This is a genomic window from Oceanicaulis sp. MMSF_3324, from assembly GCF_030733545.1.
In the GTDB taxonomy this organism is placed as follows: Bacteria; Pseudomonadota; Alphaproteobacteria; order Caulobacterales; family Maricaulaceae; genus Oceanicaulis.
In genome coordinates, this window is the sequence record NZ_JASHIU010000001.1 from 503,275 (window position 1) to 560,945 (window position 57,671).

The 57,671-nt window shown below is 64.5% G+C and carries 48 protein-coding genes (2 of these 48 only partly in view); 25 read left to right on the forward strand and 23 right to left on the reverse strand.

The features are described 5' to 3' along the window. From RBA95_RS02485 to RBA95_RS02495, 3 genes are all read left to right on the forward strand, one after another. Window positions 1–752, forward strand: partial view of an alpha/beta hydrolase gene (locus RBA95_RS02485; protein WP_306015220.1) — the final stretch only. The gene continues 964 nt to the left of window position 1, outside the view; the window shows 752 of its 1,716 coding nt (coding positions 965–1,716); its start codon lies beyond the left edge, outside the window; its stop codon occupies window positions 750–752. 617 nt (window positions 753–1,369) lie between these two features. After that, a complete protein-coding gene (locus RBA95_RS02490; protein ID WP_306015221.1) occupies window positions 1,370–2,272 on the forward strand; it encodes an FAD-dependent monooxygenase in 903 nt (300 codons plus the stop codon). 360 nt (window positions 2,273–2,632) lie between these two features. Then, window positions 2,633–3,847, forward strand: coding sequence for a glutathione S-transferase family protein (locus tag RBA95_RS02495; RefSeq protein ID WP_306015222.1), 1,215 nt, complete (start codon window positions 2,633–2,635; stop codon window positions 3,845–3,847). A 16-nt stretch (window positions 3,848–3,863) separates the two neighbouring features. Here the strand turns inward: RBA95_RS02495 and RBA95_RS02500 are convergent, their stop codons facing one another. From RBA95_RS02500 to RBA95_RS02520, 5 genes are all read right to left on the reverse strand, one after another. After that, window positions 3,864–4,595, reverse strand: coding sequence for a proteasome-type protease (locus tag RBA95_RS02500; protein WP_306015223.1), 732 nt, complete (start codon window positions 4,593–4,595; stop codon window positions 3,864–3,866). A gap of 36 nt (window positions 4,596–4,631) precedes the next feature. Beyond that, window positions 4,632–5,432: a transglutaminase family protein gene (locus tag RBA95_RS02505; RefSeq protein ID WP_306015224.1), complete on the reverse strand. Its 801-nt coding sequence runs from the start codon at window positions 5,430–5,432 to the stop codon at window positions 4,632–4,634. A 3-nt stretch (window positions 5,433–5,435) separates the two neighbouring features. Beyond that, window positions 5,436–6,377 (reverse strand): alpha-E domain-containing protein, encoded by a 942-nt coding sequence (locus tag RBA95_RS02510; protein ID WP_306015225.1) that lies wholly within the window; start codon window positions 6,375–6,377, stop codon window positions 5,436–5,438. 4 nt (window positions 6,378–6,381) lie between these two features. After that, complete coding sequence (locus tag RBA95_RS02515; protein ID WP_371933577.1) at window positions 6,382–7,725, reverse strand: circularly permuted type 2 ATP-grasp protein; 1,344 nt, start codon at window positions 7,723–7,725, stop codon at window positions 6,382–6,384. Window positions 7,726–7,968: 243 nt separating this feature from the next. Further along, window positions 7,969–8,901 (reverse strand): glutaminase, encoded by a 933-nt coding sequence (locus RBA95_RS02520; protein ID WP_306015227.1) that lies wholly within the window; start codon window positions 8,899–8,901, stop codon window positions 7,969–7,971. A gap of 180 nt (window positions 8,902–9,081) precedes the next feature. Between RBA95_RS02520 and RBA95_RS02525 the strand changes: the two genes are divergently transcribed. The 5 genes from RBA95_RS02525 (at window position 9,082) to RBA95_RS02545 (ending at window position 17,874) form a co-directional block, all read left to right on the forward strand. Then, on the forward strand, window positions 9,082–10,194 hold the full coding sequence (locus tag RBA95_RS02525) for an efflux RND transporter periplasmic adaptor subunit (RefSeq protein ID WP_306015228.1): 1,113 nt from the start codon (window positions 9,082–9,084) through the stop codon (window positions 10,192–10,194). Beyond that, complete coding sequence (locus tag RBA95_RS02530) at window positions 10,191–13,313, forward strand: efflux RND transporter permease subunit (RefSeq protein WP_306015229.1); 3,123 nt, start codon at window positions 10,191–10,193, stop codon at window positions 13,311–13,313. Before RBA95_RS02525 ends, RBA95_RS02530 begins: the two co-directional genes overlap by 4 nt. 5 nt (window positions 13,314–13,318) lie before the next feature. Beyond that, window positions 13,319–14,686, forward strand: coding sequence for an efflux transporter outer membrane subunit (locus RBA95_RS02535; protein ID WP_306015230.1), 1,368 nt, complete (start codon window positions 13,319–13,321; stop codon window positions 14,684–14,686). Between the two features lie 96 nt (window positions 14,687–14,782). After that, window positions 14,783–16,153, forward strand: a complete 1,371-nt coding sequence (locus RBA95_RS02540) for a M20/M25/M40 family metallo-hydrolase (protein WP_306015231.1) — start codon at window positions 14,783–14,785, stop codon at window positions 16,151–16,153. 125 nt (window positions 16,154–16,278) lie between these two features. Continuing rightward, window positions 16,279–17,874 carry an ABC-F family ATP-binding cassette domain-containing protein gene (locus tag RBA95_RS02545; protein ID WP_306015232.1) on the forward strand — a complete coding sequence of 532 codons (1,596 nt, stop codon included), beginning with the start codon at window positions 16,279–16,281 and terminating at the stop codon, window positions 17,872–17,874. Here RBA95_RS02545 and RBA95_RS02550 read toward each other — a convergent pair. From RBA95_RS02550 to RBA95_RS02570, 5 genes are all read right to left on the reverse strand, one after another. Then, on the reverse strand, window positions 17,871–19,169 hold the full coding sequence (locus RBA95_RS02550) for an MFS transporter (protein WP_306015233.1): 1,299 nt from the start codon (window positions 19,167–19,169) through the stop codon (window positions 17,871–17,873). The genes RBA95_RS02545 and RBA95_RS02550 overlap by 4 nt on opposite strands. A 71-nt stretch (window positions 19,170–19,240) precedes the next feature. After that, a complete protein-coding gene (locus tag RBA95_RS02555) occupies window positions 19,241–19,543 on the reverse strand; it encodes a hypothetical protein (protein WP_306015234.1) in 303 nt (100 codons plus the stop codon). Between the two features lie 80 nt (window positions 19,544–19,623). Beyond that, window positions 19,624–22,113 carry a zinc-dependent metalloprotease gene (locus tag RBA95_RS02560; RefSeq protein ID WP_306015235.1) on the reverse strand — a complete coding sequence of 830 codons (2,490 nt, stop codon included), beginning with the start codon at window positions 22,111–22,113 and terminating at the stop codon, window positions 19,624–19,626. A 231-nt stretch (window positions 22,114–22,344) separates the two neighbouring features. Continuing rightward, on the reverse strand, window positions 22,345–22,830 hold the full coding sequence (locus RBA95_RS02565; RefSeq protein WP_306015236.1) for a YHS domain-containing (seleno)protein: 486 nt from the start codon (window positions 22,828–22,830) through the stop codon (window positions 22,345–22,347). A 153-nt stretch (window positions 22,831–22,983) separates the two neighbouring features. Continuing rightward, window positions 22,984–24,405, reverse strand: coding sequence for an NAD(P)/FAD-dependent oxidoreductase (locus RBA95_RS02570; RefSeq protein WP_306015237.1), 1,422 nt, complete (start codon window positions 24,403–24,405; stop codon window positions 22,984–22,986). A 111-nt stretch (window positions 24,406–24,516) separates the two neighbouring features. Here RBA95_RS02570 and RBA95_RS02575 point away from each other — a divergent pair, with 111 nt between their 5' ends. Then, a complete protein-coding gene (locus RBA95_RS02575) occupies window positions 24,517–25,095 on the forward strand; it encodes a TetR/AcrR family transcriptional regulator (protein ID WP_306015238.1) in 579 nt (192 codons plus the stop codon). 35 nt (window positions 25,096–25,130) lie between these two features. On the opposite strand, the gene ilvD is transcribed toward RBA95_RS02575, so the two are convergent. From ilvD to RBA95_RS02595, 4 genes are read right to left on the reverse strand one after another with little or no spacing between them, the layout of a single operon-like run. Continuing rightward, window positions 25,131–26,813, reverse strand: coding sequence for a dihydroxy-acid dehydratase (ilvD, locus tag RBA95_RS02580; protein ID WP_306015239.1), 1,683 nt, complete (start codon window positions 26,811–26,813; stop codon window positions 25,131–25,133). Window positions 26,814–26,819: 6 nt separating this feature from the next. Next, complete coding sequence (gene thrC / locus RBA95_RS02585; protein WP_306015240.1) at window positions 26,820–28,121, reverse strand: threonine synthase; 1,302 nt, start codon at window positions 28,119–28,121, stop codon at window positions 26,820–26,822. Further along, the gene (locus RBA95_RS02590; protein ID WP_306015241.1) at window positions 28,112–29,065 is read right to left on the reverse strand and encodes a homoserine kinase; all 954 of its coding nucleotides are present in this window, start codon (window positions 29,063–29,065) and stop codon (window positions 28,112–28,114) included. The genes thrC and RBA95_RS02590 overlap by 10 nt, the downstream gene beginning before the upstream one ends. 21 nt (window positions 29,066–29,086) lie before the next feature. Then, window positions 29,087–30,871 carry a homoserine dehydrogenase gene (locus tag RBA95_RS02595; protein WP_306015242.1) on the reverse strand — a complete coding sequence of 595 codons (1,785 nt, stop codon included), beginning with the start codon at window positions 30,869–30,871 and terminating at the stop codon, window positions 29,087–29,089. A gap of 164 nt (window positions 30,872–31,035) precedes the next feature. Between RBA95_RS02595 and RBA95_RS02600 the strand changes: the two genes are divergently transcribed. From RBA95_RS02600 to leuB, 10 genes are all read left to right on the forward strand, one after another. Continuing rightward, the gene (locus tag RBA95_RS02600; RefSeq protein WP_306015243.1) at window positions 31,036–31,287 is read left to right on the forward strand and encodes a hypothetical protein; all 252 of its coding nucleotides are present in this window, start codon (window positions 31,036–31,038) and stop codon (window positions 31,285–31,287) included. A 164-nt stretch (window positions 31,288–31,451) separates the two neighbouring features. Next, window positions 31,452–31,604 carry a hypothetical protein gene (locus RBA95_RS02605; RefSeq protein WP_306015244.1) on the forward strand — a complete coding sequence of 51 codons (153 nt, stop codon included), beginning with the start codon at window positions 31,452–31,454 and terminating at the stop codon, window positions 31,602–31,604. A gap of 124 nt (window positions 31,605–31,728) precedes the next feature. Then, window positions 31,729–32,742, forward strand: coding sequence for a ketol-acid reductoisomerase (ilvC, locus tag RBA95_RS02610; protein ID WP_306015245.1), 1,014 nt, complete (start codon window positions 31,729–31,731; stop codon window positions 32,740–32,742). A 21-nt stretch (window positions 32,743–32,763) separates the two neighbouring features. Then, the gene (gene ilvG, locus RBA95_RS02615) at window positions 32,764–34,458 is read left to right on the forward strand and encodes an acetolactate synthase 2 catalytic subunit (protein WP_306015246.1); all 1,695 of its coding nucleotides are present in this window, start codon (window positions 32,764–32,766) and stop codon (window positions 34,456–34,458) included. A gap of 3 nt (window positions 34,459–34,461) precedes the next feature. After that, a complete protein-coding gene (locus RBA95_RS02620) occupies window positions 34,462–34,728 on the forward strand; it encodes an ACT domain-containing protein (RefSeq protein WP_306015247.1) in 267 nt (88 codons plus the stop codon). Continuing rightward, window positions 34,725–36,314, forward strand: a complete 1,590-nt coding sequence (locus RBA95_RS02625; RefSeq protein WP_306015248.1) for a 2-isopropylmalate synthase — start codon at window positions 34,725–34,727, stop codon at window positions 36,312–36,314. Before RBA95_RS02620 ends, RBA95_RS02625 begins: the two co-directional genes overlap by 4 nt. A gap of 12 nt (window positions 36,315–36,326) precedes the next feature. Next, window positions 36,327–37,295: a branched-chain amino acid transaminase gene (locus RBA95_RS02630; RefSeq protein ID WP_306015249.1), complete on the forward strand. Its 969-nt coding sequence runs from the start codon at window positions 36,327–36,329 to the stop codon at window positions 37,293–37,295. Further along, window positions 37,273–38,712 (forward strand): 3-isopropylmalate dehydratase large subunit, encoded by a 1,440-nt coding sequence (gene leuC / locus RBA95_RS02635; RefSeq protein ID WP_306015250.1) that lies wholly within the window; start codon window positions 37,273–37,275, stop codon window positions 38,710–38,712. Before RBA95_RS02630 ends, leuC begins: the two co-directional genes overlap by 23 nt. Then, window positions 38,702–39,280: a 3-isopropylmalate dehydratase small subunit gene (gene leuD / locus RBA95_RS02640; RefSeq protein ID WP_306015251.1), complete on the forward strand. Its 579-nt coding sequence runs from the start codon at window positions 38,702–38,704 to the stop codon at window positions 39,278–39,280. Before leuC ends, leuD begins: the two co-directional genes overlap by 11 nt. Continuing rightward, complete coding sequence (gene leuB / locus RBA95_RS02645) at window positions 39,277–40,344, forward strand: 3-isopropylmalate dehydrogenase (RefSeq protein WP_306015252.1); 1,068 nt, start codon at window positions 39,277–39,279, stop codon at window positions 40,342–40,344. Before leuD ends, leuB begins: the two co-directional genes overlap by 4 nt. 9 nt (window positions 40,345–40,353) lie before the next feature. On the opposite strand, the gene RBA95_RS02650 is transcribed toward leuB, so the two are convergent. After that, window positions 40,354–41,187: an SDR family oxidoreductase gene (locus tag RBA95_RS02650; protein ID WP_306015253.1), complete on the reverse strand. Its 834-nt coding sequence runs from the start codon at window positions 41,185–41,187 to the stop codon at window positions 40,354–40,356. 168 nt (window positions 41,188–41,355) lie between these two features. Here RBA95_RS02650 and RBA95_RS02655 point away from each other — a divergent pair, with 168 nt between their 5' ends. Beyond that, complete coding sequence (locus tag RBA95_RS02655; RefSeq protein WP_306015254.1) at window positions 41,356–42,153, forward strand: DUF2189 domain-containing protein; 798 nt, start codon at window positions 41,356–41,358, stop codon at window positions 42,151–42,153. A gap of 63 nt (window positions 42,154–42,216) precedes the next feature. Here the strand turns inward: RBA95_RS02655 and ccoS are convergent, their stop codons facing one another. From ccoS to ccoN, 8 genes are all read right to left on the reverse strand, one after another. Next, window positions 42,217–42,387: a cbb3-type cytochrome oxidase assembly protein CcoS gene (gene ccoS, locus RBA95_RS02660; protein WP_306015255.1), complete on the reverse strand. Its 171-nt coding sequence runs from the start codon at window positions 42,385–42,387 to the stop codon at window positions 42,217–42,219. Next, entirely contained in the window at window positions 42,384–44,609 is a 2,226-nt protein-coding gene (locus RBA95_RS02665) for a heavy metal translocating P-type ATPase (protein WP_306015256.1), read from the reverse strand. The genes ccoS and RBA95_RS02665 overlap by 4 nt, the downstream gene beginning before the upstream one ends. Next, window positions 44,597–45,091 carry a FixH family protein gene (locus RBA95_RS02670; protein WP_306015257.1) on the reverse strand — a complete coding sequence of 165 codons (495 nt, stop codon included), beginning with the start codon at window positions 45,089–45,091 and terminating at the stop codon, window positions 44,597–44,599. Before RBA95_RS02670 ends, RBA95_RS02665 begins: the two co-directional genes overlap by 13 nt. Beyond that, window positions 45,088–46,581 carry a cytochrome c oxidase accessory protein CcoG gene (gene ccoG, locus RBA95_RS02675; protein WP_306015258.1) on the reverse strand — a complete coding sequence of 498 codons (1,494 nt, stop codon included), beginning with the start codon at window positions 46,579–46,581 and terminating at the stop codon, window positions 45,088–45,090. Before ccoG ends, RBA95_RS02670 begins: the two co-directional genes overlap by 4 nt. A gap of 102 nt (window positions 46,582–46,683) precedes the next feature. Further along, a complete protein-coding gene (ccoP, locus tag RBA95_RS02680) occupies window positions 46,684–47,646 on the reverse strand; it encodes a cytochrome-c oxidase, cbb3-type subunit III (protein ID WP_306015259.1) in 963 nt (320 codons plus the stop codon). After that, a complete protein-coding gene (locus RBA95_RS02685; protein ID WP_306015260.1) occupies window positions 47,639–47,827 on the reverse strand; it encodes a cbb3-type cytochrome c oxidase subunit 3 in 189 nt (62 codons plus the stop codon). The genes ccoP and RBA95_RS02685 overlap by 8 nt, the downstream gene beginning before the upstream one ends. Window positions 47,828–47,833: 6 nt before the next feature. Next, the gene (ccoO, locus tag RBA95_RS02690; protein ID WP_306015261.1) at window positions 47,834–48,592 is read right to left on the reverse strand and encodes a cytochrome-c oxidase, cbb3-type subunit II; all 759 of its coding nucleotides are present in this window, start codon (window positions 48,590–48,592) and stop codon (window positions 47,834–47,836) included. A gap of 10 nt (window positions 48,593–48,602) precedes the next feature. After that, entirely contained in the window at window positions 48,603–50,261 is a 1,659-nt protein-coding gene (ccoN, locus tag RBA95_RS02695; RefSeq protein WP_306015262.1) for a cytochrome-c oxidase, cbb3-type subunit I, read from the reverse strand. A gap of 188 nt (window positions 50,262–50,449) precedes the next feature. Here ccoN and RBA95_RS02700 point away from each other — a divergent pair, with 188 nt between their 5' ends. The 5 genes from RBA95_RS02700 to ileS form a co-directional block, all read left to right on the forward strand. Then, complete coding sequence (locus RBA95_RS02700; protein WP_306015263.1) at window positions 50,450–51,166, forward strand: sulfite exporter TauE/SafE family protein; 717 nt, start codon at window positions 50,450–50,452, stop codon at window positions 51,164–51,166. Window positions 51,167–51,384: 218 nt separating this feature from the next. Continuing rightward, window positions 51,385–52,362 carry a homoserine dehydrogenase gene (locus RBA95_RS02705; RefSeq protein ID WP_306015264.1) on the forward strand — a complete coding sequence of 326 codons (978 nt, stop codon included), beginning with the start codon at window positions 51,385–51,387 and terminating at the stop codon, window positions 52,360–52,362. Then, window positions 52,359–53,309 (forward strand): alpha/beta fold hydrolase, encoded by a 951-nt coding sequence (locus RBA95_RS02710; RefSeq protein WP_306015265.1) that lies wholly within the window; start codon window positions 52,359–52,361, stop codon window positions 53,307–53,309. The genes RBA95_RS02705 and RBA95_RS02710 overlap by 4 nt, the downstream gene beginning before the upstream one ends. Further along, window positions 53,302–54,447, forward strand: coding sequence for a PLP-dependent aspartate aminotransferase family protein (locus RBA95_RS02715; RefSeq protein WP_306015266.1), 1,146 nt, complete (start codon window positions 53,302–53,304; stop codon window positions 54,445–54,447). Before RBA95_RS02710 ends, RBA95_RS02715 begins: the two co-directional genes overlap by 8 nt. A gap of 157 nt (window positions 54,448–54,604) precedes the next feature. Further along, window positions 54,605–57,671, forward strand: the 5' portion of a protein-coding gene (gene ileS / locus RBA95_RS02720) for an isoleucine--tRNA ligase (protein ID WP_306015267.1). 101 nt of this gene lie beyond the right edge of the window; 3,067 of the gene's 3,168 nt are visible here — the first part of the coding sequence; it begins with the start codon at window positions 54,605–54,607; its stop codon lies beyond the right edge, outside the window.

Sequence of the window (57,671 nt, forward strand, 5' to 3'; positions counted from 1 at the left end):
CAGAGCCGGTCCGAAAAGCCATGGCGCAGAAAGGCCTCCACGTCATCGCGCCCTACCGGCCCGGCTCGGGCCTCAGTGATACGCGCTCACCCAAGGATGGGCCGCAGGCGCTGGCCGAAGATTATGTTCAATTGCTGGATGCCCTGGAGATCGAGGCCTGCACGCTGGTCGGCCATTGCAGTGGCGGGCTGTACGCCCTGGCGGCGGCTCAGCGTCTGGGTGCACGCGCCCGACGCGCTGTCATGCTCGATGTTGGGGCTCCGGTGGTCTCGGTGAGCGAGCTCATCCGTTTGCCTTCCGCACCGCGTCGGACATTTCTGCCCGCACGCCTGTTTCCCCAGGCGCTGATTGCGCCTCACCGTATGGTCGCTGCCGACTTCAACAAGGATGAGGCCGGCGAACAGCGCACGGTGGAATATTTCTTTGAGGGGTCACCAAAAGAGCAAGAGCGCGTGCGCACCGATTCATACTTTTACTCGGTGACGCGGGACAATATCGCCTATTCCTTCGAGAATGTGCCAAGGCTTGTGGAGGATGTCTGCCGCTGGGTCAGCAACTGGGAAAGCCTTATCACCGAGGCCAAGCTGCCCGTGCACTTCATCCACGGTTCTGAAAACACGATTTTTCCAGTGGGCAAGCTGGAAGCCTTTGTCCGCAAGCATAACCACACCACGCTCACAGTGGTCGATGGCGAAGGCCAGCTGCTGCTGTATGCAGCGCCTGATCAAGTGGCGCAGGCCATCGCTGACTAGGCTCCGTCATACATCAACTGACGTATTCCAACCGGAGGCAATTGTCGGGACGATTATTGCGTCACTTGGAACGTCAGGGGAGCCTCATGGCAAAAGCTATCTCGCGTCGCCGCTTCGCCCTCGGAACGGCTGTTCTCGCCGCCGGCGCCACAATCGCACCCGTGGCCTTCGCTGAAGGACGAGGGGGCTCCGTGTCAATCCGATTTGAAGGCGTTGAGCGCCTGGAGGGGCTCTCTGGCGAAGCCTTGCGTCGCGCTCTGGCGCGGCGATTGTCAATCATAGTGGAAACAGACGCCGAAGCCGTGGAAGCCAGCCTCATTGCCGTTCGGATCAGCTCAGAGGGTGAGGTGGACGTCTTTCAATCCCGGTCGATGAGACTTCAGAGAGGGCGGTCCAGGCTTCCGGGCCCTCGCGCCTTTCCCGGTCAGAATTTCTTCCCCGGTGAGATGCAGTTTCCAGGCGAAATGCAGTTTCCGGGTGAAATGCGATACCCCGAGCGGGGTGCGAGTGAGCATGCCGTGGAGGCCGCCCGCAGGGCCCTTGATCGAAGCGGCGGTTGGTTTTTCGTCGTCGTCGCTGGCGAGGACATGAGCGCAAGTGGCGCTGCCCTTGGCTAAATGGATGCATTGATCGTCGGTGCGGGACTCTCCGGATGCCTTTCAGCGTTGATGTTGAAAGAAGCTGGCGCGACATGTCGCGTGATCGACTCTGGCTCGCGCGATAGTCTCGGCTTCGCCGCCGACCACGCTCATCGCTTTAAACCTGAAGATCTGGACGATTGCGCCGCGCTTCTCGGCGTTCCCTCCTGGGAGCTCGCCTCGTGCGGTCGCGCGTCTCTATTGAGGCGATTGCGGTCGGCTGTCGAAGGGAGCTCTGATGTCCTTTGGGAGCAGCGCCTGGAGAGCCTTTCGGGTGCACTGAGAGGCTGGAAAGCAAGCGTCGCGTCTCGCAGCCTGGACCCGGTGGAACGTGTGATCGACGCCAGTGGCGGCAGCTATGCTGCTGCTGAAATGGCGACGCGCGCGGGCGGTGGCGTTTTGAAGATCTCTCATTTGGAAGACCGATGGATTTACAATAGCTGGCGTTTGATCTCGCCCGATTTGCAACCGCGTGGCGCAGAACTTGGATCTGGCTTCATTCTGGTGGGCAACGATGGAGGCGAGGTATTGGTGACCGCTGCGGTTCCGGCGGAAGAGTCGTGTGAGCTTGAAGCCATGAGCCGCCACGTCGAACAGGCGCTTGGCCTGCGACGAGGCGCTTTGCACCGAACGGGTGTCCAATATGGCGGCTCAGCCCTGACCCGTAGCCATATTTCATCAGACTGCGCAGTTCTGGGCGTGGGCGATGCCTTGATTAGAACGCCCCCTCGTTTTGGGGACGGGCTGCACCATGCCCTGGAAACTGCACGATACGCGTCTTTGAGTTCCATTACGGAAGCATCGCAGTCTCTCGCGAGATATGCGGACCAAATCTGGAGCGGGACGACACTCGCAATGGCCTTTGAAAAGGCGCATTGGTAACCGCCCCGTCATCAGGACATTCGTTGTATCGCAAGCCGGCCAACGGGCCCATTCGCCCATCAGACGATGGATGTGGCCCCGATTGAAATCTGGCAGGCAAGCAACAAGAGCCGGTACGAACTGTCGTGCACAAGAATACAACAATGCGAGCTTAAGTGTCTGTTTAGGTGGGGTTTCAGGGGGTTTATCTCGTCTCACACTCTCTCCCTCCCCCTAGATTTTCCTGTCATCAAAGTCTGTCTGGCTGTTCCGCGATTTGCGCCGCGGCTGATCCGATCGGGGGCGAGGGCGTCGTCGCGCCAAGGAACGGATTCGCCCACGTATCGTTATTCCTCCAGACCACACTGGAAGGTTCACGACATGGCTTTGACGTACACGCTTATCGGAACGCCGTTTTCCGCCGCCACGGTGAAGGCGCGCCTGTTCTTGCGCTGGGCGAACCTGCCGATGACGGAAAAACCCGCCACGCTGAATGTGGTGCAGACCTACATCAAACCCAGGCTGAAAAGCGTCGCGACGCCGGTCATCGTGTGTTCGGATCAGCATGCCTATACCGATACGCGGCTGCTGCTGGACAGCTTGCGCCGTGACCATGCCGCCCGGACCGTGCATCCCGACACGCCCGCTCAGCGCTTCGCCAGCGACCTTCTGGAAGCGTGGTCGGATTCACGCTTCTCTCGACAGGCGGACTACCTGTTCTGGGTGTGCGAACGCGAGCAGGCGGAAGCGCGTCTGACCCGGTTTCTCGAGACCGATACGCCAGCCGATCTCGCAGCGCGGCAAGCCCGCCTTGTCGTGGCGCAGCTCAACCAGCATTTCTCCAAGCGGGGCCTTGATGAGCAGGTGGCGGACAGTGTGAAAGCCCAGCTGCAGGCATCGCTTGAACGTCTGGACAAGGCGCTGGGCGACAGCCCGTTCCTGTTTGGCGAGCGGCCGGCCATGGCCGAGTTCAGCCTGGCGGGCGCCCTGCAGGTGATCTCCACAACGCAAGCGGGCTCGGACATGCTGGACAAACACCCGCGCTTGAAGACCTGGCGCACCCGTCTGAGCGGGATTGATGGTCTGGCGCAGGGCGCGCATCGCAAGGCGAGCTCGAGCCCCTCGGCCTTCATGCAGCTGATGCGTCATGTGGCGCAGGATTTCGTGCCGCAAGCGCTCGACAGCGCCACGGCCGTCTCGGATTGGGCCGAGGCCAATCCCGGCGCCCGGGCGCTACCCGACCAGATTACGCTGGGCGGTATTCGCCATCACGCTTCGCGCCGCAAATCGGTCGCCAATGCGGTCTGGTCGCCGCGCGACGCTTACTGGCTGTCCCGGCTGGGCGATCTGGCGCGTCCCAGGAACGGGATCGAGAACGCCGAGCAATATCGCCTGCTCAAGACGATTGGCCTGTTGCCCATGCGTGAGTTCACGCCGCCCAGAGAGATCGTCGCCCAGAATTACAGGCTGGAACTGACCCTGCGCGACGTGAAATCCGACGCCAATCACAGCTCCCTGCATGCGGTGGAGAACGCTCTTCTGGCCGTGCGGCAATCCTCGTCCGATATCGCGGAACTCACCGCCATACACGTCTAGGCGCGATAGCCTCTGATCAGAACGTGTAGTCGGGCAACGCCTTGATGGATTCGCGGATGGATTCCGACCAGGCTTCGGCCAGGCTCTGGAAATAGGCGTCATCACTGGTGATGCGGCGCTCGCGCCCCAGGGTGAGGCTGTCAGTCTCATAGGTCAGCAGATCAAGCGGCATGCCCACCGACAGATTGGCGCGCAGCGTGGACTCAAACGACAGCATGAGCAGTTTCACGCAGTCGGTGAATTGCATCTGCGGATCATAGCCGCGGATCAGGATCGGCCGGCCGTACTTGGTTTCGCCAATCTGGAAATAAGGCGTCTCATCAGACGCTTCGATGAAATTGCCTTCGGGATAGACCAGAAACAGGCGCGGCTCCGAGCCGGCGATCTGCCCGCCCACGGTGATGGTCGCACTGAATGGGGAATCCGCCGCCGGTCCGTGACCCGATTGCGCCGCCACAACCTCCTTGAGGGTGTCGCCGACCAATTTGGCGACCTGGAACATGGTCGGGACTTCGAGAATGCCCGGATTGCGGTCCGATGGGGCTTTCATGCGCTCATCGAGCAGGCTGATCACCGCCTGGGTCGTCGCCAGATTGCCGGCCGTCTGAAGTACGATGACCCGCTCGCCGGGCGTCGACCAGGTGAACATCTTCTTGAAAGTCGAGACATTATCCACACCCGCATTGGTGCGCGTGTCCGACATGAAGACCAGGCCCTTATTGATGCGCATGCCAACGCAATAGGTCATGTTGATTCGGTTCCTGCGTGCAGACTGTGTTCTGCGTTACTGCTGAACCTGTAGGCTGACAATCATGAATTCTTCGCTTCCCCCATAGACGAAACCGGCAATGGGGGCGGCCTGCATGGAATCGAGCCCGGTGGCGATCCGGACATATTTTTCGTCCGGAGAGATCTGGTTGGAGACGTCAAACCCGACCCAACCCAGCCCGTCCACATGCACTTCCGCCCAGGCATGACTGGCTTCCTGTTCGGTGCGGTCCGTCATCAAGAGGTATCCGCTGACATAGCGGGCGGGAAAGCCGAGCGCCCGGGCGATGGCGATGAAGATCTGGGCGTGGTCCTGGCAGACGCCGCTGCCGGTGCTGACGGCGATCTCGGCGGTCGTACCCACATGGGTGGTGTTGGTGTCATAGCTGACACGCTCGGCGATGAAGCCCAGCAAGGCGTGCAGGCGCGCAATGGGGTCGGTCTCGCCGGGCTGAAATTCCGCGATCATTTGCGACAGGTCCGGGCCCGGTCGGGTCCGGTCAGTCTGAGACAGGTAATGCCAGAGCGGGACATGGCCGGTATGGGGGCCGAACACGCCGGATGTGTTCTGGGTCTCCACCTCGCCCGTGCTGGTGATCTCAACGAACTCGGTGTTGCGTTCCACGCTGAGCAGGCTCACCTCATTGCCGTGCTGATCGGTGAAGCTGGCTTCAGCCGTCGCGCCGCCCAGATCCAGCGACCAGTCGATGACGGTTTGGGTGGGCCCTGATTGCGGCGTCAGCCGGATCTGTTGCAGCGCATAGGGCACCGGGTGGCTGTATTCGTATCGTGTCTTGTGGCTGATCTTCAGGCGCATGGGCTACTCGTTAAATCTGAAGTCGATTTCGATCTGGCGGCCGATGGCGTTGTTCTTGATCAGGAACTCGCCCAGAAATTCGTGAAGGCCGCTTTTGAAGATCGAGCCGATCTCTTCCGCCTGAAGCGATTCAAGCAGCGGCCGCGCCAGGTCCAGCGCCTTGTTGGGCTGGCCGTACATCCGCGACAAATCCTCCAGTATGCGGGTGCTGTCCGAGCAGCAGTACAGCAGCGAGCGGGGCAGTTGCTGGTTGAAGATCAGGAATTCGGCGATCTTGCTGGGCGAGGACTCCCCGCCATACAGCAGGTTGAATGCACGCGCCGCCGAGGCCGATCGCAAGATGGTCTCCCATTGCACATTGTCGAGCGAGGAGCCCACGGCGGCCGATGACGGCAGCAGCACGAAATACTTCACGTCCAGAATGCGGGCCGTATTGTCGGCGCGCTCGATCCGGGTGCCGAGCCGGGCGAACAGGAACACGTCATTGCGCAGGGCCGTGCCGTGCCAGGCGCCGCGCACCAGCGCACTCGACTTGCGAATAGCGCCCAGCACATTGGGCAGCTCGCTCATCTCGACGGGTTTGGCGAGCAATTCCTGCAAGGCCAGCCAGGCTTCGTTGGTGCTTTCCCAGACTTCCCGCGTCAGCGCCGTCCGCACCGAACGCGCATTGGTCCGGGCCGCCTTGAAGACGCACAGGACGCTGGCGGGATTGTCGGGGTCGCGCAGCAGGAAATCGATGACGTTTTCGGCGTTGAAAACCTTATGGCGCTCCTTGAAGGCGGGTTCGCATCCCGCGGTCCGGACAATGGAGGCCCATTCGTTCTGGCCCGACGCCTGACGGGTCAGGGCCATCCGGAACCCCGTCTCGATCAGCCGGGCGGTGTTCTCGCTGCGTTCAAGCTGGCGGAACATCCAGAACAGGCCGTTTGCGGTTGATCCCAGCATGGGCCTAGTCCTCCAGTATCCAGGTGTCTTTCGTGCCGCCGCCCTGGCTGGAATTGACCACCAGGGAGCCTTCCTTCATGGCCACGCGGGTCAGCCCGCCCGGCGTGATGTCGACCCCGTTGGGCGAGACGAGCACGAAGGGGCGCAAATCCACATGGCGGGGCGCCAGCCCGGCCTCGGTCAGGATCGGCACGGTCGACAGGGCCAGGGTCGGCTGGGCGATATAGCCCTCGGGCTTGGCCTTGAGCTTGTCGCGGAAGGCCGCGATCTCCTTGGCGCTGGCCGCCGGCCCGACCAGCATGCCGTACCCGCCCGAGCCATGCACTTCCTTGACGACCAGCTCCTCAAGATTGTCGAGCACATAGGCGAGGGAGTCCGGCTCCGAACAGCGCCAGGTCGGCACATTGTTCAGCAAGGGGCTGGACCCGGTGTAGAACTCGACAATGTCAGGCATGTACGAGTACAGCGCCTTGTCGTCGGAAATGCCGGTGCCTGGCGCGTTGGCGATGGTGATGCCGCCGGCGCGATAGATGTCGAAAATGCCCGGCACGCCGAGCATGGACTCCGGATTGAAGTTCAGCGGGTCGAGATAGTCGTCATCGACCCGGCGATAGATGACATCGATCGGGGTGTAGCCTCGCGTGGTGCGCATGGTCACCCGGCCATCCACCACCCGCAGGTCATGGCCCTCCACCAGCTCCACGCCCATCTGGTCGGCCAGGAAGGCGTGTTCGTAATAGGCGGAATTGTGGATGCCTGGCGTCAGCACGGCGATGACCGGCTGGCCCTTGCACGCGGGCGGCGCGCATTGGGACAGCGAGCGTCGCAGATTGCGCGGATAATCGCTGATCGAGGCGACATTTATGTTGGAGAACAATTCGGGGAACATGTGCAGCATGGTTTCCCGGTTCTCCAGCATGTAGGAGACGCCCGACGGCGTGCGCGCATTGTCCTCCAGGACATAGAACTCATCCTTGCCCGTCCGGACGAGATCGACCCCGACGATATGAGTGTAGACGCCGCCGCCGGGCTCCACCCCCATCATCTGGGGCAGGAAGGCTTCGTTATTGGCGATCAGGCTTTGCGGAAGCCGACCCGCCTTCAGGATTTCCTGGTCATGGTAGATGTCGTGAAGAAAGGCGTTGAGCGCGACGACGCGCTGCTCGATGCCCTTGGACAGTCGGGCCCATTCCTTGGCCGAGATGATCCGGGGCACCTGATCGAAGGGGATAAGGCGTTCGTCAGCTTTTTCTTCGGAGTAGACATTGAAGGTGATGCCGGTTCTTCGGAAGAACTCATCGGCTTCCTGTGACTTGTCCCTCAGTGAATCGAGGTTCCGGCTCTTCATCCATTTGACGTAATCTTCGTAGGGTTCGCGGGCCTTGCCGTCGTCAGACTGAAGTTCATTGAAAAACACAGCATATCCTTCGAAGTGAAAACGCGTGGAGAGACCTAAGTATTTTTATTATTTGTTCTGACGGAGATTTTCCCCGTCACATGAGATTAACAGATTTTAAATTGATATGACTAGGACGCATAATATTTTTATTGGTTGCACCGGGCTCGCGGCCCATGCGCCTTGTCGCTGTCTTCAAAACACAGAGAGATTGGTCTCGTGAGAGAAGACTTCCAGCGCCCGTGTGCCCGCCAGGGAGTTGCCCAGCTCATCAAGCTCGGGCGACCAGACACAAATCGAGTAATGGCCCGGAATAACGGCTGCGATGCCCCCGCCCACCCCGGATTTGGCGGGAATGCCCACGCGATAGGCGAAATTTCCCACACCGTCATAAAGCCCGCAGGTCAGGAGCAGGGAATTGATCCGCTTGGCGCGCAGGGCCGGCATGAGCGTCTGGCCGGTCAGGGGATGCTGACCCGCTGCCGCCAAAGGCAGAAAGGCCCGGGCGACATCCCGACAGGTCATGGCGATGGAACACTGCCGGTAATAGGCGGCCAGGGTGTCATCCACGTCTGCGACCAGATTGCCCTGACTTTTCAGTAGGTGGGCGATCGCGGCATTGCGATGGCCGCTTTCCTCTTCGGAATCCGCCACTTCCTCATCGATATAGATGTCGTCGCAATTGGCGTATTTGCGCACCAGGCTCAGGATCTGCAGGACAGGACTGACGAAATGGCTGGTGATGACATCGGTGACGACGATCGCCCCGGCATTGATGAAGGGGTTACGCGGCAATCCCCGTTCGGATTCCAGCTGGACGAGCGAATTGAAGGCGTTGCCGGACGGTTCGCGCCCCACGCGCTCCCAGACGCTGGCGGCGCCGGGTGATTGCAGGGCGAGGGCCAGGGTGAAGACCTTGGAAATGCTCTGGATGGAAAAGGAGGTGTCGCTCTGACCGACCGTGAACTCGGTCCCGTCCACGCCGCAGACGGCCATGCCGAACTGGTCGGGGTTGATGCGGGCGAGGGCGGGTATGTAATCGGCCACATGCCCCTGGCCGATCAGCTTTTGAGCCTCTTGTGCGCATTCGTCCAAAATCGATGAAAGATCATGGTCCGCGTGTGTCATGCCCTGGGCATCCATGCTGGAGCGGGTTTGAGACTATGAGCGGTAGTCGATCTTGCCGGTTCTAACAACATGGCGCGTGGGCCGGTCGATCAGCGAGAAGGCTCATGCGTCGGCCTGGCGTCAGACTTTTCGCGGGCGCCCCTGTGATCCGCTGGCGTTAATGTTACGTAGGGGAGTGCCATGAAGCATTCACTGATCCCGCTTGCGCTCGCAGCATGCGTCGTTTCCGCATGTTCTGATGGCACCGCCTCCCAGTCGCGCCCGGATGCGGCGCGCTCTGAGCGAAGTGTGGGCGTCATCGCCCAGGAAGTCGTGGTGGAACGCGAGGCCGAGCGGATCGAAGCGCTCGGCACGGCGCGCGCCATGGCCAGCGCCACCATTTATTCTGAAGCCGCCGGTGAGGTGGAAAGCGTTGAATTCAGCGCTGGCGACCGTGTGCAAGCGGGCGATGTGCTGATCCGGCTGGAAGCCGACGAGCAGCGACTGGATTTGCGCCTAGCTCAGGTGGCCGTGCGTGAAGCGGAACAATTGCTGGCGCGCTATCGCCGGATTGAAGATACGGGCGCGGTGTCTGACAGCCAGATCGATGAGGCGGTCACCGCGCTCGAGGCGGCCCAGATCGAGGTGGAGCAGGCTGAAGTCGAGCTGGCGCGCCGCATTGTACGCGCCCCGTTCGACGGCTTTGTCGGCTTGACCGATATCGATGCCGGAGCCCGGGTGACGACCACCACCGTGATCACTGAGCTTGATGATCGCACCGCGCTCTATGTGGACTTCAATCCGCCTGAACAGGTGTTCGGTCGGATCGAGGTCGGCGATGTGGTCAGCGCCCAGCCCTTCGCCGGCGCGGACCGCGCCTATGACGCCGAAGTCATCAATGTGGACAGCCGCATTGATCCGACCGCCCGGACGTTCACCGTGCGGGCGCGCCTGGAAAATCGCGATGACCAATTGCGTCCGGGCATGAGCTTTTCGGTCCAGTTCGAACTGCTTTCCGATGCCTGGCCGGTCGTGCCCGAAGCCGCGATCAGCTGGGGCAGCGACGGCGCCTATGTCTGGATCATCCGCGAAGGGCGCGCCTTGCAGGAACCGATCACGCTGGTTCAGCGCCGGCAGGGCACGGTTCTGGTCAATGGCGCCTTCGGTGCAGGCGACCTCGTCGTGGCCGAAGGCGTGCAGCGCATGCGTGAGGGCGCGCCGGTTGAGCTGATTGAAACCCGTCAGGCGCAAGTCACCTCGCCGGTGGCCGCCTGGCCGTCCGGGGATGCGGTTCAGGAGGCGGATGCGCAATGACACCGCCCGGATCCGATCTCCCGGCGCTCGCCGTTAAACGCCCCATCCTGGCGGTGGTGCTCAACCTGCTCGTGGTGATCGCCGGACTGGCCGCCCTGCTGGCAGTGGAAGTGCGCGAGCTGCCCGATGTGGACCGTCCGATCGCCACCGTGCGCGCGGTGCTGCCGGGCGCTGCGCCTGAAACCGTGGACGCCGAAGTCACAAGCGTTCTGGAAGGGGCGGCGGCCCGGGTCAGCGGGGTTCGGGAGATCCGGTCTTCCAGTGAAGAGAACAGCGCGCGCATCCGTGTCGAGTTCAATCCCGGCGTGGATCTGGACAACGCCGCCTCGGACCTGCGCGAAGCGGTCAGCCAGGTCAGCCGGCGTCTGCCCGATCGGGTCGAACAGGTCAGCGTGGTCAAGGCCGATGATGACGCCGAAGCGATTGTCAGTCTGGCGGTGGTCAGCGACGTCTATGACCAGCAAGAGCTGACGCGCTTGATCGAGAACGACATCGTGCCCGAGCTGACCGCCATTGACGGCGTGGCGACGGTGAACCTGTCCGGTGATCGGGGCCAGCAATTGCGCGTGGTCATCGATCCCATCCGTCTGAGCCGGTTCGGCCTGACCGTGGGTGATGTGGCCGACGCCCTGCGCCAGGCCCCGTTTGACGTGCCGGTGGGCAGTTTCCGGTCAACGGACCAGCAGCTGATTGTGCGCGCAGAGGCCACCGCGGCGACCCCTGTACGGGTCAAGGCGGTGATCATCCAGGACCAGACACGTGTGGGCGATGTGGCCGAAGCCTTCTTCGCCCCGGCCGACGCCACCAGCTTCACCCGGCTTGATGGCCGGGACGTGATCGGCATCGGGGTCATTCGCCAGGCCCGGTCCAACACGATCAATATTTCCGACGCGGTGCAGGAGCGCGTGGCGCAGCTCAATGACCGTTTTGATGATCTGGAGATCACGGTCACGTCTGACGAGGCCGAATTCATCCGCGAATCCGTCCAGGAAGTGCTTCTGACCCTCACCATCACGGTGCTCATCGTGGTGGGCGTGATCTGGCTGTTCCTGGGCAAGTTCCGGGCAACGCTGATCCCGTCCGCGGCCATCCCGGCAGCTCTTGTGGGCGCGATTGCGGGGCTGTGGCTCTTTGGTTTCTCGATCAACATCCTCACCTTGCTGGCGCTGGTGCTGGCCACCGGGTTGATCGTGGACGACGCCATTGTCGTGCTTGAGAACATTCACCGCCTCCAGTCCAAGGGCGTGGGACGCCGCGCCGCCGCCGTCATCGGCTCGCGCCAGGTGTTCTTCGCCGTGGTTGCCACAACGGCGGTGCTGGTGGCGGTCTTTGTGCCGATCTCCTTCCTGCCGTCCACGGCGGGCCGCTTGTTCCGCGAGTTCGGCTTCCTGCTCGCACTCGCCGTGATCATTTCATCCTTCGTCGCTCTGACGGTCGTGCCCGCGTTCGCGGCGCGCCTCGACCTGACCTCCGGTGATGACAAGACCGGCCCGATCCGGCGCGCTGGCGGCGTCTTCTCACGCACCTATGCACGCTTGATCCGCAAGGCGCTGGATCATCCCTGGGCTACTACCGGGATTTGCGTTCTGGCCGCAGGCGGCGCGGTCTTCGCCGCCATGGGTCTCGATCGTGAGCTGACCCCGGAAGAGGATCGCGGGGTGGTCTATGTCTGGGCGGGCGGGCCGGATGGCGTCGGTCTTGATTACATGGACCGACAGGCGGACCGCATCGAAGCCATTCTCCAGCCCTATATCGAGAGCGGCGAGATTGAATCCCTGCTCACCGTGGTGGGGCGCTGGGACCCGAACCGCATCTTCATCACCGCGCCGCTCGCGCCCTATGGCGAACGCACCCGCAGCCAGTCTGAAATCGCCGCCGAGCTGCGCGGCCCGCTGTCGGAAATTCCCGGCGTGCGCGCCAGCGCCTTCGGACGCGGCGGTTTGAGCTTTGGCGGTGGCGGGGGGCAGCGCGACGGCATCGAGGTGTCCCTGACCGGGGGCGATTACCCCTCGATCTTTGAAGCCACACGCGCCCTGGCGGACCGGCTGGATGCGGAATCTCAGATCCTCGACAATCCCGAGATCAGCTATGAGCCCACCCAGCCCCAGCTTTCCATCCAGATTGATCGCCGCCGCGCGGCGGATCTGGGGGTGCCGCTGGATCAGCTCTCGGTCACGCTGCGCGCCATGGTGGATGGCGAAAACCTCGTCGATCTCAACGTCAATGACCGCGTGATACCCATTGTGCTGGAAAGCGAGACGGGCGCCGTGCAGGATCCGGCGGATCTGCGCAATCTCTATGTGCGCGCCAATTCCGGCGAGTTGATCCCGCTTTCAGCGCTGACCACCATTGTGGAAGAGGGCGTAGCGGCCGAGCTTGATCGCACCGAACAGCGCCGGGCCATCGAGCTTGAAGCCGACATTGTCGGCGGTGCGACCATCGCCGAAGCGGCCGAGGAAATGCGTCGCCTGGCCGATGAGACGCTGCCTGACGACATCGAGCTATTGTTTGAAGGCGAGGCGGAAACCCTGAACCAGGCGACCCGGGATCTGATCCTGACCTATGTCTTCGCGCTGGTGATCGTCTTCCTGGTGCTCGCGGCGCAGTTTGAAAGCCTGACCGGCCCGCTCGTGGTCATGCTCACCGTGCCCTTCGCCCTGGCGGCGGCGGTCTATGCGCTCTTCTTTACGGGTACATCGCTCAATATCTTCTCCCAGATCGGGCTGGTCATGCTGATCGGTCTGATGGCGAAGAACGGCATTCTGGTGGTGGAATTCGCCGATCAGCTGCGCGCCGAAGGCAAGTCCGTCCGGGCGGCGATCGAGGAAGCCGCGATCATTCGCCTGCGTCCGATCGCCATGACCCTGATCTCGACGGTTCTGGGCGCCTTGCCGCTGATCCTCGCCACGGGCGCCGGGGCTCAGGCCCGGGTTTCCATTGGCTGGACCGTGTTTGGCGGGCTGGGGCTGGCTGCGGCCTTCACCCTGTTCCTGACCCCGGTGGTCTATCTGGGACTGGCGCGGTTCGGCTCGCCACGCGCGGCGGCGGAAGCCCGGCTGGCGTCCGAGCTCGACGCGGCGGACGCCATAGTGCTCAGCGACAACGGACCGGCGGAATGATGCAAATGTCCCGTGCCCTTCTGGCGGCAGCGACGCTGGCCCTGCCTGGCTGCATGGCCGGCCCGGACTATGCGCCGCCGCAGACGCCGGAGCCCGAGCAATTCTCACGCCCGCTTGAACACGATGCGTCCCGACCCGCCGAGGCAGCCTGGTGGTCCGGTTTCGAAGATCCCACGCTCGCCACGGTGGTGAATGAGGCGCTGGCCGCCAATCTCGACATCGCCCAAGCCGCCCAGCGACTGATCGCCACCGAAGCCCTTCTGGGCGCGGCGCGTTCGGACTTTCTCCCCACGGTGGATGGCGGGCTGTCCTTTACGGCGCGCAGCTCCGGCGCCGACAGTGCTTCAGCCTCGCTCTCCTTCTCTCAGGTGCTGGACATCAATGGGCGCTTGCGTCGCGCTGAGGACCGGGCCCAGGCTCAGGTGCTGGCCAGCACGTATGAGCTTGAGGATTTGCGCCGCCTGACTGCCGCCTCCGCAGCGACGCTCTATGTCCAGCTGCGGCGCGCCCGTTCGCGCCTGGCGCTTCTGGACGCGTCGCTCGACCTGCAACAGCGCACGCTCGACATTGTTCAAAGTCGGGCCGAAGCAGGCCTGTCGGCTGATCTGGATGTTCGCCGTGCGGCGGCGGATCTGGCGCGGACACGGGCGCAACGCGGCGCCTTGCAGCTTCAGGAAACCCGCGCGCTCAATGGCCTCGCCGTACTTCTGGGCCGGTCGCCGGGCCAGCCGATCGCCTTTCTCGAAGATATCGGCTCGCGGCAGAGCGATGCGCTTGAGCTGGGCTATGGGGCCGCGATTGATATCGGCGCGCCCGCCGCGCTGATCCAGCGGCGGCCCGATCTGCGCGCCGCCGAGGCGCGCCTCGTCGCAGCGACGGCGAATATCGGGGTTCAGGCCGCCGAGCTTTATCCCTCCCTGCGCTTGCCCGGCGCCGTCAGCACCGATCTTGATGAGGGATTGTCGACGGACCTGACCGCCAGCCTCAGTGCGGTGCTGGATATTCCGCTGTTTGATTTTGGGCGCCGACAGGCCGAGCTGACCGCCGCCGAGGCTCAGGCGGCTGAAGCTGCGCTCGCCTATCAGAATGTGGTTCTTGGGGCGCTGGAAGAGGTTGAAACGGGGCTCGTCGCCATCGAGAGCGTGCAGGCGCGTCTCGATGATCTGGGGATCGCCGTGGTCGAGGGCGAACGCGCCTATGACCAGCTCAACGCGCTCTATCGGGAAGGGCTGGCGAGCTTCATCGACGTTCTGGACGCGCAACGCACCCTGATCGGCAACCGCGAAGCGCTGGTGGATACCCAGGCGGATCTGGCGCTCGCCGTGATCGACCTCAATGTCGCGCTGGCGGCGCCGACCGGGCCGGGCGCGTAAGCCTCGCCTCACGCTGTCGCCTTGGCGGAGCTGGCTCCGCAGTCTAGCTTGCGCGTCGACTGAGTCCGAACGGGCCAGAACAGGGGAGTTTTCGGTATGCGGATTATTGTCAGCATGGTCCTGGCCGCCGGCCTGACCGGGGCGGCGAGCGCGCAGGTCGCGCCGCCATCTGAAGTGTTGGACGTGCATGATCATGTGGCCGCAGTGTCGGCGGAGCGGATCGAGCAGGACATCACCACATTGGTCAGCTTCGGCACACGTCATACGGCGTCCGAAACCGAGAGCGACACGCGCGGCATCGGCGCGGCGCGGCGATGGATCTATGACGAGTTCGAGCGCATTTCCGCAGAGTGCGGCGGCTGCCTTGAGGTCATGTATGTCTCCGAAACCATCAGCGGCGAGCGTCGTATTCCCGATCCGGTCGACGTGGTTTCGGTCATCGCCATTCAGCGCGGCACGCTCGATCCGGACCGGATGGTGGTGATGTCGGGCGATATCGACAGCCGGGCCTCCGATGTCATGGACGCCGAGATCGATGCGCCGGGCGCCAATGACAACGCGTCCGGCGTGGCCGGCGTGCTTGAAGCCGCGCGCGTCCTGACCCAGGACGAGTTCGCCGGCTCGATCATGTATGCGGCCCTCGCCGGTGAAGAGCAGGGCCTGTTCGGCGGACGCATCGTGGCCGATTACGCGCTTGAACAGGGCTGGCGGCTCAAGGCGGTCATCAACAATGACATGATCGGCAATAGCGCCGGCATTGATGGCGTGGTGAACAACAGCACCGCGCGGGTCTTTTCCGAAGGCACGCGCGCGACGGAGACGCCCGAGGAAGCGCGCATCCGCCGCTTCACCGGCGGCGAAGTGGATTCCCCGTCGCGCAATCTGGCGCGCTTCATTGACCGCACCGCAGACCAGTATGTGCCCAACCTTGATGTGATGATGGTCTACCGTCTCGACCGGTTCGGGCGCGGCGGCCACCATCGTCCGTTCAATGAGGCGGGCATGCCGGGCGTGCGGATCATGGAGACCCATGAAGACTATAACCGCCAGCATCAGGATATCCGGGTCGAGGACGGCATCGAGTATGGCGATGTGCTCGAAGCGGTGGATTTTGACTATGCCGCCAAGCTGACCGGGCTCAATGTCGCCACCCTCGCCCAGCTGGCGGGCGCGCCGCCCTTCCCCGCGGAGGTGAGCATTTCCGGCGCCGTCCAGCCGTCCACCACGCTCAGCTGGGCCCGGCCCGAGGGCGAACAAGCGGACAATCTGATGGGGTATCGCATCTACTGGCGTCTTACCGATGCGCCGCAATGGACCCATAGCCGCTATGTGGGCGATGTGACCGAATACACGCTCGAGAACATCGTGATCGACAATTACTATTTCGGCGTCTCGTCCGTGGCGCCGGACGGCTCGGAAAGCCCGGTGGTCTTCCCTGGCCCGGCCGGCTCCTTCGGCGGCTATTAAGGCGACTGGCCCATCAGCTGTGAACAGGAAAGGCCTGCCGCTCCCGGCGGGCTTTTTCATGGGCGATTGCTGCACCTGCAGCGTGTTTTCATTGCGTCGCGCGCGATGAGGGTTACACCCCCCTGATGCTTACGATCTCAAATCTCGACTACCGCATCGGCGCCCGCTCGCTGTTTGAAAACGCCTCGGCGCAAATCTCCAGCGGCTGGAAGGTCGGTCTGGTGGGGCGCAACGGCACGGGCAAGTCCACCTTGCTGCGGCTGATCCGAGAGGAGATCGACCAGCCTTCGCCCGACTCCCCGATCCGTTTGATCAAGGGTGCGCGTATGGGCTGGGTGGCGCAGGAGGTGGAGGCGTCTGACGATACGATCCTCGATGTGGTTCTCGCCACCGATGAGGAACGCCATGCCCTGATGCAGGAGGCGGAGACCGCCACCGATCCTGACCGCATTGGCGAGATACACATGCGGCTCGCCGATATCGACGCCTGGTCCGCCGAAGCGCGGGCCGCCGAGGTTCTGATGGGTCTGGGATTTACGGACGCAGACCTGTATCGGCCCACGCGGGAGTTCTCGGGCGGCTGGCGCATGCGCGCGGCCATCGCCGGCGTGCTGTTTTCCGAACCGGACCTGTTGCTGCTCGATGAGCCGACCAACTATCTCGACCTCGAGGGCGCGGCCTGGCTTGAGAGCTATCTGAAGAAATATCCTCACACCGTCCTGATCGTCAGCCACGACCGGGAAATGCTGAACCGCTGCGTCACCCATACGCTGGCGCTCGAACACCAACAGCTTACCATCTCGCCGGGCGGCTATGACGCCTGGCTGAAGCTGCGCGCCGCCAAGACCGCGCTTCTGGAAAGCCAGCGCGCCAAGCAGGAAGCCGATCGCGCGCACCTTCAGGCCTTCATTGATCGCTTCGGCGCCAAGGCGTCCAAGGCCAGCCAGGCCCAGTCGCGGGTGAAGCGGCTTGAAAAGATGCAGGAAATCACCATTCCCATCGCCGAGCGGACAACGCCGTTCTCTTTCCCCAGCTCGGCGGACACGTTGTCTCCGCCGCTCTTGCAATTGCGCGATGCTGATGTGGGCTATGGCGAGGATGCGGTGATCCTCAAGGGCGTCGACCTGCGGCTCGATCCCGAAGACCGGATCGCCATTGTCGGCGCCAACGGTCAGGGCAAGACCACCTTGGTCAAGTCCATCGCCGAACGCCTGCCGCTCCTGTCCGGGGATCGCACCGCGCCGCGCGCCTTGCGGATCGGGTATTTCTCGCAAGATCAGATGGATGAACTGCGCGAGGGCGAGACCGTCCTGCAGCACGTTCAGGACGCCCTGCCCCAGGGGTCGCCGGAATCCAAGCAGCGCGCCGCGGCCGCCGCCATGGGCTTTCCCCATGAGAAGGTCGGCACCAAGATCGAGAAGCTGTCAGGCGGCGAGAAGGTGCGCTTGCTGCTGGGACTGATGGCGATGGAGAAGCCGCACGTGCTCATCCTCGACGAACCCACCTCGCACCTGGATATCGATAGCCGGGAGGCGCTGGTCTACGCGCTCAACGACTATAAGGGCGCCGTGATCCTCATCACCCACGATGTCTATCTGGCCGAGGGCACGGCCGATCAGCTCTGGCTGGTCAATCAGGGGCGCGCCAGCCGCTATGACGGCGATCTCAACGACTACCGCAAGCTGATCCTCCAGGCGGACCGGGGCACGATCAAGGTCTAGGGCGCGCTTGCCTGGGTCTGCTCCTCGGCCTCTCCGGCTTCTTCCACGGCGGTTTCCGCCCAGTATTCGCCGGCGGAGATCGCCGCCGGGGCCATGAGATAATCCTCGGTGCTGTCCGGCGCTTCGCGGCGGGTGATGCGGTAGACGGCATAGGCGCTGAGCGCCAGGCAGAGCGCGATGAGATAATAGGCGAACCCGTTGGTGCCGAACGCGCCCATCAGGACGCCCGTGCCCAGCGGACCCAGCATGGCGCCTCCGCCATAGACCATGACCAGTGCGCTGGAGGCCGGGGTCATCTGGTCCACATCCAGCCAGTCATGGGTGTGCGCCATCGACAGCGGGTAGAGGGTCATGGTCAGCCCGCCGGCCAGAAAGCCCGCCAGGGTCAGGGCCAGCAAGCCCTGTTCGGCGGCCATGGGCATCATCGCCGCGATCACTGCGGCGGTGGCTGCGACGCCCGCAATGACATAGCGGCGATCGGTCGTGTCAGACAGCCGCCCGATGGGCCATTGCAGGACTGCGCCGCCCACCAGGCAGGCGGCCATGAACAGCGACACGCCGCCCACTTCAAAGCCCAGTCGGCGCGCATACACCGCGCCCATGCCCAGAATGATGCCGTTGGCGACGCCGGCGCAGAAGCTGCCGGTCAGGCCCAGAGGGGAGATCGAGAACAGCTTGCGCAGGGTCAGGCGTTCCACATCCAGGGTGAAGTGGGGCTGCGGGGCGGAGCTCAGCAGGATCGGCACCAGGGCGCCTGAAATGATGATCGACGAGAAGACATAGAGCGTCAGGCTCGAGGTCGAGGCGACGTTCAGAAGGCCCTGGCCGACGGCGAGGCTGCCATGGGTGATGATCATGTAGATGGCCAGCAAGGCGCCGCGATAGGTGTTCGAGCTCTCCCGGTTGAGCCAGCTTTCGGCCACCACGTAGAGACCAGCGAAGCTGAAGCCGGTGAGAAAGCGCATGCCCGCCCAGACCCAGGGGTCGATGATCAGGCCGTGCACGAGAATGGCGATGGAGCCCAGCGAGGCGAGCGCCGCGAAGGTTCGCACATGGCCTACCCGGCCGATCAGGCGTTCAGCGCCTGCAGATCCGGCGAAGAAACCCGCGAAATAGGCGGTCATGACCAGACCGGTCAGGGCCGAGGAGAAGCCTGAATCTTCCGCCACCACGCCCAGAAGCGTGCCCTGCAGGCCATTGCCCGCCAGCAGCAGCGCAATACCCAGCAAGAGCGCCCACAATTGCAGGACGGAATGGAAGAGGCTGCGCTCGCTCGGGGTTTCGGTGAGGCTCATGGCTGAACTCCTTCGCCACAGAACCGCGCGTGTGCCGCAATCCGGCGCGCCGCGTCAATCACGAACACGGGCTAGGGTTTCCCATTGGGAACAGAGACGATCCAGACGCCGTCCACCTGATCGACCAGGTGTCCGCCCAGCGCGCGCGCCTTGGCGCGGTCCGGGCAGCCGACAAGGTCAGCCGTATGATCGAGATAATTGCTGGTGGCGGCGGTTTCGCCCAGGCGTCGGCAGGGCGCGCCAGACACGGGATAGCCGTCCCCGAAGGCGCCGACCGAGGCTGGAAAGACAAAAGCGTGCGAGTTTGAAGATGCTGCGCAGCCGCCCAGTAACAGAACAAGCACCCCTGTCAGGGCGAAAGTCGGATTAGGCATGGCGAACCCTTTCTGGCGTCACCCGCGCGAACCTGATCAGTCTGACCGTGGTTCGCGCGGGAGAGCAAGAGGTGACGGGTTCAGTTCAGGCCCAGACGCGCCCCGCTGTCACAGTGAAAACAGCCATCCGCACCGATCGGGCTGCCGGGCGGGATGTCGGTGTTGGGGACAGACACCGTCCGGCCTTCATCAATGGCGGTCAGACCCGCCCCGATCATGGCGGACAGGGCCGTGGCCTGATCCGGACCGATAGACGAGCGACGACCGGACAGCTCGGCTTGCAAACCGTCGAGCCGATGCCGGGCGAGGCGCGCCGCGCTGGGCGTCGTGCTGGCCGCTGTGGTGAGCAGCTGGCTCACATATTCGCTCTGCAGCGCTTGCCGGATGGGGCGCAGCCGGGCGGCTTCATCACGCGGGGCGTCAAACAGAACCGCTTCAATGCGTTCGAAGACTGTCTCGGGCGCCAACCCGTTCGCGTGGCGGGCGCTTTGTTCCTCCATGCGCGCCATACGCGCGGGCGCCAGCATGGCGTCAAGCGTGATCCGGCCCGCGGCCGCGGCGGCGTTCGCCCGGCTGAAGGCCGGATACTGATCGCTTTCAAACTGTTCGCGCCGCGCGATCGGATCATAATCAGCAAAGGGCGAAGGCGTCAGAAGCTGCAAGGTCTCATCGGCGATGTCGAGCATGCCGGGCTCAAGGGTTGCAGCGAGCGCATCCAGGGCGGCGCGCTGACGGGCCGGATCGTAATCGGTGACGCCTTCCACGCCGGGACCGTTGATTTCATAGGCGAACAGGACCCCGCCCAGCGCCTTGGCGGCGGCTTCCACCTGGTAGCGGTGATACAGATAGATCGGCGGGAAGACGTTGCGGATCTCGCTGAGCGGCAGGCCTTGCGCCATCACGTCGGTTCCGAACCGCTCGAGAGCCGCCTCGCGCACGACCAGCGTGTCATTGAGCATGGCCACCGGGTCCGCGCCATTGTCCCAGAGATTGGCCAGCGGGTGGCCCGAATTGTTGCCGCGGGCGTGCCGGTCGGAAATGTACAAGAGGCCATCCGCACGCGCCTGTTGGAGAATGGCGGCGAGGCCCGCCTGCTCGGAGGCCTCATCCGGATATTGCGAATACAGCCAGGCGATGGAGGCGATGTCCCATTCCCCGATGCCCACATCATAGGCCTGAGAGGAGTCAAACCCGGTCTCCTGGTCAAAACGGATGAGCGGGGCGGGGTAATCCATCACCGAGGCGCGATCATTGGTGCTGGCCGCGAAGTTGTGCATCAGGCCCAGCGTATGACCGATTTCGTGGGCGGAGAGCTGCCGCACGCGCGCGAGCGCCAGCTCCAGCGGGTCGTCCGCTGCGCCCGTGCCGGTCTGCTCGACCCCCATCAGGCCTTCGAAGATGCGGCGATCCTGACGGACGCGCTGACTGCCCAGGATCACATGACCTTTCAGGATCTCGCCCGTGCGCGGATCGACGACCGAGGCGCCATAGGACCAGCCGCGGGTCTGACGGTGCACCCACTGGATGGCATTGTAGCGTGAATCGAGGGGGTGAACGCCTTCGGGCAGACGCTCCACGCGATAGGCGTCTTCAAAGCCGGCCGCTTCAAACGCTTCGGCCCACCAGTTGCCGCCTTCGATCAGGGCTTGCTGGATCAGTTCGGGCGCGCCGCGATCCACGTAATAGACGATGGGTTCGATCACCGGGCCAGACGGCGCGGACGGGTCCGCCCGCTCCAGGCGATGGCGCTGGGCGTAGCCGCGTTGCAGCGGGGCGTCCAGCGGGGTCGCCATATCATAGCGCGTCATCTCGAAGGCGCCGCTGCGCGGGTCAGAGGCGCGGGTCTCATATCCGGCTTCAGGCAAAGCGATGAAGGAGTGGTGTACAGTCAGGGTCACCGCTTCGGGATAGGGCGCAGTCGCACGCACTTCCGCGCCGGGGTCGCTGGCTGTCAGGGTCAGCAGTGCATCGATCTCGATATTCTCGGGAAAGCTCAGAAGGCTCTCGGCCAGCGGAGCGCTGCGTTCGGTATCGACCGAGAAACCGCCTTGCCCCGCACTGCTCAATCGGCCTGCTGCATCAATGGGATCGCGTTTGAGAAAGCCGGACAGGTCGATGAGAATTTCGCCATTGGCCCGTTCAGCCAGGATGTCGGTGCGCCAGATGACGGAGCGGGCAAAGGATTGGGCCGTGGCCGCCTGTTCATCCGCGCCCGCGCCCAGGGCGGCATAGCGCGTGTTTTCGAACTCCGCGAAGACAGCGTCGCCAACGCGCGAAAAGCGCAGGATCCAGGTGTCGGTCCCAAGACCCCGGTCCAGTCCCACAGGGTTGGAGCCCAGCCCGGAAGTCAGGCGCGCGGTATAGATCATCCGGCCCAGACTGCCGTCGTCCGAGGGGGAGAGCGCCGCCAGTACCTGCCCTTTGGACGCATCGGGATAGAGGGCGATCAGGCCCTCTTTCCGCTCAAGCCCCTCCACGCTTTCCGCGAAGCTCGCAGTGTCCTGGGACAATGCCTGGGCGCCGGACAGGCTCAGGCACAGCGCCAAAGCGCCGGTGATCACTCTCATCATGGTCTTGCTCCCCTTGGCGCGTGTCGCGCTCTTGGGGAAGGCTAGCCAGACGGGCCCGATTTGAACAGGGGCGGACGCGCCGAGGTCTGGTTTTATGACGTTTGAGCGATGGCTCGCCTGGCTGAGGAACGGAGGTGTAAGCAGAAACCGGGCGGCCGCTTGGCGACCGCCCGATCTGGCGTCCGGGCAAGGGGAGGGGAAACCTTGCCCTGTCAGGGATGGGGGAGGCCCCTACAGGTCGGACGCGGCAGTATGTTCGATCTCGGTCCAGTTGCGCTCGGCGCTCGCCAGGGTGCCGGCTTCGTCATTGAGGAAGTTGCGCAGGATTTCCTCGTTCACGAAGACATAGAGCTGGCCGTCGCGCACGGCGGAGAACCGCGGATCACCATCCAGCTTCTTGCCCAGCGCGACGCCGACGGCGCAGAAGCCGCCATAGGCGGGGATGTATTGCTCGGGATTGCGACGGAAGGTGCGCAGATTGGCGCGGCTGGCGAAGTAATAGGCGACGCCCTCATGCACGGCGGCGAACTCGGCCGTGCCGTCAAGGCGAATGCCGGTCTCGATCAGCGCGACCGGGTCCGAGCCATGAAGGCCCAGCGGCGCCCCGGCCAGGGTATAGCCCGTGGACACATTGTTCTCGTCTTCCGCCAGAGCGGCCGGAGCGGTGAAAGCGACCAGCACGAGGCCGATCAGAGCAGTGGAAATCAGGGTCTTCATGGTCTCTCTCCTGAGCACGCGCCGGGGGGAAGCGCGCGGGATGTGAAGGTCGCAACGCCTTCGGTCAGCTCAGGTAGGAGAGACGAAATAAGCGCCTGTCTGTAGACGGAATTCTCCCTAAAGGATTGTACGGTCGGGGGTGTCCCCTATGGCTCAGCCGGTCGCCGCTGCGCCTTCATCGAGCGATTTCATATACTCGAACAGCTTGCCGACCGCTGCCGGAGCGGTTTTGCGCATGGACTGGAGAAGCTCTGTTTTTTCAACATCCTCCGGTCCGATCTCGCTCAGAAGTTTGCTGAAACCGTCCAGCCGGTTTTCCCGCAGCCACGCGCGCAGCTCCGGGATCTGGCTCCAATTGTACTGGTTCATCATGTAGGCGGCGGTGAAGCGGATGAAGTCGGTATCGTGATTGGGCAGGGGCACGACGGCGCACAGCCGGTTCTGCTCGGCTTCATCATCAAAGGCGGCTTCGATATGAGCGATGAAGGCGGCGCTGAACACCGGCTGGTAGGACCGAACCATCTGCAGCACCAGAATGTCGCCCTGGAAGACCGGAGCGATGGCGTCATTGACCACGGCTCGCGCCGAACAATCGACCAGAACGGTGTCGGGCGTGATGGCGATTTCGCCTTGATCAAGGGTCACCGTGTCTGTCGTGATGGTCTTGACCCGGCCCTTGCGGACGATGTTGCGGACCTGGCGCAGCGCCGCGACCTCATCGCGCGAAACAGTCGCGCCATGGAACATGGACGGGCGCACATCCGGATCGATGCGCAGGAAATACCCGGCCGCCTCCAGCCGGTCGAACATGTCCTCGATGCTGGTGGAGTTCGCGATCGCCTCGAACTGACGCGCCTGGGCGCCGATGGTGTCAAAGAAGAAGTCCGGCCCGGTCTGGGTGTTGCGCCGGTCGAGCAACCAGCCGTCGCGCGGCATGATCCAGGTGATCAGGTCGGGGTCCACCCGGTGCTCCAGCAACCACAGAACCGTGTCGATGGCTGTCTTGCCCGCCCCGATGATCACGAACCCATCGGGCTTGCGCTGGATCTTCGGCAGGTCATTGGGTGGCATGAACCAGGCGTCGGCGGAGACGGTGAATTTTGGCGTGTGCGTGGAGGGCACAGAGGTTTTCAGATAAGTGGCGTCCACCGTCTTGCGCCGGGCCGTCACCTCGAAGACCTCCCCGCTCAGCACATGCTCGAACCGGCCTTCGCCCAGATACCGGCACATCGGGAAGAACCGCACCCGGCCTGAAGGCAGGAAGGTGTGGTTCATCACCTGCTGATAATAGGCCAGCACCTCATCGCCGCTGGCGAGATCGCCCATGCCCTTGTTCAGGCCGACCTTGTCGGTCTCGCCCCGGCTCAGCTCCTTAGAGGAGACGCCATAAAAGCTCGAGGGCTGGTGCAAGGTGACGAAGGGGTAGGCGTGGTTCCAGTGTCCGCCCGGCTTGGCGTTCTGATCGACGATGATGATGTCCGCATCGGTCTCGGTCAGGATGACGTCGGTGAAGGCCATGCCCATGGCGCCGCCGCCAATGACCAGATAATCAGTCTCAAGATGTGTGATCGCCATGAGTCGCCTCCCCGCGACGGCCCGCCCGATATTGGAGGTTCGGGTTGAGCCTGATCATAACAGTGTTATACAAATGTCAGGGGCAAATCCCGTCCCGTCAAGGCTGAAGCAATGAGCGACGCGAAATCCAAGATCATGCAGGCGGCGTCAAAGCTGTTTCTGGAGGGCGGTTACAAGGCGCTCAGCGTGCGCGCCATCGCGCGCGAGGCGGGCGTTTCAACCATCGGGATCTACAGCCATTTTGATGGCAAGCAGGGTATTCTCGACGCGCTTTACATTGAAGGCTTCGCACAGGTGGAGGCGACCTGCGCCCTGCCTGACGGCGTGACGGATCGGGACGCGGCGATTGAAACGGTGGTGCGCCAGTATCTGCGCAGCGTTCAGGCCCATGAGGCCCATTACCGGCTGATCTTTGGCGAGCAATCGCCCGATTTCAGCCCGTCCGAAGACGCTCGCAAGGCCGGGGCGCAAGCCTTTGCCCGGCTACTGGAGCGCTCTGCGGAATTCCTGCCCGACCATTCCGCGGACGAGGTGCGCAATGCGGCGCTGGAGATCTGGGCGCTGATCCATGGCTTTGTCAGCCTGCGCCAGCATGTGACGGCGCTGAAGACGCAAAGCACGGACTGGGAAGACCAAGTGGTCCGGGCGGTGCGCATTCACGTCGCCGCCCTGGATCAGACCCGGTCCTGACGCCGCCTTCCGGAGGCGGTTTCGCTAAACGCGCTCTAGTCGAACGGGAAGCTCGTCACCGCGCCATCGGAAGCGGAGTGGACGAGCCGGGCGTATTTGGCGAATGCGCCGGTGCGGTATTTGGGTTCGGGCGGGGTGAAGCCCTGGGCCATGCGCGCCTTCAGATCCGCCTTCACATCGATGCGGCGGTTCTCGATATCGATGGTGATCACGTCGCCGGTCTTCACAAAGGCGATGGGCCCGCCATGGGCGGCTTCGGGCGCCACATGGCCGACCATGAAGCCATAGGTCGCGCCGGAGAAGCGGCCATCGGTCATCAGCGCCACGTCATCGCCCAGGCCTGCGCCCTGAATGGCGGCGGTAACCGCCAGCATTTCGCGCATGCCCGGCCCGCCTGCGGGGCCCTCATTACGGATGACGACCACATCACCCTTCTCGATCCCGCCCGAGTTGACCGCCGCAAAGCAGTCCTCCTCGCAATCAAACACCTTGGCGGGACCTTCAAAGAACAACCGGTCATGACCGGCGAGCTTGGCGACACAGCCTTCAGGCGCCAGATCGCCGTAGAGCACGCCGAACCCGCCGCGCGGTTTGAGCGGTTTGTCAGCGGACAGGATGACGTCCTGACCTGGCGTTTCAGCCGCCAGTTCGGCTTCCTCGAACAAGGATTTGCCGGTGACGGTGGGGGCGTCCTCGATCATATCCGCTGCCTTGAGCCGTTGCAGCAGAAGGCGCGCGCCGCCCGCCGCCGCCATGTCGGGCGCCATATAGCGTCCGCCGGGCTTGAGGTCGGCGATGACCGGGGTGGTCCGGCTGACCGCGTCGAAGACATCGATATCGAACTGGTCGCGGGTCACGCCGGCTTCGCGCGCAATGGCCAGAAGATGCAGCACCGCGTTGGTGGACCCGGCCGTGGCGGTCACGGCCGCCGCAGCGTTTCTTAGCGAAGCCGGGGTTATGATCTGACGCGGACGCCGATCGGCCTTCAGCGCCTCGACGACCGCCTGACCGGCCTGGCGGGCGGCGTCGGGTTTGTCGGGGTGGACAGCGGGTATGTCATTGAGCCCCATCGGGGACAGACCCAGAGCCGACAGCGCGAGCGCCATGGTGTTGGCGGTGAACTGGCCCCCACAGGCGCCCGCGCCCGGGCAGGCGGCCTTTTCCACTTCCATAAGCTCGTCTTCGCTGATCTTGCCCGCCGCACAGGCCCCCACAGCTTCGAACACGTCCTGAATGGTCACGGCCTTGTCGCCCAGCTTGCCGGGCATGATCGAGCCGCCATAGAGCACAACGCTGGGCAGGTTCAGCCGCGCCGCCGCCATCGCTGCGCCGGGCAGGGTCTTGTCACAGCCTACCAGGAACAGCACCGCGTCCAGGCAATGCCCGCGCACCGCCAGTTCGGCGGAATCCGCGACGCAATCGCGGCTCATCAGGCTGGCGCGCATGCCTTCGGTGCCCATGGAGATGCCATCGGTGACCACGATGGTGTTGAAATCCACCGCCGTGCCGCCGGCTGCTTCAATCCCGGCGCGGGCATGATCAGCGAGGCCCTGAAGGTGCATGTTGCAGGGCGTGACGCTGGTCCAGGTGTTGACGATGGCGATCATGGGCTTGGCCATGCGTTCATCATCATATCCGGCGGCGCGCAGCATGGCGCGAGCCGGGGCGCGGGCCGGCCCCTGGATCAGTGTGTGAGAGGGGCGTTTGTTATCGGTCATTTGAAATCAGGCCGTTTCGTTCAGGGCGTTCAATTGCGTTTTGAGGGCGTCGAGATCCGCCGCGCAGGGTTCGAACCGGGTGGAGCGGTCCAGAACTTCGGCAAGCGCCGGAGATGGCGCGATCGTCTGCCCGATCAGCGGCTCGACAATATCGGCGAACTTGTAGGGGTGCGCTGTCGCTGCGATCACCCAGGGGCGGGCGTGCAGATCAAACTCGCGCATTCGCGCCAGCGCCTCGGCGCCGACCGCGGAGTGCGGGCACCAGACATAGCCCGAGCGCTCATAGTCCGCCTTGATCCGGGCGCGAATGGCGCGGTCTTCCACCAGCTCCACCGACAGGCGGGCCGCATCGTCGGGCAAGGCGTCCAGGCGTTCGAAATTGCTCGGCGCGCCCACATCCATGGCGTTGGCGAGGGTGGCGATCGAAGCGCGCGGCTCATACCGGCCCGAGATCGCCCAGTCCGCCAGCGTCCGGTTGGCGTTGGTGGCGAGCACGATCGGCCCCCAGGGCGCCCCCATATGACGGGCCCAGATGGCGGCGACGCCGTGGCCGAGATTGCCGGTGGGGATGATCAGTCCGGGTTTGACGCCGTTCTTCTCATAGGCCTGTCGTGCGGCCCAGGCCATGTAGGCGGCCTGAGGCAAAAGGCGGGCGATATTGATGGAATTGGCGCTGGTCAGATTGTGTGCATCGCTGAGCGCCCGGTCGGAAAAGGCCGCTTTGACCATGCGCTGACAGGCATCGAAATCGCCTTCGACTTCCAGCGCCGTCACCGGGGCGTTCCAGCAGGTGAGCTGGCGCTTCTGGAACCCGGATATCCGTCCCTTGGCATACAGGATCACCGCCCGCACGCCCTTGCGGCCTTCCGCGGCGCAGCCCACGGCCCCGCCGGTGTCGCCTGACGTGGCGGCCAGAACGGTGAAGGGATGCGCCGGATCGCCGAGCCGGTCCAGGCACCGCATCAGAAAGCGCGCGCCCACATCCTTGAACGCGCCGGTCGGGCCGTGAAACAGCTCAAGCGCGAACACGCCAGGCCGTCCGGGGAAGGGGTTCACCAGCGGCACGTCAAAGTCATAGGTTTCGTTGACCAGCTCGGGCAAGGCGCTTTCCAGAGCGTCTCCCTTGAAGAAAGGCTCGAACAGGGCGAGCGCGGTCTCCTCCAGGCTGGTTTGCGCCGTCAGTCCGCTCAGTTGGCCTTCGGGAAACGCATCGGGGATGAACAGGCCGCCATCCCCCGCGAGACCGATCCGGATGGCTTCGGAGATCGAGCCGGCGCTGGCGCTGTTACGGGTTGAGATCAGGCGCATGCTTCTGGCTCCTCGGCCGGTTCAAGGCGCACGCCGGTGCTGTTGAGCGATGCGCGATAGGCTTTGGCCTTGCGCCCTGCACGGTCAAAGGCGCGCGCCATGGCGGTCTCTACCGCTTCGGCGTCAAAATCGGCCGCCCAGGCGAAAATCGACGGCCCCGAGCCGGAAAACGAACAGCCCAGGGCGCCCGCTTCCAGCGCAGCAGCCTTCACGTCGCGCATTTCGGGCAGCAGAAAGGCGCGCTGGGGTTCGATCAGCACATCATCGAGGCCCGCCCGGATCAGTTCGAGATCCGATGTCGCACAGCCCAGGGTGAACGCTCCCAGACGCCGGGCGTGTTCCACCGCGGTCTGAAGGGGCGCGTCGGGCTGAAGCACGTCCCGGGCGGCCTGGGTTTCGGTTTTCGCATCGGGATGAAACAGGATGGCCGTGACGCCCTGGGGCGCGGGCATGGGTTTGACGATCGCTGGATCAAGCTGGGCGGCGATCACCAGCCCACCCAGAAGCGAGGCCATGACATTGTCCCAGGGGGGCGGATCGGCGCTGGCGCGCTCGCCTTCCAGCGCAAACGGCAAGAGCTCGGCGGTGGAAAACGGCTTGTCCAGGAGCGCGTTGACCGCTGCGGCGGCCGCCACGGCGCTGGCGGCGGACCCGCCCATGCCAGCGCTGATCGGCACGCCTTTCTTGACGTCCAGGCGCACGCCGAACGGCGCTTTCACCGCTTGCAGGACCGCCTGGGCGGCCCGTAACGCCGTGTTGCGCATGGGGTCTTCGGGCAGTTTGGACATCAGGCCGCTGACCTCGCCCAAACGCACGCCCTGTTGGCTCTCCCTATGGGCGGTCACTTCGTCCCGGGCGGCGTCAAACGCTTGTCCCAGGACATCAAATCCAACCCCGACATTGCCAATGCTGGCCGGGGCGCTGGCGCGCGCATGCATACTCATCAGACCCACTCGTCCTCTTGCTCAGGCGCTGCGCAACGCATCGTCCGCCCGCAAAGGGGGTCGAACGGACGATGCGTGCGCGGGCGCGGCGCCATCACACGCCCAAGCCCGACGGATGTCCATCATGTCACCGAAAACAGCCGCAGCCGTGGGCCAGCGTCCCGCGCCCTTGCCCTGCAGGCTGTGCACCTGACCATCCGACAAGGTCAGCAGGAACCGGTTCTCCTCATTGCGGGCGCCGGCCAGGGCGTGGTCCTGGGGCACGGCCCGGACCTGGACTTCAGCGTCCACAGCGCCGCCGGCGGTCAACTTGCAACAACCGATCTGCTTGAAGACCTCGCCGTTCATCAAGGCGTCCTGAGCCTGTTTGGCCGACACTTCGCTCAGCGATTGTTTGGCGATGCGTTTAGGCGGCAGGTCCACGCCAAACGCTTCCCGGATCAGAATGGACAGCTTGTCCGCGGCGTCATGCCCGTCCACATCGGCGCTGGGGTCGGCTTCGGCGAAGCCCATGCGCTGGGCTTCGGCGACCGCGTCCTCGAACGCTCGCCCCTTGCCCAGCTGGTCGAGGATGAAATTGCCGGTGCCGTTCATGACGCCTTCAACGGCGACCACGCCGTGTTCCTTAAGCTCGGACAGGCGCTCCAGAACCACGACGCCCCCGCCCACGGAGGCGGAATACATCAGATGCGCGCCGCCGGACTTCGCCGCCTGGTGCAGGGCTTCGTAATGCTTGGCGACGGCGGCCTTGTTGGCGGTGACCACATGCTGGCCATTGCGCAGAACCGGCATCATGACCGAGGCCGGGCCGTCCGCTCCGCCCATCATCTCGACCACGAGATCGGGTTCGCCGGCCAGCGCGGCATGCGGATCAGAGGTGAACACCGCGCGGCGGTCATCGGCGCGGGAGCCCACATTGCGCACCAGCACGGGATTGAGCTCGAACAGTTCGGGATGGCTGAGCACATGATCCAGCACGCCCGACCCCACGGCGCCGCAGCCCAGAAGCGCGACCTTCATGGGGCCGCGATGGCGCAGGCGGCCGATGACGGCGGGGCCCGAAGCGATCCGGGTGGCTTCGCTGGCGCCCATGGCGGCGACCTCGACCACGAGATCGGCGGCCTTGGCGGCCTCGATGGCCTTGGGCTGGATCAGGCCGCGGCTGGCGTCCATGGCCTGGTCATAATCGAGCGCGTCATAGCGCTGGGCGTGCGGATCCTTGGCCGGGTCATCGGTGTAGACCCCGTCCACATCCTTGATCAGGCGCACCCGGTTGGCGCCCGCCTTCACGGCGAAAAAAACGGCGGTCAGATCAGTGCCGCCCCGGCCCAGCGTCGCGGCGCCATGCTCGGCATGACAGGCGGTGAAGCCCGGCAGTACGACCGCGTCCGCCTCCTCCAGCGAGCCGGCGAGCGCGTCGGCGTCAAACTCGCTGAGATTGGCGTCCATGGGATCGCCTTCCGCCATCAGGCCGATTTCATGCGGGTCGAGCACCTTCGCCTTCAGCCCGAGCCGTGACAGGGCGAGGCCCATCAGCGCGGCGGAGCGGAATTCGCCGAGCCGGGCGAGGCGGGCGGTGATGTCGGGGAAGGGGCCGCCGCCATTGGCGTCGGCCTGGGCCAGAAGCTGATCGGTTTCGCCTTTCAGGGCCGAAACGATGACGATGGTTTTCTCCCCCGCCCGGACATGGCGGTAGATCTCTGCGCCGGCCGCGGCGTAGTCGGTCTCCGAGGTCAGCACCGAGCCGCCGAACTTGAGAACGCAAAGGCCTTTCGGGGCGGAGGAAACGTTAAGCTGGGGATCCATCGGATCAGTCCTTCTTGGTTCGTTTGGGTGGCGAGCCGGTTGGGTTCGAAGCATGAAAAAACCCGCTCGCCGGTTTCGGGGAGCGGGTTGGTGTTGGGTTGAATGTTTGCGCCTTGTGTCGCGCTCAGCCCGTACCGCCCCGCCCTCGAGTAAGGGTGGTGGTAATGGTGGTAATGGTGGTGGTGAGCGCGGTGGAGATGGCGCATACGCCAGCCGTCACGGTTGTCACCGTGCTCGTCTGGGCGCTGTGCTGGACCTGCGGGAAGCGGGTCATGAATCATCTCCTGGACGTGCTGCAAGTGCGCAGCGTCGAGCGCAACGTGACTGGCTTTTCCACAGCCCGTCAACCGGCCCCCTGTGGCTTGAAAAGCACAATTATCGCGCCGGCCTCGAAAAATAAGCCTTTAAACTACTGAAAAAAATAGCGGAAAATTTTTTCTGAGTTGTTCGGACATTTAGGTGTTGCGCGATGCAGCATTTCGGCCTTACGGTTTTTGCACAGCCCGGCGAGACGGAACCCGTCCTATCGCCGGACATCTTTCGCGCGTCATTTCCGACCCGTCCCGGGTGATCTGGCGCAGTGTTGAAACCGGGAGACAGCGCCATGCGCGACGCGAAGACCCAGACCCTGACCCAGGACGCCCAGCGGATCGCTGCGGTGGCCGGCTCGGTCGTACTTCTTGTCGTCGTACTGCTTATTACCACCCACGGTGGAGCGGCGGCGCCTGTCTGACGGTAACGAACACACCTCAGACCCAAGCAAACCCCCGCTCCACACCGGAGCGGGGGTTTTTCTTTGCCTCACCCCCAAGCCCGAACCCGAACCTGCCCCAAACGCCACGGAAAGACTGACCATCATGACCCGGATCTACACCGACGACGACGCCAGCGCAGAAGCCCTCAAGGGCGGCCCCATCGCCATTATCGGCTATGGCAGCCAGGGCCGCGCCCATGCCCGCAATCTTCGCGACTCCGGTCATGAGGTGATTGTCGGCGCCCGTCCCGGCGGCGGCGCCGAAGCCAAGGCCAAGTCCGACGGCTTTGACGTCTTCACCCCTGCCGAAGCCGCCAAAGCCGCCAGCTTCGTGGCGCTCCTGACGCCGGATATGAGCCACAAGGATGTCTACGAGTGCGATATCGCCCCGCAAATGTCGCCGGGCGATACGCTGATGGTGGCCCATGGCTTCTCGATCCATTACGGCCAGATCCGTCCGCGCACCGATATCGACGTGGTCCTGGTGGCGCCCAAGGGGCCGGGGGATCTCGTCCGCCGCGAATTCGAGATCGGTCGCGGCGTGCCGTCGCTCTTCGCGATCTACCAGGATTCCTCCGGCGCCGCGCGCGAGAAGGCGCTGGCCTATTGCAAGGGCAATGGCGGCACGGCCGGCGGCGCGATCGAGACGAGCTTCGCGGAAGAAACCGAAACCGATCTGTTCGGCGAGCAGGCCGTTCTGTGCGGCGGTGCGTCCGAGCTGGTCGCCGCCGGTTACCAGACCCTGGTGGATGCCGGCTATCAGCCTGAAATCGCTTACTTTGAGTGCCTGCACGAGCTCAAGCTGATCGTCGACCTGCTGTATGAGGGCGGCATCTCGCGCATGCATGATTTCATCTCCGAAACCGCCAAGTACGGCGATCTGGTGTCGGGCCCGCGGGTCATCAATGACGAGACCAAGGCGCGGATGCGCGAGGTCCTGACCGACATCCAGTCGGGCAAGTTCGCCCGTGACTGGATCGTGGAGAACCAGGCCGGCAAGCCGCAATACGACGCCCTGCTGCGCGCGGACCTGAACCAGGACATCGAGAAAACCGGCGCCCGTCTGCGCGCCCGCATGGCCTGGCTGCAACCCGGCGCCAATGCCGGCCAAGCCTAGCGCGCACCAAGGAGCCTGATCATGACCGCCCAGCCCAAAGCCGCACCCGCCGCCACCCTTCATCGCACCGGCGCCCATCTGGTCGTCGAAGCGCTGCGGGCGCAGGGCGTATCGAAGGTGTTCGGCTATCCCGGCGGGGCGATCATGCCGGTGTATGACGCCCTGCCCGGCTCCGGGCTGGAGCATATCCTGGTGCGGCATGAGCAGGCGGCGGCGCTGGCCGCGGACGCCTATGCCCGGGTGTCGGGCAAAGTGGGCGTGTGCCTGGCCACCTCCGGCCCCGGCGCGACCAATCTCGTGACCGGCATCGCCAACGCGTTTCTGGATTCGGTGCCCATGGTGGCGATCACCGGCCAGGTGGCCACGCCGCTGATGGGCACGGATGCGTTTCAGGAAATCGACGTGTTCGGCATCACCCTGCCCATCGTCAAACATTCCTTCCTGGTCAGGGATGCCAAGGACATCCCCGAAATCTTCGCCGAAGCTTTCGAGCTGGCGAAGCGCGGGCGACCCGGACCGGTTCTGATCGACCTGCCCAAAGACGTCACCCAGGCGTCCGGGGCGTTCCCCTCAGCCGATCAGACGGTCCGGGCGCCTGTCAGTCCAATCCCGTCAGACCCCGCTCCCATCGCTCAGGCCGAAGCCCTGATGGCTCAGGCCAAGCGGCCGGTTCTGTATATCGGCGGCGGCGTGACCCTGGCCAAGGCCGAAGAGGCCCTGCGCCGGTTTTACAGCCGCACGCGTATTCCAGCGGTTGCGACCCTGAAAGGCCTGGGCGCCCTTCCGACCGACGCGCCGGGCTTTCTGGGCATGCTGGGCATGCACGGGACGAAAGCGGCCAATCTGGCGGTGGATGAAAGCGATCTGCTGATCTGCGTCGGCGCGCGATTTGACGACCGGGCGACGGGCAAGCTCGACACCTTCGCGCCGAATGCCCGGATCATCCACTTTGATACGGACACTTCTGAAATCTCCAAACTGCGCGACGCGGATGTGGGTTTGACCGGTGACCTGGCCGAAACCCTGGATCGTCTGGAGCCGGGCGTTCTGAGTATTGAGCCTTGGCGTCAGCGCTGCGCCGAGGCGGCCGAGCGCTGGGCCATGCGCTATGACGCGCCCGGCTCTGGCATCTATGCGCCCAAGCTGCTCAAAGACCTGTCCGAAAAGGCGGGCGACAAGGCCATCTTCACCTGTGATGTGGGCCAGCACCAGATGTGGGTGGCCCAGCATTGCCGGTTTTCCCGGCCTCAGGCGCATCTGACCAGCGCGGGTCTGGGAACCATGGGCTATGGCCTGCCCGCCGGCATTGGCGCGCTCATGGCCGAGCCCGATGCGACCGTGATCACCGTATCGGGTGATGGCTCGATCATGATGAACATTCACGAGCTGGCCACCCTGCGCCGCTATCGCCTGCCGCTGAAGATCGTGCTGCTGGACAACTCTCAGCTGGGCATGGTCCGGCAGTGGCAGCAGCTGTTCTACGACGAGAATTTTTCCGAGGTGGACCTGTTTGACAATCCCGACTTCGCCGCCGTGGCGCGGGCGTTCGGGATCGAGGCCTTCACCCTGGACCAGCGCGAACACGCGCCCGCCGCCATTGAGCGGCTCCTGAACACGAACGGGCCGATCCTGTGCCATGTGCGCATCGACCCGCGTGAGAATGTCTGGCCGCTGGTGCCGCCGGGCAAATCCAATGCTGACATGATGGAGGCCTGATCCATGACAGACCGGATCGAGATCGAATTTCGCCCCAGTGAAGGCGCGATCCTGCGTCTGATCGGGCTCGTAGAGCGTCGCGGCTTTGAAGTGCGCGGCGTGGAGCTGCCGCAGATGAACACCCAGTCCGATGCGCGCATGGACCTGACCGTCCAGCCGCGCGATGCGGGCCGAAAAATGAGCACGCTGTGCGCCCAGATTTCCAAGATCTACGGCGTGAGCGCCGTGCGTTCGGCCAGCCTGACCCCAGCGTATGAGGCGGCGTCATGACCAAGCCTGCAAGCCCTGTCACGATTTTTGACACCACCTTGCGCGATGGCGAGCAAGCTCCCGGTTATTCCATGACCGAAGCGGGCAAGCTGAGCGTTGCGCGCGCCTTGCAGGCGTTGAAAGTGGATGTGATCGAAGCCGGTTTCGCCGCGGCCAGCCCGGGCGATTTCCGAGCGGTGGAACGCATTGCGCGCGAGATTGACGGCCCCGCCATCTGTTCGCTGGCGCGCACCACGCCCGGTGATATCGAGGCGGCGGCGCGGGCGCTGAAAGACGCGCCACGAAAGCGCCTGCACATCTTCCTGGGGACGAGCCCGCTGCATCGCGAGTTCAAGCTGAACATGACGCCTGATCAGGTCCTGACCCGCATCAAGGAGATGACCGAGCTGGCGCGCACCCATTGCGATGATGTGGAGTTTTCCGCCGAGGACGCCATTCGCACCGAGCGCGGCTTCCTGGTCGAAGCGCTTTCCATCGCCGCCGAAGCCGGGGCGAAGACGCTGAACGTGCCCGACACGGTGGGCTATTCCACGCCGGACGAGATCTATCAGCTGTTCAAGCATCTCAGCGAGAAGGTCTCGAAGGCGAAGGACGTGGTGTTCTCCGCTCACTGCCATGACGATCTGGGCATGGCGGTCGCCAATTCGCTGGCCGCCGTGCGCGGCGGGGCGCGTCAGATCGAGTGCACGGTCAATGGCATAGGCGAACGGGCGGGCAATTGCGCGCTCGAAGATGCGGTCATGGCGATCCGCACCCGTCGGGACGTGTTCAACCTGACCACCAATATCGACACCCGCCAGATCATGGCGGCCAGCCGGGCGCTGAGCAAGGCGACCAACACTCACCCGCCGCGCAACAAGGCCATCGTCGGCGCCAACGCCTTCGCCCATGAATCCGGCATTCACCAGCATGGCGTGCTGGCGAACCGGGAGACCTACGAGATCATGAAGCCCGAGGATGTCGGGCTGAACTCGAACCAGATCGTTCTGGGCAAACACTCGGGCAAGCACGCCCTGGCCGCGCGCGCCAAGCAGTTGGGCTGGACCCTGGAAGGCGAGCAGATGCAGGCCGCCTTCGAGGCGTTCAAGGCGCTGGCCGACGACATCGGACTGGTGGATTCAGGGCAATTGTCAGCCCTGCTGGAGCGCCTTGAAAGCGGCGCACAAGGGGAGGCTGAATTGTGGACCCTCAAGCGCATTGATATCCGCGCCCCGCTCTCGCCCAAGGATCATCCGGTCGCCCGGATCGAGATGGAACATGCCCGCCGCGGTCAGGTGACCGACATCGCCAGCGCGCCGGGCGCGCTGGACGCCGCTTATCGCGCGGTCAGCCAGATCATGGAAACCCCGGCCCGGGTCGAGGATATCGAGATGCAGTACGTCGCCGCCGATCCCGATGACACCGGAGACGACGGCCAGGGCGCAGATGTCCTGGTCGATCTCAAGGCCAGCGTGAACGGAGAGATCTTCTCCGGACGCGCCCGCGCCCGCGACATCATTCCCGCTTGCGTCACCGCCTATATCGACGCGCTCAACAATGCCTGCGCCGTCCAGCGACGCCGCAAGGCCGACGCCCACGCCGCCTAGAGGACTGACCCCATGTCGATCAATCAAGTTGAATATATCTGGCGCAATGGCGCGCTCATTCCCTGGGCGGATGCGCAGGTTCACGTGCTGTCGCACGCCCTGCACTATGGCACTTCGTTCTTCGAAGGCATTCGCAGCTATGACACGCCGGCGGGCCCGGCGGTGTTTCGCCTGACCGATCACGTCAAACGGCTGATCGATTCCGCGCGCATCTATTCCATCGATCTGCCCTACACGGCCGAAGAGCTGGCCGAAGCGTGCAAGCAGGTGTTGCGTGAGAACGATCTGGGCTCGGCCTATCTGCGCCCGGTCAGCTTTATCGGTTATGGCTCCATTGGCGTCGTGCCCGCCGCGGAAACGCCAATCGACACCTATATCGCGGCCTTCCCCTGGGGCGCCTATCTGGGCGAGGACGCCCGGACCCGGGGCGTGGATGTGTGCGTGTCGAGCTGGAACCGCATGGCGCCGAACACGGCGCCCACCGGCGCCAAGGCCGGCGGCAATTACCTGTCGAGCTATCTGATCAGCCGGGAAGCAAAATCGCGCGGCTATGCGGAAGGCATCGGCCTGGATGTGGACGGTCGTCTGTCCGAAGGCGCCGGCGAGAACCTGTTCGTGGTCAAGGACGGCAAGCTGATGACGCCGCCCGCCAGCTCCTCGATCCTGCAGGGCATCACCCGCGACAGCGTGATCCGTCTGGCCAAGCGCGAAGGCCTTGAAGTGGTTGAACAGACCCTGCCGCGCGAGATGCTGTATCTGTGCGACGAGGCCTTCTTCACCGGCACCGCCGCCGAGGTCACCCCGATCCGATCCATCGACGACAAGACGACCCGGTCCGCCGGGGCGGGCCCGGTCACCAAGCTGATCATGGACCGCTTCTTCGGACTGTTCGAAGGCCGCACCCAGGATGACTGGGGCTGGCTGGAGCCCGTAAACGCCCAAGCCCAGGAGACAGGACATGAAAACGCCGTCGCCGTCTGACACGTCCCCCAAAACCCTGTTCGAAAAGGTCTGGGACTTACACCTCATTGAGCCCGAGACCGAGGCCGCGCCGGCCCTGGTCTATGTCGACCTGCATCTCATCCATGAGGTGACCAGCCCGCAGGCCTTCACTGCGCTCGAGGAGCGGGGCCTGAAGGTGCGTCGTCCCGACCGGGTGTTCGGCACGCTCGATCATTCCACGCCCACCACCCCGCGCACGCCGGGCGCCAAGCCGATCTACATCAATGCGGCGGCGAAGAAGCAGGTGGAGACGCTGGAAGACAATTGCCGCCGGCATGGCATTCGCCTGGCGGGCTGGGACAGCCCGGAGCGGGGCATCGTCCATGTGATCGGGCCAGAGCTGGGCCTGACCCAGCCGGGCATGACCATTGTCTGCGGCGACAGCCACACCTCGACCCATGGCGCGTTCGGCGCGCTGGCCTTTGGCATCGGCACAACCGAGGTGGGCCATGTGCTGGCGACGCAATCGCTGTTGCAGTCCAAGCCCAAGACCATGCGCGTCACCGTGGATGGTCGTCTGCCCCATGGCGTGGGCGGCAAGGATCTGATCCTCGCCATCATCGCCGAGTTGGGTGCGGGCGGCGCCGCCGGCCATGTCATCGAGTATGCCGGGGCCGCGATTGAAGCGCTGTCGATGGAAGAGCGAATGACGGTCTGCAACATGTCCATCGAGGCGGGCGCCCGCGCGGGCATGATCGCGCCGGACGCCACCACTTTCGCCTGGCTGGAAGGCCGCAAGCACGCCCCCAAGGGCGCGGCCTGGGAAGCGGCGAAATCGCGCTGGGCCGGTCTCAAATCCGACCCGGACGCCGTGTTTGACGCCGAAGTGCGGCTGGACGGATCCAAGCTGGCGCCCATGGTCACCTGGGGCGACAGCCCCGACATGGCTGCTCCCATCGACGCGTCCGTGCCGCGGGCGCCTGAAGGTCCGGCCGCCGAAGCGCTGAGCTATATGGGCTTCAAGGCGGGCGAGGCGCTGATGGGTGAGACCATCGATGCGGTCTTCATCGGCTCCTGCACCAATGCCCGCCTGTCCGATCTGCGCGAAGCGGCGGCGGTCATCGCCGGGCGTCATGTGAAACAGGGCGTGCGCATGCTGGTCGTGCCGGGCTCCGAAGAGGTCAAGCGCCAGGCCGAGGCGGAAGGGCTGGACGCCATCTTCCGCACCGCGGGGGCGGAGTGGCGCGAACCGGGCTGTTCCATGTGCATCGCCATGAACGGCGATACCGGATTGGCCGGAGAACGCATCGTCTCCACCTCGAACCGCAATTTCGCCGGCCGTCAGGGCCGGGGCGTGCGCACCATCCTGGCGAGCCCGGCGACCGCCGCCGCGTCCGCCATCGCCGGGGCCATCGCCGATCCGCGTCGCATCCTGGAGGCGTCCCATGCTCAGTGAACCGATCAAGGCCATTACGGCGCGCAGCTTCGTGATCCGGGATTCCAATGTGGACACCGACCAGATCATTCCCGCGCGCTTTCTGACCACCACCGAGCGCGGCGCGCTGGCGGACGCCTGTTTTCATGACTGGCGTTTCACGCCGGAGGGCGCGCCGACCGACCACCCGCTCAACCGGGTGGACCGGGACACGCAGCGCATCCTGATTGCGGGCGACAATTTCGGCTGCGGGTCCTCGCGGGAACATGCGCCTTGGGCGCTGCGCGATTTCGGCGTCGAGGCCGTGATCACCTCGCGCGCGGCGGACATCTTCAAGTCCAACGCGCTCAAGAACGGCCTTGTCGTGTGCGAGATCGACGAAGCGGCCCATGCGGCTTTGCTCGACCGTGAAGACCTTGAGGTCACCGTGGATGTGGTCAACCAGACTATCACGGCGGGCAATATCACCGCGAGCTTCAAGCTCGACCCCTTCGCCCGCACCTGCCTGATCGAGGGGGTGGATCCGCTGGGCTATATCCTCAACCAGTCCGACGCGATTGCGCGCTTCGAGCAGGAGCATGCGGCATGAGCCAATCCATCCTGATCCTGCCCGGCGACGGCATTGGCCCCGAAGTCGCCAGCGCGGCGAAAACCTGTCTTGAAGCGGTCGCGGCATTGGAAGGGCTGGACTTCACCTTCTCCGAAGCACCGTTCGGCGGTGCGGGGATTGATGCCTGCGGCGAGCCCTTGCCCGATGAGACCCTGGAAGCCGCGCAAGCCGCGGATGCGGTGTTTCTCGGCGCGGTCGGCGGACCGCAATGGGATGGCGGCGCCCAGCGGCCCGAGCAGGGGCTTCTGGGCTTGCGCAAGGCGCTGGGCCTGTTCGCCAATCTGCGCCCGGTCAAGGTCTTCAAGGGGCTGGAGCATCTTTCCCCCCTTAAGGCGGACCGGGTGGCCGGCGCGGACGTGCTGATTGTGCGCGAGCTGACGGGCGGGATGTATTTCGGCGAGAAGCGCGAAGGCGATGACGAGGCCTTTGATGGCTGTTCGTATTCCCGCGCGGAGGTCAGCCGCATCGCCGAGATCGGGTTCAAGGCGGCGCAGGGGCGCAAGGGCAAGCTCACCAGCGTGGACAAGGCCAATGTTCTCGCCACCTCCCGGCTCTGGCGCCAGACGGTCAACGATCTGGCGTCGGATTATCCCGATGTGTCGGTGGATCATTTGTATGTGGACGCGGCGGCGATGGCGCTGGTGACCGGACCGACCCGGTTTGACGTCATCGTGACCGAGAACCTGTTCGGCGACATCCTGTCCGATGAAGCCGCAGTGGTGGCGGGCTCGATCGGGCTTCTGGGCTCGGCGAGCCTGGGCGCGTCAGGACTGGGGCTCTTTGAACCGATCCATGGCAGCGCGCCCGATATTGCGGGACAGGACAAGGCGAACCCGTCTGGCGCCATCGCCAGCGCAGCCATGCTGCTGCGGTATGGCCTGAACCAGCCCAAGGCCGCCGATCGTCTGGAGGCGGCTTTGGAGGCCGCGCTGCTCAGTGATGAGCGCACCGCGGATCTGGGCGGGAGCGCCAGCGGCTCCGCCTTTGCAGGCGCCGTGCTGCGGCAGATCGAAAAGGCGGGCGCGTTCGAGCCCGCCGAGTAGAAGCAAGGGTCAGTCGGCCATGGGCCGGCTGGCCCGCTTCTTGATGAAGTTCCAGTATTTGATCGGGAAGATGCGCTCCATGATGGCGAGCGTATGGGCGTCCTTGCCCACCAGCACGCGCGGCAAGCGGCGCTCCACGCCCCGAAGAATGATTTCGGCCGCTTCGGGCGGCGGCATGACCAGGCCTTCCTTGGCCATTTTCTTCACCGCCTTGAGCTCGGCTTCGGTCATGTCGGCGGGCTTTTTCGCATCCTCGGCGATCTGGGTGTTCACCCCGCCTGGATGAATGGTCGTCACCCCGATGGAGGTGCCTTCAAGCTCGTGCATCAGGGCGTTGGAGAAGCCGCGCACCGCGAACTTGGCCGAGGAATAGGCGGTCTGGCCCGCCGGGGCGACGATGCCGAAGATCGAGGAGACATTGACGAGCTGGGCGGTGTCCGCCTGCTGCATGAGCGGCATGAAGGCGCGGGTCATGCGCACCACGCCATAGAAGTTGATGTTCATCAGCCATTCGAAATCATCATCGGTGACCCGGTCGAACGTGCCGCCCAGCGCCACGCCGGCATTGTTGAACAGGCCATGCACCGCGCCATGCTCACGCTCGACCGCCTGGGCGAACGCCTGGATCTGGTTCTTGTCAGCGACGTCCACGGTATGCGTCGTCACCTTGATTTCATTGCTTTTGAGCTCGGCTGCAACGGTTTCTAGGCGCGCTTCATTGATGTCGGCGAGCGCCAGGTTTGCGCCCCGGGCGGCCAGTCCTGCCGCAAGCGCGGCGCCGATGCCGCTGCCAGCGCCGGTGATGACCGCGGTGCGGCCCTTGAAATCGAGATGACGAGTCATGCTCTCCCCCTGAGATTATTGCCGGTTTTGATGTGAACGCTGTTCACCCCGGAGTTTTGGGCAGAGTTTCAGAGTTTTCAGCCCCTGTCCATCAGGGGGTGATCTTGTCAGCGCTCGGAAATGGGATCACAGTCGGAATACACACAATAAATATAGGGAGGAGTTCGCATGGTTACGCTGGAGAAAGTCCGCCGCGATGCGCCCTGGGCCTGGATCAAGGGCGCGATCGACGACATGCGCGCTGCGCCCTTCCTGTCCATTGGCTATGGCATCGTGTTCACGGTGATCGGCCTGTTGATCACCGTCGGCCTGTGGGCGCTGGGCCAAGGCGCGGTGGTTCCCGTCATGATGGGCGGGTTCGCGCTGGTGGCGCCGGCCTCGGCCATCGGCATCTACCGGATCAGCCAGATGCGCGATCACGGCAAGACGCCGGGGCTCTGGGATTTCTGGTCCATTCCGGCCGGACGGTTCACCCAGCTGGCGCTTCTGAGCGTCCTGATGCTGGTGTTCTTCCTGACCTGGGCGCGGTTGGCGCAGATGATGTTCGCGCTCTTTACCCATGAGGCCGATTTCCGCCTCGACAGCTTCCTGCCCTTCCTGTTCACCGATGTGCAGGGCGTCATGCTGATGGCGATCGGCACGCTGGTGGGCGCATCTTTGGCGCTGGTGGCCTTCACGGTCTCCGCGCTCTCCTTCCCCATGATGGTGGATCAGGATGTGGACGCGGTCACAGCCGTCGTCGCCTCGATCAAGGCGGTGAAGGAACAGCCCGAGGTCATGCTGGTCTGGGCGTGGATCATCGCCTTTGCGACCGGGGCGGGCCTCGCCCTGTTCGGGGTCGGCATCGCCATCACCTTCCCGCTCATCGCCCATGCCAGCTGGCGCGCCTACAAGGATTTCAATCCGCGCCCCAAGCCGAGCGCCAAGGAAGTCGAGGCGCGACTGGCGGACAACAATCAGGCCTGATCCCTTGTGCAGGCATGCATGAAAAAAGCCCCGGCGGAAGGCCGGGGCTTTTTGCGTTTCGGACTAGTGCTCGTCCTCATCATCGACGATGGGACCGTCATCATCGATCAGGATGCGTTCGGCGGCGCCGTCGAGATCATCATACTGACCCGACTTCATCGCCCAGAAGAAACCCAGAAGACCGGCGGCGCCAAGCGCCAGCGCGGCGGGGATCAGCCATAACAGTGCGGTCATGCGCGCCAGAGCCTCAATGCGTTGGCCATCACCACGAGCGAGCTGGCGGACATGGCGATGGCGGCCACCAGCGGGGTGACCAGGCCAAACACCGCCAGCGGTACGGCGATGACATTATAGATGTTGGCGAGGGCGAAATTCTCCATCATCCGCGCCTTTGCGGCCCGGGCGATCTCGACCGCGCGGGGCAGGGCGGCCAGCCGGTCGCCCTGGATGACAAGATCCGCCGCCGAGCGTGAAATGTCCGCCGCCGTTCCCATCGAGACCGACACATGAGCGGTGGCCAGCGCTGGCGCGTCATTGATCCCGTCACCCACCATGATGGGGGCGTCCCCGGCCTCATTCAGGGCGGTGATGCGTGCGATCTTGTCCTGGGGCTTCAACCCGGCCTGATAGCGATCAAGACCCAATGCATGCGCGGCGGCGGCGACGGGCGCTTCACGGTCACCTGAGAGAAGCTCGACCGGCAGGCCCTGCGCCTTGAGCCCGGACACCGCTTCGGGCGCATCGGACCGCAATCCATCCGCGAAGACAAAGCGCACCGGCGCTTCGCCTTCGACCAGCAGCCAGGCTTCGAGCACCGATGGGTCGGAGTCTTGGCCCTGTTTTTCAAGGCCAAGCCAGCTGGCGGAGCCGAACTGGATCACGGCGCCCTCCGCCGTGCCGGTCAGACCGCCGCCCGCGATTTCCTGAAGGTCGTCCGCCAGCGGGCCGGGGCCTGCTGCATCGGCGACGGCGCGGGAAATGGGATGGCGCGAGCCGCGCGCCAGACGGGCGGCGAGATTGAGCGCGCGGGGTGAGATGTCCTCGCGATTGATCAGGCTGGGTCGGCCGAGCGTCAGCGTGCCGGTCTTGTCGAACACCACCGATTTCGCTTCAGCCAGCCGTTCCAGCGCATCGCCGGATTTGACCAGCACGCCCTCGCCATAGAGCCGGCCGGACGCCACCACCTGGACCGCAGGCACCACCAGCGCCAGCGCGCAAGGGCAGGTGATGATCAGCACGGCGATGGCGTTCATCACCGCGTCGTGGACGTTTCCGGTGACGGCGAGCCAGCCGATGAGCGTGACAAGCGCCATGATGAAGACGCCCGGCACATAGGCGCGGGCGGCCTTGTCGGCATAGCGGACATAGCGCGAGCGGCCCTGCTCGCCCGCTTCCACAAGTCGCGCGATTTCCGCCAGCAGAGAATCGTCGCGCGCCGCCGTGGCTTTCACTGTTAAAGGCGCGTTGAGATTGATCATGCCCGAATAGACCGTTCCGCCCGGCTCGAGGGTTTGCGGCTGGGTTTCCCCTGTCACCAGAGCGGCGTCGAGCTCGCCCCGGCCTTCAGTGATCACGCCATCCACCGGCATGCGGTCGCCCGGTGCGATGCGCAGCAGATCGCCCGGTTTCACGTCGCGCGCGGGAACAGCCTTGATCGCGCCATCCGGTTCGATGCGATGCGCGATCCGGGCCTGGAGCGCGGCGAGATCGCGTGCGGCCTGGCCGGCGCGGGCGCGCAAGCGCACATCGAGATAGCGCCCGATAAGCAGGAAGAACAACAGCATGATCGCCGCGTCGAAATAGGCGGCGCCATGGCCCAGGGCCGTTTCATAGATCGACAGGCCACACGCCAGCAGCACCGCCAGCGAGATCGGCAGGTCCATGTTCACATTGCGCGTTTTCACGCCGACAATGGCATTCTTGAAGAAGGGCCAGCCCGCATAGGCGACGGCGGGCAGGGCGATCAGCCCCGAGATCCAGTGCATGAGCGTGATGGTGGCCAGACTCATCTCGCCCTCGCCCGCCCAGACCGAAATGGACAGGAGCATCACATTGGCCGAGGCGAAGCCCGCCACGCCGAGCGCGCGCAGCAGGCGCTTTTCCTCGTCCGATTTGGGGTCATCGGCTGCTTCGGGCTGATAGGGCCGGGCGCGATAGCCCAGATGCTCCAACCGACCGACAATCTGTTCCGCGGTCGCGTCCGCGCCGGTGAATTTCACCGCCAGACGCCCCGTGGAGAGGTTCAATCGGGCGCGTTTGACGCCCTCGAGCTGTTGCAGCCCGTCCTCGATCTTGACGATGCAGGCCGCACAATGGGCGCCTTCAACCGCAAGGTCGATGGCCTTGCTGTCTTCGGTTTCACGCACAAAGGCGGTGATCTCGTCCCCGTGCGCGGAGGCGGACAGCCCCGCCGTCGCCGCGATGTCGGGGCCGAGGCCGGGTTCTACTGACGCCACAACTCGCGCTCCAGCACGAACGGCGTGTCCGCGTCCACAGCTTCGGCATGCAAGGTCCAGTTGCCCTCGGTGACAGCCTCGACCGGGGCGGAATAGACGCCCGGCCGGGCTTCGGTGAACGCCAGCGCATGATCCAGATCGGTATTGGCCGGATGGCGCAGGGCGCCCGTCAGTTCAAGACCCATCACCGGCTGGTCCTCGGCGTCGGCGACCCGGATCAGAACCCGATCGTCCGCCAGATTGACCGCTGCAGTCCAGCCCAGCGCCGCCTGGGCGCGCCGTTGGGCGATGACGTCATTATACTCCAGCCCCTGAACATAGGAGCGGCGCTGGTCCTCTCCGGGGAAGGATCTCACCGCCAGCGAGATGAAAACCGTGTTCACCGCGATGATGGTGGCGAAGAACATGATCATCCCCGCCAGCACGTGCCAGCCGGTGATGCGGAAGCCGGAAGCGCCCTGTCGGGCCGTATAGTCGGTCATCGGATCTCTCCGGTCTGGAAGGCGGAACGGGTCTGCGCCTGATCCCCGGTCTCCGTGTCGGTGACGATAAAGGTCAGGGGTTCGGACGGCGCATCCACCGCATCACGCGGCAAGGTGACAAACACGCGGAAATCCTGCGTCTGGTCTGCGCCGACTTCAAGCTGACGAGATGTCTCATCTGCGCCCAGCACCCGGACCGCCATGGCGGGATCGCCTTCGATGGCCAGTTCATAGGTGCGCGTCTCGCCGGTCTTGTTCAGGACCGTCAGGGTATAGCCATTGCGCACCGAGCCGTCGGACAGGCGCACATAGTTCGGGCTGCGGTCACGATAGGCGTTCAGATCCAGCACCGCCCGGTTCATCAGGCTGAACAGCATGATCCCGCCCACGGCGGCGATCAGCACGGCGTACAGAACGGTCCGGGGACGCAGGAAGCGGTAGCGCGGCTTGAGGTCCTTGGCCCGGCGGTCGACATTGTCCTGGCTGTCATAGGCGATCAGCCCCTTGGGGCGACCGATCTTGGCCATGATGTCATCGCAGGCGTCGATGCACAGCGCGCAATTGATGCATTCGAGCTGGTCGCCGTCGCGAATGTCGATGCCCATCGGGCAGGCGGCGACGCAGGCCTTGCAGTCGATGCAGTCGCCCCGGCCTTCCCAGCTCTCGCCCTTCTTGTGCCGGCCGCGCGGCTCGCCGCGATCCACGCGATAGGTCACGCTCAGCGCTTCCTTGTCGATCAGCGCGCCCTGGATGCGCGGCCAGGGGCACATATAGGTGCAGACCTGCTCGCGCATGGTGCCGGCGAGCACATAGGTGGTGAAGGTCAGCACACCGAAGAAGATATAGCTGGTCAGCGCGGCCTGGCCGGTGACGAAATTGTTCACCACCGCGAAGGCGTCGTGGAAATACAGGATCCAGGCGCCGCCTGTAGCGGCGGCGATCAGGAGCCAGACGGCGTGCTTGCCGACCTTGCGCCAGGCCTTGTTGAAGCTCCATTCGGCGCGGTCGAGCATGATGCGCTTGTTGCGATCGCCCTCGAACAGGCGCTCGACGGCGATGAACAGATCGGTCCAGACGGTCTGCGGGCAGGCATAGCCGCACCAGACCCGGCCAAACAGCGAGGTGACGAGAAACAGCGCCAGCGCCGACAGGATCAAGAGGCCGGTGATGTAATAGACTTCCTGGGGCCAGATCTCGATGAAGAAGAAGTAGAAGCGGGCATTGGCGAAATCCACCAGCACCGCCTGGTCCGGCGCGCCCGGCCCCCGGTCCCAGCGCAGGAAGGGCAGGATGTAATAGACGCCCAGCGCAAGGGCCATGAAGACCCATTTGCCCAGACGGAACTTGCCGTGGACCAGCTTGGGGTAGATGGGTTCGCGTTTTTTGTAGAGCTCGCGCGAATGGGCGGCGTTCACCGCAACCGCGTCATGGCGTTCAACACCATCGGCGGCCTGTTCCCGAGCTTCGGGACGATTTTTGATCAGGTTCATAGTCTTCTCCGGCCTCCGGCCGCGTTTTCAGACAATAGCGCCATCTGGCTCGCCCCAGAGAACCAGATGGCGCTTGATAGTCGGACCCGTGCGGGCGCGCCCCTAGCGCCCCGCCTCCTGGGTGTTGATCACATCAGCCGCACTGGCCTCTGTGATGGTCTCGCTTTCACCGCCGCCCAACAGGTAGACGTAAGCGGCGAGGGCGGTGATCACTTCCTCGTCCAGACGGCCTTCCCAGGCCGGCATCATGCCGTAGGGACCGCGCCAGATCGTATTGTAGATCTGGTCGCGCGTGCCGCCGTACAGCCATTCCTGGTCCGTCAGGTTCGGCGCGCCCTGGGTGCGGTCGCCCCGACCGTCAGCGCCATGGCAGGCCGAACACTGGAAGTCGAAGATTTCAGCGCCCATGGTCTGGCCCGCCTCGGTCGGCTCGATCATGTCAGACAGGGTCATGACGTAATCGGTGACCGCCGCGATCTCTTCACGGTTCAGAAGCTCGTCGCGGCCATAGGCCGGCATTTGCGAGAAGCGGGTGTCGGGATGGCTCTCCCAGCGGATGCCCACATGCAGGGTGTGCCGGATCTCGTCGAACGAGCCGCCCCACAGCCAGACATCGTCATTGAGGTTGGGATAGCCGATGAAGCCCTGGCCGCCTGCGCCGTGGCAGGTGGCGCAATTGTCGCCGAACGCCGAGGAACCCGCCGCGAGGGCGAAGTTCAGAAGGTCCGGATCCGCCTCGATGGCGCTGATGCCGCCGGTGTCCGCCGCCTCGGTGAGGCGGGTGAACATGGGCGCGCGGCTGGCTTCCAGCTCGGCGACCGCAGCGGCCACATTGGCCCGTTCGGAGTGATCACGTAGGCCGCGGGTATGCCCGTCCATGCCCGGCAAGGCGGGCCAGGCCGGCATGAAGATCCAGTAGATCACCGACCAGACGATGGAGGCGTAGAACACCCACACCCACCAGCGCGGCAGCGGGTTGTCTAGCTCCTTGATGCCATCCCATTCATGGCCCGTGGTGTCCACGCCGCTATAGGCGTCGACGTCTTTCTTGTGCTCGTCAGCCATGTTTGTCCTCCGTGGCCGAGGCGGCGTCCGGGCGTGCATCGTCTTCGAGCGGCACGCGCGCGGCGTCGTCAAACTTGTCCTGGTTTTTCGGCCAGAGGGCGTAGACCAGCACGCCGGCGAAAAGCGCGACGAAGCCGATCAGCCCCCAGGTCTGTGCGAAGCTTGAAAGCGTTTCGTACATGACGGCCTACCTCAGGTTCTCGTCGGCGTCGGCCTCATAGGTGGAGAAGTCCACCATGGTGCCGAGCACCTGCAGATACGCGATCAGGGCATCGAGTTCGGAGATCATCTCCGGATTGCCGTCGAAATCGCGGATCGGCGCGCCCGGATAACGGGCCACGAAGGCGTCATAGCTGGCCGAGAACGGATCGAGCTGGGCTTCCAGATCGGCTTCCGCGTTCTCGATCATCTCGTCGGTATAGGGCACGCCCAGCCGGCGCAAGGCCCGCAGGCGACCTTCCACGACTTCGGTCTCGAGCCGCGTGGTCTCCAGGAAGGCGTAGGGCGGCATGATGGATTCAGGCACCACCGAGCGCGGATCGCGCATGTGGTCGCGGTGCCATTCGTCCGAGTACTTGTTGCCCACCCGGGCGAGATCCGGCCCGGTGCGTTTGGAGCCCCACTGGAAGGGGTGGTCGTACATGCTCTCGGCCGCGAGCGAGTAGTGGCCGTAACGCTCCACCTCGTCGCGCAGCGGGCGGACCATCTGGGAGTGGCAATTGTAGCAGCCTTCCCGGATGTAGATGTCCCGGCCCATCAGCGCGAGCGGCGAGTAGGGGCGCACGCCCTCCACTTCCTCGATGGTTTCATCGAGATAGAAGAGCGGGGCGATTTCCACCAGGCCGCCAATGGAGACGACAGCCAGAACGCCCACGGTGAGCACCAGCGAGTTCTGCTCGAGAACCTTCTTGTGCCAGCCCCAGATCGGATTTTGTTTTTTCGCCATATCCGCCTCCCTATTCGGCCGGTTGGATAGCGGCGGACTGCGGGTTCACCGCGTCCTCGGTATCAGCGACATCGCCCTTGATGGTCTTGTAGACATTCCAGGCCATCAGAAGCGCGCCAACGAGATACATCAGGCCGCCCAGTGCGCGGATGATGTAAGAGGGATGCATGGCCTCGACCGTCTGGACGAAGGAGTATTCCAGGAAGCCCAGCGAGTCGTAGGAGCGCCACATCAGACCCTGCATGATCCCCGACACCCACATGGAGGTGATGTACAGAAGGATGCCTAGGGTCGCGATCCAGAAGTGCCATTCGATGAGGGCGCGCGAGAACATGCCCTTGCGCTTCCACAGCCAGGGCACCAGGCAGTAGATCGCGCCGAAGGAGATGAAGCCCACCCAGCCCAGGGCGCCCGAATGCACGTGGCCAATGGTCCAGTCAGTGTAGTGCGACAGCGAGTTCACCGCGCGGACCGACATGACCGGGCCTTCAAAGGTCGACATGCCGTAGAAGGCCACCGAGACGACCAGCATGCGGATCACCGGGTCGGTGCGCAGCTTGTCCCAGGCCCCTGACAGGGTCATCAGGCCGTTGATCATCCCGCCCCAGGACGGCATCCACAGCATGATCGAGAAGGTCATGCCCAGCGTCTGCGCCCATTCCGGCAGCGCCGTGTAGTGCAGGTGGTGGGGGCCGGCCCAGATATAGATGAAGATCAGCGCCCAGAAGTGGATGATCGACAGGCGGTAGGAATAGACCGGCCGCTCGGCCCGCTTGGGGATGAAGTAGTACATGATCGCCAGGAAGCCGGCGGTCAGGAAGAAGCCCACGGCGTTGTGCCCGTACCACCACTGGGTCAGGGCGTCCTGCACGCCCGAGAAGGCGGCGTAGGAGCGCGAGCCCAGGAAGGAGACCGGCATGGCCAGATTGTTGACCACGTGCAGCAGCGCGATGGTCACGATGAAGGCCAGATAGAACCAGTTCGCCACATAGATGTGCGGCTCCTTGCGCTTGGCCAGCGTGCCCAGGAAGACCAGCAGATACGCCACCCACACAATGGTCAGCCACAGGTCGGCGTACCATTCAGGTTCGGCGTATTCCTTGGACTGGGTGATGCCCAGCAGATAGCCCGTGGCCGCGACCACGATGAACAGCTGGTAGCCCCAGAACACGAACCAGGGCCACACGCCGCCGGCGAGGCGGGCGCGGGTGGTGCGCTGGACCACGTAGAAGCTCGTCGCGATCAGCACGTTGCCGCCGAAGGCGAAGATCACCGCGCTGGTGTGCACCGGACGCAGGCGACCGAAGTTGAGCTGGGGCAGCGCGTCCCAGGACAGAAGGGCCGGCCAGGCGAGCTGGCAGGCGATGATCACCCCGACCAGCAGGCCCGCGATCGCCCAGAACATGGAGGCGACCACGCCGTACTTGACGATGGTTTCGTTATACTGGGCCGGGTCGCGTTCGACCCCGCCGCTTGAATAAACGCCGACCATGCCGAACAGGCCCAGCACGAAGCCGAGCCCGATCACCCAGGCGTGAATTCTCATATTGGCGTCTGCGCCACTGGCTGCTGCAAACAGCGACCAGAGGGCGCCCAGCAGCAGAATGCCGCCGACAATCATAGCATTGGCGTCTAAGCCGGTTTTGGGTCGTCCCGCGAGCGCGGTCATTTCGCCCCTCCCTGATGAAGGCAATGTCCGTGCGTGTCATCGCTGGGAATGAGGCGACATGAAAGTATGGCAATATGCCTCAGCGCGAATTCCAGCGAGCCCGCATTATGGTCCATGCCTGTGAGCATGCCTTGTTTTCCTTGGGGTTTTCCAGAAAATTCCCTACAAAAATTGTGGATGGCGACACGTTGACACACCCTGGCATGGATGTCGGCCCGCTCCTGGGCGGGCGGATGGAGATTGACTTTCTGGCCGGCCTGATCGCGGGACTGTCCACCAGCGCCCATTGCCTGGCCATGTGCGGCGGCATCGCCGCGGTGATCGCTCTGGGCGCGGGCGACAGGCAGACAGGCGTGGGGATCAGGGGGTCACGCCTGCTCGTGGCCCAGCTCGCGCGGATCTCATTGTATCTGATGCTGGGCGTAATCGCCGGCGCGATTGGCTGGGGCCTGCAGGACTCCCGTCCGCCCGCTGCCTTTCAGGATGTGGCGCGGTACCTGTCCGCCCTGGTGCTGGTCGCCGCCGGGTTTTCCGTCATGGAGATCCCGATTTTCGGCGGCGAGGTCGGGCGTCTGGGCGCGCGTCTGGCGGCCCCCATCACCAAACGCCTGCACCATCTGCATCGCTTCGGTCCGGTCGGGCTTGGTCTGGTCTGGGGGCTGATGCCCTGCGCCATGATCTATCTGATGACCTTCTATGCCGGGCTGACGGGCTCACCGGTCCAGGGCGGTCTCGTCATGGCCGGGTTCGGGCTTGGAACCGTGCCGGCGCTCCTGGCCGTGGGTCTGGGCGCGGGGGCGTTGCAAAGCCTCGCGCGTTCGCTCTGGCTTCGGCTTGTGGCTGGTGGAGCCCTGTTCGCATTGGCGATCTGGACGGTTCTGACCCCGGGCATGCACGCCCTGTAAGAAAGCGGTTGACCACATATAAAGATATCCTTATATCTCACTACGCGCCGATTTGAGCTTCAGCTTGCGGGCGCGGAACAAGTGCGGCTAAAGCGAAGCGTCGAGAATGTTTGGACCGACAGTCCCCCCGTCGCTTCTGGCGCTCTCGACGCACCGCACTCTCCTTGTTCCGCCCGGAGCGTTTTCACGCCGGCGCCTGTGAAACAAAGGAGAGCATCATGACTTATCCGGCCGTGCTGGATCGCCCCGCCTTTTCACCTGCCGCCTCGCCGGTTCGCCCCATGCGCGCGATCATGCTGGGCTGCGGCGTGGTTGGCGGAGGCGTGATCGAGCGTCTGCCGGAAGGGATTGAATTGCTGGGCATTCTCACCCGTACGCCGCGCCCCGAGGGCGTGTCGGGCTATCCGGTCTTCACCGATCCTGACGCGGTGTTCGCGCTCAAGCCCGAACTGGTCATCGAGGCATTGCCGGGCGGCGCCGTGGCCGAAGCGCTGGTCGAACGCGCCGTGCGTGAAGGCTGCCATATCGTGACCGCCAACAAGGATGTGGCCGCACGCCGGCCCGATCTGGTCGCCGAGACCCAGGCGGCCGGACGCACTTTTGCCTGTTCCTCCGCAGTGGCGGGCGGCGCGCCCGTACTTGAAACCGTGGCGCGCCTGCGGGACAGCGGCGCCAAGGTTGGCCGGGTTCGCGGCGTGCTGAACGGCACGTCCAATTTCGTGCTCGACCGGTTGTCCAATGGCCGCAGCCTCGAGTCGTCGGTCAAGGAAGCGCAGGATGCCGGGTTCGCCGAAGCCGATCCCAGCGCGGATCTGGATGGTCTGGATGCAGCCAACAAGCTGGCGCTCATCGCGCGCGAAGCCTGGGGCGTGGACCTGGATCCGGCGTCCATCCCGACCGCGTCGATCCGGGATCTGCCCGCGCATGTGCTGTATGCGGCGCGCCAGGATGGTCGTCGCATTCGCCAGGTCGGCTGTCTGACCCGGTCGGTGTCCGGCGTGCGCGCCCAGGTGCGTCTGGAGGCCTTGCCGCTCAATGATCCGCTGTCGCGGGCGCGGGCGGAAGGCAATGTCGTCGTGCTCCTGCCCGAACGCGGCGCCGAAGTCATCGTGGCGGGCAAGGGCGCTGGCCGCCTGCCCACGGCCGGCAGCCTGATCGGTGATCTCAACCGCCTCATCAAGGCGCAGCGCTCATGACCGCGACGGCCTCCTCCACAGCCGAGCGATGTCGCACGGCGCAATGGCGCGTGCAGGAATTCAGCTGCGGCTTTGAACGCCCCCATGGCGGGGGCTGGTCGGATGTGCGCGGTCGGGTGGTCGGTCCCGATGACGGGGCCGTCACCATTGTGCTGGGCGGCATTTCCGCGGACCGGCGCCTGGTCGAGGATGAAGACGGGCCGGGCTGGTGGTCAGGCGTGGCGGAACCGGGCGGGGCTCTGGACCCGACCCGCCGCCGTCTGGTCTCGATGGATTATCTCGATGACGCCGCCGAGCCTTTTCCCACCGTGGACGATCAGGCTGCTGCGGTTCTGATGCTGGCGGATACGGCGGGAATTGATCGCTTTGCGCTGGTCGGCGCCAGCTATGGCGGATCGGTGGGGTTGAGCCTGGCCGCCATGGCGCCCGACCGGGTGAGCCGACTTGATCTGTTGTGCGCCAGTGCAGGCGTGCATCCCATGACCCAGGGCTTGCGGGCGATCCAGCGCGAAATTCTCAAACTGGCTCTGGATGCGGGCCAGGGCGCGCGCGGCGTGGACATCGCCCGGCGCCTCGCCATGACGACCTATCGCACGCCCGAAGAGTTCGCTCGCCGCTTCGGCCCGGATGGCGAGCCGGGCGGGGTGGAGGCCTATCTGGCGGCGCGGGGCGCGGACTATGCCCGGACGGTGACGGCGGAACGCTTCCTGTCGCGCCTGGCGTCCATGGAGGCGGCGGCGCCGGACCTGTCCCGGATCACCTGCCCGGTGAACCTTTTGGCGTTCACGTCTGATGCGCTGGTGCCGCTGGACGAGATCGAGGCGACCCGCAAGGCGCTGACGGCGTGCGACACCCGGCTGACGGTGCATGACACGCCTTTCGGCCATGATGGCTTCCTGAAGGAGACCGCGCTCGTGAACGCCTTCCTGGAGGGACGGCATGACTGAGTTTCGCACGCGGGCGGTTCGCGCCGGGATCGATTGTGATCCGGGCCATGGCGCCGTTGTCGCGCCGGTCCAGATTTCCAGCGCCTATCGGCGGGCCGATCCGGCCCAGCCCGGCGCGTTCGATTATGCCCGTACTGGCCAACCCGGTCGGGCTGAACTGGCCACCGCCCTTGCAGCGTTGGAAGGGGCCTCCGGCGCGGTGGTGGCCAGTTCGGGAATGGCGGCGATTGATCTGGTGCTCAATCTCCTGCCCAATGGGGCGCGGTTGATCTGCGCCCATGATTGCTATGGCGGGACGCGGCGCCTGATGGATGCGCGCAGCCAGCAGCGCGGCTTCGACCTTGTCTATGTGGATTGCACCGATGATGCGGCGCTCGAAGCGGCGCTGTGGGACGGCGCCGATCTCGTCTTTCTGGAAACCCCGTCCAATCCGCGCCTGCGCCTGACCGATCTTCGCACGGCTTGTGTGCGGGCCAAGGCGGCGGGGGCGATCACCGTGGTGGACAATACGGTTCTGTCCCCCGCGCTTCAGCGTCCGATCGAGCTGGGCGCGGATCTGGTGGTCAGCTCGCTGACCAAGATCATCAACGGCCATTCGGACATGGTGGGCGGCGTGGTGTGTGCGGCGGACCCGGATCATGTGGAGCAACTGGGCTGGTGGGCCAATGCCGCAGGGGCTGTGGGCGGCGCGTTTGACGCCTTTCTCGTCATGCGTGGCCTGCGCACCCTGCCGGTTCGGGCGAAGGCGCAATCTGAAAGCGCGCTCGACATCGCAAAACGCCTCGCCGCCCACCCCAAGGTGGCGCGCGTGGACTATCCCGGCCTTGAAGATCATCCCGGTCACGCCATCGCCAAGGCCCAGCAGGACGGCTTCGGCCCGCTTATGAGCCTAGAGCTGAAGGGCGGGGCGGAGGCGGCGCGCCGGTTCGTGCTCTCGCTTGAACTGTTCATCCTGGCCCAGTCGCTGGGCGGGGTGGAAAGTCTGTGCGCCATTCCCGCCACCATGACCCATGCCGCCATGACGCCCGAGGCGCGCGAAGAGGCGGGTGTTGCCGATGGACTGGTGCGTCTGTCGGTTGGTCTCGAGGCGGCGGATGACCTCTGGGCCGATCTCGAACAGGCGCTGGACGGGCTTTAGCGCCCCTGCGCCTTGACCCTCGCGCGCGCAAGGGGTACCGCCGCATGTTGACTGCACTTGTCTGGTGCAGGGCTTCCTCCGTCAGTGGCATTGTCGCAAGACGCGCCGGTCAGAAGGCGTGGGGAAGCCGTCAGAAACATGTGAGACGAGGATCGATATGGCCGACGCGACCAAGAGCGACGCCCAGAAGGCTGAAGGCGCGAGCGAGCGCCGTTTTCCCGCTGTCCCCGGACCGTCGGAGCTGCCCAAGATCGATGCCGAGATTCTCCAGTTCTGGAAGGCGGACGGCACCTTCCAGGCGTCGATCGACGAGCGCCCCGAAGACGATCAGTTCGTCTTCTATGACGGCCCGCCCTTCGCCAATGGCCTGCCGCACTATGGGCACCTCCTGACCGGTTTCGCCAAGGACGTGATCCCGCGCTTCCAGACCATGAAGGGCAAGCGCGTCGAGCGTCGCTTCGGCTGGGACACGCACGGCCTGCCGGCTGAACTGTCCGCCGAGAAGGACCTTGGCATTTCCGGGCGCAAGGCCGTCCTGGAAATGGGCATCGACAAGTTCAACGCCGCCGCGCGCGCGGGCGTGATGAAATATGCCGGCGAGTGGGAGGACTATGTCACCCGCGCCGCGCGCTGGGTCGATTTCGAGAACGACTACAAGACGCTGGACACCGGCTTCATGGAAAGCGCGCTGTGGGCGTTCAAGCAGCTTTGGGACAAGGGCCTCGTCTACAAGGATTACCGCGTCGTGCCCTATTCCTGGGCCGTGGAATCCCCGCTGTCGAATTTCGAGACCCGTCTGGACAACTCCTACCGCAACCGCACCGACCCCGCGGTCACCATCGGCTTCGAGCTGAAGGACGGGCAGGGCGAGCTGTCGGGCGCGAAGATCCTGATCTGGACCACCACGCCCTGGACGTTGCCGTCGAACCTTGCTTGCGCGGCGGGCGCAGACATCACCTACGCGATCATGAAGAAGGGCGAAGAGCGCTTCATCCTGTCGGTGAACGGGCTGGAGAAATACAAGAAGCAGCTCGAGGGCGCCGAGCAGGTCGGAACCGTGAAAGGCTCCGAGTTGGCGGGCCTGAAATACCACCCGCCGTTCGATTATTTCGTCGGCTGGGAAAACGCTCACCAGATCCTTCTGGAAGACTTCGTCGTCGATGAGGACGGCACCGGCATCGTGCATATGGCGCCGGGCTTTGGCGAGGATGACCTCAATGCCTGCCGCAAGGCGGGCATCGCCGTCGTCGTGCCGGTCGATCAGGCGGGCTGCTACACGTCCCAGGTGCCGGATTATGAAGGCATGCTGGTGTTTGACGCCAATAAGCCGATCATCCAGCGCATGAAGGAAGAGGGCAAACTCTTCCGCCATGACACCTATGACCACAATTATCCGCACTGCTGGCGGACGGACGAACCGCTGATCTACAAGGCGGTGGACAGCTGGTATCTGAAGGTGTCGGACTTCCGCGAGCGGATGGTTGAGCTGAACAAGGAGATCAACTGGTCTCCGTCTCACGTCAAGGACGGCATTTTCGGCAACTGGCTCGCCGGCGCGCAGGACTGGAACATCTCCCGCTCGCGCTTCTGGGGCACGCCGATCCCGGTCTGGGTGTCGGATGATCCGAACTATCCGCGCGTGGATGTCTATGGCTCCATCGAGGAGCTGGAGGCGGAGTTTGGCGTCAAGGTCACCGACCTGCACCGGCCCTATATCGACGAGCTGACCCGTCCGAACCCGGATGATCCCACCGGCAAGTCCACCATGCGCCGTGTCGAGGACGTCTTCGACGTGTGGTTTGATTCCGGTTCCATGCCGTATTCGCAGGTCCATTATCCGTTCGAGAACAAGGACTGGTTCGAGGCGAACTTCCCCGCCGACTTTATTGTCGAGTATGTCGCCCAGACGCGCGGCTGGTTCTACACGTTGATGGTGCTGTCGACGATGCTGTTCGACCGGCCGCCCTTCAAGAACGCGATCTGCCATGGCGTGGTGCTCGACGAGAACCGCCAGAAGCTGTCCAAGCGCCTGCGCAACTATCCCGACCCGATGGAGTTCTTTGACCAGTACGGCTCGGACGTGATGCGCTGGTTCCTGATCTCCTCTCCCGTTCTGACGGGCGGGGATCTGCTGGTGCCCAAGGAGGGCCGCGAGATCGCTAGCGTGCAGCGCGAAGCCATTGCGCCGCTTTTGAACGCGTATTCCTTCTTCTCGCTCTACGCCAATCTCGAGGATCGCCAGCCGCAGATCATCACCTCGGCGACCGATCCGCTGGACCGCTATATCCTGACCAAGACCGGCGAGCTGGCGAACGCGGTGAACGCGGCGCTGGAAGGCTATGACGTGCCGCGCGCCTGCAAGGAGGCGACGGCCTATTTCGACGCGCTGACCAACTGGTATATCCGACGCTCGCGCGCCCGGTTCTGGGGCTCGGAGGATGAGGCGGCCAAGAACGCGGCGTTCGACACGCTCTACACCGTGCTTGTGAAGGTGAGCCGCATCCTGGCTCCGCTGCTGCCGATCACCACCGAGAAGGTCTACAAGGCGCTGACCGGCGACCGCTCGGTGCACCTGACCCTGTGGCCGCAAGCAGACGAGTTCCCGCAGGACCATGATCTCGTCCATGCCATGGATCTGGTGCGCGATGCCTGTTCGGCGGCGCTGGCGGTGCGCGAACGCGCCCGTCTGCGCGTGCGCCTGCCGCTGAAGACCCTGACCATCGTGCATGCGGATTCGGCCGCGCTCGAGCCGTTCGCGGACCTCATCCGTGACGAGGTCAATGTGCGAGGCGTGGCGACGTCCACCGATCTGGACGCCTATGGCAAGGTGGAGCTCAAACCCGATCCGCGGATCGGCAAGCGTCTGGGCAAGGCCATGAAGGATGTCATGGCGGCCTCGCGCTCAGGCGAATTCACGCTGAACGATGACGGCACCGCGACCGTAGCCGGCCAGATCCTGGCCGCCGAAGAGTTCACCATGCGCGTCGTCACCGATGAGGGTTCGGACGCGGAACCCTTCGCAGGCACCGGCGCCATCGTGCTCGACACCTCCGTGGACGCGGATCAGGAACGTGAAGGCCTCGCTCGTGACCTGGTGCGCGCCGTTCAGACCGCCCGCAAGGAGGCGGGTCTGGAAGTGTCGGACCGCATCGCGCTCGGCATTGGCGGCGGTGAAGCGGTGAAAGCGGCGCTCGACGCCCATGGCGACTTCATCAAGGACGAAA

Coding starts and splice junctions, on each gene's coding strand:
- RBA95_RS02490 (WP_306015221.1), top strand. CDS start 1,370: ATGGATGCATTGATCGTCGGTGCGGGACTCTCCGGATGCCTTTCAGCG.
- RBA95_RS02495 (WP_306015222.1), top strand. CDS start 2,633: ATGGCTTTGACGTACACGCTTATCGGAACGCCGTTTTCCGCCGCCACG.
- RBA95_RS02500 (WP_306015223.1), bottom strand. CDS start 4,595: ATGACCTATTGCGTTGGCATGCGCATCAATAAGGGCCTGGTCTTCATG.
- RBA95_RS02505 (WP_306015224.1), bottom strand. CDS start 5,432: ATGCGCCTGAAGATCAGCCACAAGACACGATACGAATACAGCCACCCG.
- RBA95_RS02510 (WP_306015225.1), bottom strand. CDS start 6,377: ATGCTGGGATCAACCGCAAACGGCCTGTTCTGGATGTTCCGCCAGCTT.
- RBA95_RS02515 (WP_371933577.1), bottom strand. CDS start 7,725: ATGAAGAGCCGGAACCTCGATTCACTGAGGGACAAGTCACAGGAAGCC.
- RBA95_RS02520 (WP_306015227.1), bottom strand. CDS start 8,901: ATGACACACGCGGACCATGATCTTTCATCGATTTTGGACGAATGCGCA.
- RBA95_RS02525 (WP_306015228.1), top strand. CDS start 9,082: ATGAAGCATTCACTGATCCCGCTTGCGCTCGCAGCATGCGTCGTTTCC.
- RBA95_RS02530 (WP_306015229.1), top strand. CDS start 10,191: ATGACACCGCCCGGATCCGATCTCCCGGCGCTCGCCGTTAAACGCCCC.
- RBA95_RS02535 (WP_306015230.1), top strand. CDS start 13,319: ATGTCCCGTGCCCTTCTGGCGGCAGCGACGCTGGCCCTGCCTGGCTGC.
- RBA95_RS02540 (WP_306015231.1), top strand. CDS start 14,783: ATGCGGATTATTGTCAGCATGGTCCTGGCCGCCGGCCTGACCGGGGCG.
- RBA95_RS02545 (WP_306015232.1), top strand. CDS start 16,279: ATGCTTACGATCTCAAATCTCGACTACCGCATCGGCGCCCGCTCGCTG.
- RBA95_RS02550 (WP_306015233.1), bottom strand. CDS start 19,169: ATGAGCCTCACCGAAACCCCGAGCGAGCGCAGCCTCTTCCATTCCGTC.
- RBA95_RS02555 (WP_306015234.1), bottom strand. CDS start 19,543: ATGCCTAATCCGACTTTCGCCCTGACAGGGGTGCTTGTTCTGTTACTG.
- RBA95_RS02560 (WP_306015235.1), bottom strand. CDS start 22,113: ATGATGAGAGTGATCACCGGCGCTTTGGCGCTGTGCCTGAGCCTGTCC.
- RBA95_RS02565 (WP_306015236.1), bottom strand. CDS start 22,830: ATGAAGACCCTGATTTCCACTGCTCTGATCGGCCTCGTGCTGGTCGCT.
- RBA95_RS02570 (WP_306015237.1), bottom strand. CDS start 24,405: ATGGCGATCACACATCTTGAGACTGATTATCTGGTCATTGGCGGCGGC.
- RBA95_RS02575 (WP_306015238.1), top strand. CDS start 24,517: ATGAGCGACGCGAAATCCAAGATCATGCAGGCGGCGTCAAAGCTGTTT.
- ilvD (WP_306015239.1), bottom strand. CDS start 26,813: ATGACCGATAACAAACGCCCCTCTCACACACTGATCCAGGGGCCGGCC.
- thrC (WP_306015240.1), bottom strand. CDS start 28,121: ATGCGCCTGATCTCAACCCGTAACAGCGCCAGCGCCGGCTCGATCTCC.
- RBA95_RS02590 (WP_306015241.1), bottom strand. CDS start 29,065: ATGAGTATGCATGCGCGCGCCAGCGCCCCGGCCAGCATTGGCAATGTC.
- RBA95_RS02595 (WP_306015242.1), bottom strand. CDS start 30,871: ATGGATCCCCAGCTTAACGTTTCCTCCGCCCCGAAAGGCCTTTGCGTT.
- RBA95_RS02600 (WP_306015243.1), top strand. CDS start 31,036: ATGGTGGTAATGGTGGTGGTGAGCGCGGTGGAGATGGCGCATACGCCA.
- ilvC (WP_306015245.1), top strand. CDS start 31,729: ATGACCCGGATCTACACCGACGACGACGCCAGCGCAGAAGCCCTCAAG.
- ilvG (WP_306015246.1), top strand. CDS start 32,764: ATGACCGCCCAGCCCAAAGCCGCACCCGCCGCCACCCTTCATCGCACC.
- RBA95_RS02620 (WP_306015247.1), top strand. CDS start 34,462: ATGACAGACCGGATCGAGATCGAATTTCGCCCCAGTGAAGGCGCGATC.
- RBA95_RS02625 (WP_306015248.1), top strand. CDS start 34,725: ATGACCAAGCCTGCAAGCCCTGTCACGATTTTTGACACCACCTTGCGC.
- RBA95_RS02630 (WP_306015249.1), top strand. CDS start 36,327: ATGTCGATCAATCAAGTTGAATATATCTGGCGCAATGGCGCGCTCATT.
- leuC (WP_306015250.1), top strand. CDS start 37,273: ATGAAAACGCCGTCGCCGTCTGACACGTCCCCCAAAACCCTGTTCGAA.
- leuD (WP_306015251.1), top strand. CDS start 38,702: ATGCTCAGTGAACCGATCAAGGCCATTACGGCGCGCAGCTTCGTGATC.
- leuB (WP_306015252.1), top strand. CDS start 39,277: ATGAGCCAATCCATCCTGATCCTGCCCGGCGACGGCATTGGCCCCGAA.
- RBA95_RS02650 (WP_306015253.1), bottom strand. CDS start 41,187: ATGACTCGTCATCTCGATTTCAAGGGCCGCACCGCGGTCATCACCGGC.
- RBA95_RS02655 (WP_306015254.1), top strand. CDS start 41,356: ATGGTTACGCTGGAGAAAGTCCGCCGCGATGCGCCCTGGGCCTGGATC.
- ccoS (WP_306015255.1), bottom strand. CDS start 42,387: ATGACCGCACTGTTATGGCTGATCCCCGCCGCGCTGGCGCTTGGCGCC.
- RBA95_RS02670 (WP_306015257.1), bottom strand. CDS start 45,091: ATGACCGACTATACGGCCCGACAGGGCGCTTCCGGCTTCCGCATCACC.
- ccoG (WP_306015258.1), bottom strand. CDS start 46,581: ATGAACCTGATCAAAAATCGTCCCGAAGCTCGGGAACAGGCCGCCGAT.
- ccoP (WP_306015259.1), bottom strand. CDS start 47,646: ATGGCTGACGAGCACAAGAAAGACGTCGACGCCTATAGCGGCGTGGAC.
- RBA95_RS02685 (WP_306015260.1), bottom strand. CDS start 47,827: ATGTACGAAACGCTTTCAAGCTTCGCACAGACCTGGGGGCTGATCGGC.
- ccoO (WP_306015261.1), bottom strand. CDS start 48,592: ATGGCGAAAAAACAAAATCCGATCTGGGGCTGGCACAAGAAGGTTCTC.
- ccoN (WP_306015262.1), bottom strand. CDS start 50,261: ATGACCGCGCTCGCGGGACGACCCAAAACCGGCTTAGACGCCAATGCT.
- RBA95_RS02705 (WP_306015264.1), top strand. CDS start 51,385: ATGACTTATCCGGCCGTGCTGGATCGCCCCGCCTTTTCACCTGCCGCC.
- RBA95_RS02710 (WP_306015265.1), top strand. CDS start 52,359: ATGACCGCGACGGCCTCCTCCACAGCCGAGCGATGTCGCACGGCGCAA.
- RBA95_RS02715 (WP_306015266.1), top strand. CDS start 53,302: ATGACTGAGTTTCGCACGCGGGCGGTTCGCGCCGGGATCGATTGTGAT.